This is a genomic window from Rhodohalobacter sulfatireducens (genome assembly GCF_022012475.1).
Taxonomy (GTDB): domain Bacteria; phylum Bacteroidota; class Rhodothermia; order Balneolales; family Balneolaceae; genus Rhodohalobacter; species Rhodohalobacter sulfatireducens.
Genome location: NZ_JAKLWS010000014.1, coordinates 1 through 57,671 on the forward strand (window position 1 = coordinate 1; position 57,671 = coordinate 57,671).

Below are 57,671 nucleotides of genomic sequence, written 5' to 3' on the forward strand. Positions count from 1 at the left end.
CCACGGTACTTTTCCAAAACCCTTATGAGCTTCCATACTCGTAAGGGTTTTTTTATTTGATAGCAACCAGCCGGGCGAGAAGTCTATCCCGCCGATGGGGAATGAGCGAAGCGAATCGGGAAGCCCGGCCCACGGTACTTTTTTACATACAATAGTATTGCCTACAATGTGGACGAACTTATACAGATGCCTGGAAAGTTACACTTTATTGAAAATATCATTAGTGGTTAAGGCACCGATTGTTGTAATTATAGTGAAGTGACGCTTTAATAGCGTCTCACTTGATGAATAGTCAGGGTATCACATCTGAATGGTGTGATACCTGATTTAATTGAACTCCTTAATCCATCCCGTTTAATCTGTTAAAATTAAGTTCCCGGGTAGTAGAGAATATTGCATAGAGGGTGTAAAATGGAATAATTTTACACCTAATTTCGTCTATTCAGTAACTATACAGGATTTCCTTGAAATAAAAAGAGAGGAGATTTTCACATCCCCTCTCCTGTACTATCTCTTTATGGGAGTTATGTAAGCCTAATTAAGATTAGGCACTTACAGCTTCTTTGAGTGAATTGCCTTTAAAGACATATAAAAGTGACGTTGCAATAATCAGCACTTGAAACTCCATTCCACGGCCACCGTTATTGCCCATATTGATTGAGTTCCAACCATACTGGGCATGAACCATGGCAATAGCACCAATCATGACAATTGTAAACAGGATTCCGGCAAGTCTTGTGGCCCATTCAGGCCCAATTCCACCCCAGAGCATTAATAATGATCCTCCAATTTCTACAACTCCAAGAATAAATACCATTGCTGTTGGCATACCCATCATTGAAGCCACTTCACCAGCCATCGCAACTTTTGGAAATCCGTGATATATAAATATTGCTGCCAGTGCAAATCTCGGCAGCCAATGCGCAATTCCAGAAAGTTTGTTTAATCGTTCCATATAAACTCCATCTTTTTCTAATTCCGATTTCACTTATATGATGCGACAAGCCAATAACATCTTACCTTATTAATTGCGCACGATTAATTTACGGCTGAGCATCCCTAAAACAGTTCCGTATGCCAGGTGAACCAAAAGCGTAATGAACAGGTACTCGATTGTGGAGCTCAGGTACAGTGGATGACCCGGAGAAAGCAGTTCTGCATTCCCAATTCCAAAGAATCCCCAACCGATAATGGGACTGTAAACCAACATCATAAAAAACCATAAAGCGACCGCTAATTGAAGCCCTCGTTTTACGGATACTTCGTATTCAAATGCATAGAGAAAGACGAAAGCCCAAAGAGTTCCATAACTGTAATGTACCAGTGAAGAAAATAGCGATTGTTCAATGCCCAGGTTATACAAAAAAGCAGCTGCTGGATGAATATTCGTCGGCGCTATACTCAGCAAATACATTGCGGTTTTCATCACAACATCCATCGAGAACGTTGCCGCCATTCCAATTAAAATCACCTTAATCCATTTCATAGCGTTGGGAATAATTTACAGGAGTGCACTATTCGATCCTTTTTTTATTGTGCTGTCAAAAACAATTTGAATCATAAATTGGTCTGATTCGGGATACTTTAGATGACCGTCAATTTGCTTCAGCAGTTTTTGAATCAGGTTGAATCTCAAATTTGAGGTATTCTCCTTTAAGTGATCATCAGCACCTTTACTCACGGCACGAATCTGTAAACAATATTGATCTTCCACCGTTTTCATTGCCAAACCAATATCAATATGGTTCTCAGTTTCAGACAACATATTTATCATATAGTATGCCAACTCGTTGCTTAGCAAACCGAGCGGAACAGCCAAGTTGATGTTAATGGTGGCATCATCGTCCATGAGAGTTTCTCTGTAGACCTCTCGAATATTCTGAAAATTGACCTGAAGATGAGTAGCCAGTTTGTCGATATACTGGGAAGCATCAATTTCTGAAAATGTATCTGATTGATACAATAACTCATGCACAATGGCCATCGACTGAATTCTGGAACGGCTTTCGGCAAGGGCATCCTCCGTATTTTCACCCAACATCTCTTGCAACTCCAATAAGCCCGATATCACTGCCATATTATTTTTAACCCTGTGATGGATTTCGGCCAACAGAACATTCTTTTCGTCCAGCGATTCTGAAAGCTTATTTTGCTCTTTCTTCAGTGGAGTGATATCTATGGAGTGAACGTGAATTCCCTTCTCTTTCGAAATAAAATTGATCACCTGCTGATAATATTTACCATCCGTTTTTATCTCTTTGATGGTTGTTGAATCCCATTTTTTAGAGAGGTCTCTGAACTCCACCTTCAGTTCCTCAAGAAACGGATGGCCCAGGCCCTCCGCTTTTAATGAGGGGAACAGTTTTCTGGCTGATTGATTAATGAATCCAAGCTTACCATCTCCAGATACATTGATAACGGGATATTGATTTAACTCCGGAAACAGGGCAAGATAGTCTCGCTCATGCAGCAGGCTCTCTGTTTGAGTGATCTGCTTACTCCCGCGCACTGTGTAGATCACCCCAATTAACACGATTAGAATACCCAGCAGAACCGTAAACCAAAGGGAGTAGCGTTTTAGCATCAAAAGTATTTGCGCATTTCCCAAAATCATCTCTCTTGTTTGTGTATGGATCTTCTGATTGGTGCTTTGATACCTGTATAGTCCCTTCTGTGCAGATTCTGTATTCTCCCTTTCTTTCAGAAGAGAATCGAGAACCTCCTGCTTTTGCTGTTGCAAATTCTTGACATCACTCCAGGTTTGTTTGATATGTTTGATCTGATCTGTCTCCGAAAAAAGGGTAAAGATTCGTATCAACCCGTTTATTTCATTTGGATGAATCTCATCTGGGTCAAATGCCGGAAACACTATATTTGCCCTTGGCTGATCTTTCATTAATTCATCAATGACCTTTTCCGGATGATTTTGTGATGATATTGAATTGTTGTAGGATATGAGAAAAGATTCTTGCCCCGACTCCAGGTAGGTTACAATGAGTGAATCTTGGGCACTGTTTTGCTGCGACCATCGGACTATCAATCGATTCAGATCACCGGTGGCAGTTAACATATTGATGGCAAATGTTGTAAGCACAACCAACAAGCTTGCCGAAATAATAAACACTGAAACAACTGCAACGTATTTTTTTACAGACTGACCGCCTTCACCTACTTTATTCATTACACTTCATTTGATCAAAAGATTTTGCAGGCATATAACACAAAACAGACGATTATTGAGGTCTCAATCTTACTTTTTAAATTTTACTGAATGGCAAGCAGGTATCTTGAGTTTATTTTAGTAAGATATAACTGAACAGCAGCATCAAACAGGTGTTTAACAGTAAATTATAATGGCTATGGAAAAAACACTCGAAAAAAGCAGAACGGAAGACCATCATCTAAAGACATCATCATTTCCATTTACCCGTACGGAACTCATCAAAAAATTTGAAGAGGTTCGCGCTTTTACTGAACAGATCACAGATCCACTTGAGATCGAAGATTATGTAGTTCAGGTAGCCGAGCATGCAAGTCCGGCGAAATGGCACTTAGCACATACAACCTGGTTTTTTGAAACTTTTTTACTGGAAAAGGAACTGGAAGATTACGACCCTATTCATCCACAGTACAGCTACCTATTTAATTCCTATTATCTTCAAACCGGAGTTCCACACTGCAGAGCACGCCGGGGGAATATTTCGCGGCCAACCGTAAAACAGGTTTATGAATACCGGGAAAGCATTGATGAACATGTTCTCAATTTGATCAAAGATGCAACTGACAAGCAGTACGAAGAATGGGCACCCATTATCGAAATCGGTATTCATCACGAACAGCAACACCAGGAACTCCTGATGACGGATCTGAAATATATGTTCTCACAAAATCCGTTGAATCCTGTTTATAAAGAGATTGAACGACCGAAGGCAAAATCTATTCCCGAGAACTCCTGGATTAAATTTGATGAAGGAGTGTACAAAATTGGGCACAAGGGAGAAGGTTTTGGGTATGACAATGAGTTTCCACGTCACAAAACCTACATTCACGATTTTGAGTTAGCAAACAGACTGGCTACAAATAGTGAGTATATGGAATTCATGAATTCCGGGGCATACGAAGAACCCGAATGGTGGCTGGATGAGGGCTTCTCTACCATTCGGGATGAGGGTTGGAATTCACCGTTGCACTGGATAAAAGTGGATGGAAAATGGCATCAGTTTACTCTATCGGGACTTGAGAAAATTGACCCCAATGACCCGGTCACTCATGTAAGTTATTTTGAGGCAGATGCATATGCCCGGTGGAAAGGATACCGGCTCCCAACAGAACAGGAATGGGAAGTAGCATCGGAAACAGTTCCTGTTGAGGGACACTTTGCTGATGCCGGTTATCTCCAACCAATTGCACTTAGATCGGAAAAAGGAGGTCTGCAACAGATGTTTGGTGATGTTTGGCAGTGGACCCAAAGTTCGTACTCCCCCTACCCCGGCTACAAGCCATTACCCGGTGCATTAGGTGAATATAATGGGAAATTTATGTGTAATCAGTATGTCTTGCGCGGCGGTTCTTGTGCCACATCTAAATCCCATTTTCGCAGATCGTACCGAAACTTTTTTCATGCCGACGAACGCTGGCAATTTACCGGGATACGACTCGCACGCTAATTCAATCATCTACAGTTTAAATTTATGGAAGCAACATTAGAAAAGAAGAACGTCTCAACTGAGATGTTACCCGACGTTTTGGAAGGATTACAAAAACCTCAAAAAACCCTGCCCAGCAAATATTTTTATGATCAAAAAGGGTCAGAACTGTTTGAGGAGATCACGGAGCTGGATGAATACTATTTGACCAGAACTGAACTGCAAATTATGCAGGAAAAGATTCAGCAAATTGCCAACAGATTAGGTGAGAAAATTCAACTTGTGGAACTGGGTAGTGGCAGTAGTTTTAAAACCCGGTTATTGCTCGACCACCTGCAGAATATTCACTCCTACATACCGGTAGATATTTCAAGATCTTTCCTTGATGATGTAGCTCAAAATCTACAAGAAGAATATCCCGAATTAAAGATTCAAGCTATAGCGACGGATTATACAAAATCTCTTCATCTCCCCGAAATCCCCGATGCAGTCAAACGTATCATCTATTTCCCAGGATCTACCATCGGAAATTTTACAAAAGAAAATGCTGAAGAGTTTATTGGGCTAATCGCAAATTCCTTGCATCAAAATGATGGATTGTTGATTGGTTTTGATTTAGTCAAAGACAGGGAAACATTGCTTGCAGCCTACAACGATTCTTTGGGAGTTACCGCTGAATTCAACAAGAATATTTTACAAAGGATCAATAATGAATTAGGTGCTGATTTTGATCTAAGCGGATTTGAGCATAAAGCTATATTCAATGAAGAAAAAAGCCGTATTGAGATGCACCTGGTCAGCCGTTCTAAACAGGTCGTGAATATTGGAGGAGAAAATATCACTTTTGAAAAAGGAGAAACAATCCACACTGAAAATTCTCATAAATATACTCTCTCCTCATTCAGAGAGATGACCAACCCACATTTTAAAGAAGTGATCACCTGGACGGATTCAAATGAATATTTTGCTATACAGTATTTGCATAATTGAGATTCAAATGCACCATTTTCAGCGAATCAAATAAGCAAAAAATTACAGTTTTCACGATGCTGGTAACTAAATCTACAAAAGTAAATCAGCATGAGTAGCCCCGACTCACAAGTCGGAGACTTTGGAAATAACACGGAGAAGAACTCCGAAGGTATTCCCACATTTTATACAGATCTGAGCATAGGTAACAAGATCCAGAGCACTTGACCTTTTGAGGGTTCATCCAAATTCAAACCCATGCTTGAACGAACCGGGACTATTGCAGGCCTTCAGCCTGCCAATAGAAGGGCTGTAGGCTTCAACCCAGATCGATGCCCCGGGCTGATATAACTTAGGCTTTTCCCCAAGGGATACCTTTGGTGCAGCCTGTTGTATTTGCCATAAATCACAGGCTGAAAGCCTGTCAGATCGAAGCTTGGGGCATCGCCCCAAGTATGTACGTGAATCCCTTTGGGCAGGCTGAAAGCCTGCAATAGACGCCATATTTTAACCTCAAAATCGCTTAGGACAGTTTTGATCAACAACCATTCAATTTAGAAAAAATGGAAATATTTCAATCCAAGAAGTAAGATTAAACCAGCTTATACCATCTACCAAACATTAATCACGAATTAAATTTCAGCAGTTCAATGAATAAAGTAGCAATCGTCGTATTAAGCGAAGCAGGAAGTCACGAAGCTCTCGGCCGAGTAGTGAATGCGTTAGAGTTTGCGAAAGAGCTTCAAGATCATAATGATGACGTTAAAATTGTTTTTGATGGTGCAGGCACGACATGGATTCCAAAATTGGAAGACGAAGGTCATGATGCTCATCCGTTATACGCGGCTGTAAAAGAGAGTATTCACGGAACGTGCAAATTTTGCTCAAAAGCGTTTGGAGTGATCAATGAGGTTCGAAATACAGACATCGACCTTCTTGATGATTATGACGACCACCCAAGCATGCGCTCCTTCATTATTGAAGACTACAAAGTAGTAACCTTTTAAAAAACTCATTTTATAATTGTAATTAACCTATTCAACTAACTAACCTATGTCTGACTCAAAACCCAATTTCTCTGACCTCAAAGCACTTTTTGTAAACTGTACACTAAAAAAATCCCCCCGTAAAAGCCATACCCGCACGTTGATTGATGTATCTATGAACATCATGGGTAAAGAGGGAGTTGATGCCAAATGTATTCGATTAACCGATCACGATGTTGCATACGGAGTCTACCCGGATATGACTGAGCATGGTGCAGAAAAGGACGATTGGCCGGAGATTTGGAATGATGTGGATGCAGCTGACATTTTAATTATTGGCACCCCAATTTGGCTGGGTGAAAAATCATCGGTAGCCACAAAATTAATTGAAAGACTCTACTCCATGAGTGGACTTCAAAACGGTAAAGGACAGTATAAGTATTACGGAAAAGCCGGTGGGTGTTTGGTAACCGGTAATGAAGATGGTATTAAACATTGCGCGATGGGAATTCTTTACGCATTGCAGCATGTAGGGTACAGCATTCCTCCACAAGCTGATGCCGGCTGGATTGGAGAAGCCGGTCCCGGACTCAGTTACGGTGATGAAGGCGATGATGGGCCTGTTGGATTCGATAATGAATTTACCCAGCGTAATACTACATTTATGACCTACAACTTGTTGCACCTTGCTAAAATGTTGAAAGATAACGGTGGATATCCTAAATATGGAAATTCCCGACAAGACTGGGACGACGGTACCCGCTGGAACTTTGAGAATCCGGAATACCGATAAGATTGCAGATAAAGGTTTGATTTAATCATGAGTAACCCGTCCCCCGATATCTCAGAGAGCGATTGTAAACATCTTGCCGATACTGCAAAAAAAATCTTAAACAACAACTGGAAAGACTCATTTACCGTCCCATCCTCAAGCCAGTATCCTCATCAATGGTCTTGGGATTCTGTTTTTATTGCGATGGGTTATGCCCATTACAACCAGGACCGGGCCGAATCTGAACTTCGGCACCTATTTAATGGGCAATGGAAAAATGGAATGGTACCTCAAATTGTCTTCAACTCAACCGAATTAAATGGCGACTATTTTCCCGGTTATGAATTTTGGGAAATCAACAAGTCTGATAATGCTCCCGACACTGTAAAAACATCCGGGATCTGCCAGCCACCGATCCACTCTACCGGTGTTCTTCATCTTATCAAATATGCACCCAACCGGGAACGGGCTCTCAAATTTGCATCTGATCTATTTCCAAAACTGGTTTCATGGCATAACTATTTATACAGTGAACGCGACCCAAATAATGAAGGATTGGCCTATATCAGGCATCCGTGGGAGTCCGGTCAGGATAATTCTCCAATTTGGGACAGCATACTGGATGAGTTTGAAATTAACAAGGAAGAGCTCCCTGAATATGAACGGAAAGATGATATTCATGTGAATGCCGATGAACGACCATCAAGTGAGGAGTATGACAAATATGTCTATCTCGTTGATTTTTTCCGACATCGAAATTACCATGAAAAACAGATACTAGATGACAATTGCCCGTTCTTAGTTCAAGATGTACTCTTCAACACGCTCCTTTGCAAAGCAAACAGAGATCTTGCTGAAATAGCTTCACTTATTGGAAAAAACCCTAAGCCTTTCAAAGAATCAGCAGAACGCACAGCAGAGGCTATGAACCAGAAGCTTTGGAACGAGAAAGAACAGATGTATAACGATTTTGATTTACAGACATCCAAAAAAATTCAGGCAAGAGTACTTGCCGGATTCATGCCGTTGTATGCCAAAATTCCTGACGAATCTCAAAAGCAAAAAATGTTCGATTATTTGAATACACACTGCTTCTGTCAGTTGACAGACACCTGTTTCCCGGCTCCCAGTTATGATAAAAGCGGTGATGATTACTCTGCAAGGACATACTGGCGCGGTCCCGTTTGGATAAATATGAACTGGCTTTTAAGTGAAGGGCTTGACCAGTATGGATTTGATGATTATGTGAAACAGGTAAAAAATTCAATTATTCAACTCCCGTTTAAAAGTGGGTTCAGGGAATATTATGATACAGATACCGGGGAGGGTTACGGTATTGAAAACTTCTCTTGGACAGCCGCACTATTATTGGATACTCTTTATCGTGAAAATGCCTCTGCAATTTAGATGGCAGTGCGGATCTATCAATCTTAGCGACCTATTTAACATCAGTTCCATATATATTTCCTTGTAGATAATCAGAGCTCGGTTCGACCGTTTTTGGCCTGAGCAATGTCGCTGATCTATTCTCCTCAAAGTGAAACACATAACTAATTCATTCCGATTGAAAGTCATAATCGGAATTTGACTCCGGATGGATCCCTACGGCACGATTAATATGACGTATTTCATCATTAGGCCCATCTTTATCTCTCGAATTCATTTTTATTTTCACAAGAACTTTTCAACAAACTGTATTCGGATAGATGCATGAATTCGGGTAAAAGTCCGCAAAAGCAAACCAATAGCCATTATAAGATCGTGTTGACGTTAATCTCTCTCCCGTTCTTGGACCGCTCACAGCCTCACCAAAAATGTTCCAGCGGTTGCTTTCACTATCCTCCATGATGATGGGCAATTCGTCCTGAACAGGTTCGAAATCAAGTACATTTCCATCATCTGTTAAATTGACAAATGAAACGGCAATTTGATCCGAAGAGTTACCGGCAAACACGATGTTCTTGCCTCTGAACGACTCCTGGATCACCTGAACTTCATCTGCCAAATCTTTGATCGGATAGATTCTCATAACTGTCTCTTCTCCCCTGAATTGATTTTCCATCACTGCATGGACAATCGTTTTATTGTCCAGCCGATCATCATCTCTTCTGGGTTGAAAAACAAATTGATCGTCATTTTCTAAATATCCCCTGCCGTATGCATAGCCCGAATAATTGCGTGAAAATCCTGTGTCGGTTGTAAGTACTTTTGCTTCAGGATAGAGCTCTTTCCAAGTTTTCCAAGTACTTTCTACTACCTGGATAATTTCACCCTCTTCTCCAGACAGGTTGCCACTTACCGACCGCAATTGCATTTGGGACCAATTACTGTCGGTATTCCGATCGTACATGATTAAGTTATTTCTAAAAAGCAATCCGGAAACACCAAATTCATTGACCTCTGAATTTATTTCTCTGTTGTAGGCAATGCCGGTTCCGGTTAGAGGGCAATAGGTTAGTGAAAAATGCTGACCGTTAATCTCATCATTTACAATTTCATGCCAGTCCATTACCTGGTGTGGATACAAACGCACTTCTTCGTCAATCTTAACACCGATTACAAGTCGCTCATCTTGCACAAAGTTGGCCTCATTTACTGATTGAAATGATGGATTCTCAATGGATGGAATTCCATCTTTACCTGGCCCGCCGTCAACAACCTCCTGAACCGGTATTAGCCAATCTCCTCCTGACGAAGTACCCACATTATCATTTGACGTAGTATTGCACGACATCCATAGAAGCATACTGGTTACAAGTACAATAAAAGGAATAGTTTTAGGAGTTTTTTCAGTCAACATATCTCACACCATTATCTAAAAATTATTAAGTGGTAGTTGCCAACTAGACGATTCACTCCACAAATGTCTTACTTTTTCTCCGGGAGTTTTCAAAAAGGTAAGATTTAATATGAGTAAGACATCAGTTAACTAAAGGAACCGAGTATTCATTTAACGGTTTTTTTTTAGTAGGATGGTTTTATACCACGTTTCATTTATAACTGTATCGAGTTGAATAATGAGTGACACAACTAAGATTTTACTAACAGCCATAATTGCTATTTTTTTATGGGTCGGTGATGGGATTTTGATGAGAACCTTATCTGCTCAAACATGCAGTTGTGCGGGTGCCCCTTTGGTAGGTGCTCAATCTCTTGGCTCAATTGAGCAGGGAAATCTAGTACTTGGGTTCACGACGCATTTCAACAATATCGATAAATTATATGCAGGCTCAGATGAGTTGAAGAACCGATCTGCGGACCGGAGTACCTTTACCAATTTATTGGAAGCAAACTACGGAATTACAAACAGGCTCTCGTTCACCGGCACATTTTCTTATGTAACGAAGGAGAGAGTGACTGGATTACAAAACTCCACAACTTCGCAAACACTGCAAACAGCGGGAGTTGGTGACGCCCTGGTTATGCTTAAATACAATCTCATCAAACAAACTCTCTGGAAACCCTATCAATTCATTGTTGGAGCAGGATCTAAGATTCCCATTGGATCCTTTTCAGAAACATTAAACGGTATTCAGTTAAACGCAGATATGCAACCGGGCACGGGTTCATGGGATTATACAGGCTGGACCTTTTTATCATATACGTTCAGAGCTCAAAACATTACTCTTTTCACCGTTAACGCTTTCAGTAAAACCACTTCAGCCCAACGTTTTAACAAAAACGATAATTTTGAATTTGGCAACGAACTTAACTCTCTCCTGGGAGCTACTGGCCCACTCTTTAACAGATTCTCTTTTAACCTGAGATTGAAATACAGGACGGCCGGCTCCGACTTGCGAAATGGAGTAAATTTACCCAGTACCGGTGGTGAGTGGCTAAATTTTGAACCCGGTATAGGAACTCAACTTACAGACCGATTGTCAATGCAGGTATCGGGTGAGATCCCCATTTATCGGAACGTTAATGGTACACAGCCTTCTACAACCTATATTTTATCAGCGTCACTGTTTTTCAGCTTAAACAAAAATGAAGGTGGCTTTAATCTCGGCCTGCCCGGCAGGTGAACAGTTTTAACTAAAATTACTTCGTCATGAAACAGATCAAACCAAGCATTTTCATAATAATCACATCCGTATTTTTATTGATCTATTCAATGAATGTTTATGGTCAGGAAACCGGTGATTCATCTCCCTGGATTTCGTTTGAAGAGATGGTTGAATCGAATCAGAATCAACCCAAAAAAATTATGCTTTTCATGGAAGCGGATTGGTGCGGTATTTGCAAGCGCATGAAGCGGGAAGTATTTCCGGATACAACGATTGAAAGTATTCTAAACAATAAATTCTACCCGGTTCGAATTGATATCGAATCCAAAGAAGAGATTCAGTTTATTGATGAACGAGTCACAAAAGAGGAACTGAGTAAGCAATTTGGGATTCAGGGAACTCCCACGATTATCTTCCTGGATCATGATTTTTCGGTGATCGGGAATAAAGTAGGTTTTTCAGACCGGGAAGAGCTTACTGCCCTTCTGAATTTTATAACCGATGAGCAGTACAATGAAACTAATTTTGAAGAGTATATGCAAAACACTCAATGATAACTTTGCTGTACAAATCGCATCCGACCGCTGCTTTATCGGTCAGACGGGTACAACAGGCCTTAAACCAATCTCAGTGAAGGCGAACCATATTAAAAGACCCCTGTAAATCTTATTCAAAGAAGGCTTTCGAACCCCATCAGACGGCTGTATTTGCCGTTAGATGGATGCCTTATTAACTAACGTGTTAACACCGTCCACCCGTCTGACCGCAAAATCAGCGGTCTGACGGGATAGTAGTTCAAAGCTTTCTCAAAAAATATTGTAAAAAATGATTAACCCAGCGTAAGAACCATCTGCCTGATGCACTCTAATTATCAATGAAACAGATCCATTGTATTTCAACGGATTGTAAATGTGAACATAGTAACTTTTAAAACTTATGCTGAAAGCAAAATACCTTGTATCCATTCTACTCTTTATTACTCTTTCTGCAGGCCTTTATTCTCTTAGCCTGGCACAAAGCTCTTCAAACGAAGACTTAGAAAAAGCTCCCGATTTTGAGGTTACAACCCTGGAAGGAAATTCTGTGAGCCTCGAAAAGTCGGTAGAAGAAAATAAACCCATGGTGGTCTATTTTACAGCCTCATGGTGCCCTACTTGTGCAAAGAACTGGCCGGTATTTTCAGAGCTCTATCCTGAGTACAGAGATGATCTGAACTTTATATCCATCAGCATCGACCCAACGGATACGAAAGAAGTAATATCGAACCTGGTTGAAGAGGAAGATATTACCTATCCATCTACCTGGGGCCATCCCAATATTATGGTTGATTTTGGTGTACAAGCACAGGCTACTACGGTGGGTATTAACCGCGACGGATATATTGAATTTGTAAAAAGTAATACCGCTCTCAGCAAAGAAGAATACCAGGCTTTGTTTGATCAGTTAGTAAGCGCCTCGTAAATGGAGTTTGTCTCATTTTCTTTCGTACAGGGGGTTCTGGCTTTCCTGGCCCCTTGTGCGGTTGCTTTATTGCCTGGCTATATCGTAGCTTTCGTCTCCCGGAATTCTGTGGGGAATCCGTCGTTAGGGAAACGTCTTGGCCGCGGTTTAAAACTGGCCATGCTCAGCATTCTAGGTATCTTGATTATCTACACCATTGCCGGTGTTTTTATTATTGTGGCTGCCCAGGTTCTCAAAGAGTACATGAAGTGGATTACCGTGGGTATGGGAGGGCTTCTGACTATACTGGGAATTTTGATGATTATGGGTAAGAACATCTCCTTGTCGGTGAATCTTAGAAACCCAACCGACAGATCCGAAGCTGTTGAAGCCGTTGTATTTGGCCTTGCATATGCCATCGGTGCACTGGGGTGCTTATTCCCTCTTTTCCTGGTCGTTGCCACACAGGCGATGTCTGCCGAAACAGCTCTGGAAGGAGCCTCTTATATCGGAGCCTATTTTGCCGGTATCAACAGTATGATGATTGGGGCGATTCTTCTATCAACATTTGCTAAAGATATGCTTATGAAATATCTCCGAAAGATTCTACCCCACATGGAGCGAATAACCGGAATTCTGCTCATTTTGGCAGGAATTTATGTGATTTATTATCAAATGGTCCTTTTTTAAACTACTATTCAATGAAATTATTTAATCTATTCAAGAAGAAAAGAACAGGTAAAATGGAGTCTTCAACCTGGAACACCTTATCCGAGTTTAAAGATGTTCAAGCGATACTTGATAAATCAAATGAACGCCCTCAATTGATCTATAAACACAGTACCCGGTGCAGTGTAAGTTTTGTTTTAAAAGATGATTTGGAAAAATATGCTGAACAGATTTCTCAAAAAGCCGATTTAAATATCGTTTATGTTATTCAGCAGAGGAATATATCCAATGCTATTGCAACTGAGTTTAAAATCCGTCACGAATCTCCACAAGCCATCCTTCTAAAAGATGGAGAGGTCATATGGAAAGGGTCTCACTGGGATGTTAATGCAGAAGAAATTCTAAACAGACTTAAGTCGGTTACTATTGAACAAACATAACCAATTTACTGTCACCTGCCACAAAAGCTTGCCATAAACACTTCAGGATTGATGTAAATAATACACTGCAAGTTCTTTCTTTTGTAGTTACCTTCATTTAATAAGTGTACAAGAAATTGTTCAGTGCTTGAATACGCCGCCATCTCCCAACAAAAAAAGTGCAACTTGCCTTACTCCCGGTAATCAGGCATTACATATCGGTAAGAAAAACAGGTCTCACTTCGTCTATTAATTTCTAGAATAATAAAAATTATTGAAGAATATGGAACTCGAATTAATACACGATTGGCTCATGAGTCTTTCTGAAAATTATAATGTGAATCCCTACATCTTTGCGGGTATTTATGTTGGTGCAATACCATTTTTCACACTATCAGTTGCCTGGATTGTACGCAACAAAAGAAAAAATAAACAAATTACCCTGCCGGTACTATCAACGGGTTTCTTTCTATCCTCAGCATATATTTATTTGATGATTGCGGGTGAAAACGTACCAACCTGGGTGTATCTGCTAATTATCGGTTTATTGGGATACGGCATTTATACAACGTTTAATAAAATTAAGAACACAAAAAAAGAGAAGGCAACTGCATGAGTTATCAATATGATTTTATAGTTATCGGTGGTGGAGCGGCAGGGCTGACTGCCGCCGGAATGGGAGCTAATTTTGGAGCTAAAACACTCATGATTGAAGCCGACAAACTCGGCGGCGATTGCACCTGGACCGGTTGCGTGCCCAGCAAAACACTTTTACATGCTTCCAAACTTGCAGCCGGAATTAAAGAAGCAGAAGCATTTGGACACCAGTCTGCAAAGCCGTTGAATTTTTCTGCCATTCTTAAACATGTTCGAAAAGTGAGAGAAGAAGTATATGAAGAGGCAGATGACCCGGATATTTACCGTGATATGGGGGTTGAAATTGAATTTGGTACAGCCCGTTTTGTAGATGATCATACCCTTGCTATCTATAATGAAGAGAAAACAACGATTAAAGAAGTAAAGGGCAGATATATTCTGATTGCAACCGGAAGTAAAGCGATGGTCCCTCCTATCAAAGGATTAGATGAGGTATCCTATTTAACCAACGAATCCATTTTTGAGTTGGAAGAACAACCCGATCGATTAACCATCATCGGTGGGGGCCCTATTGGCATTGAAATGGCCCAGGCTTTCCAGCGGCTGGGTACGCAGGTAACTGTTTTTGATATGCAAGACCGGATTTTGTCGAATGACGATGAAGAACTGGCAGGAATGCTTTTGAAGAGGCTGAAAAGCGAAGGTGTTGAATTTCAGCTTTCGGCCGGGGTGAATGAGATTTCACAAAATGAAGATGGTTCGGTTCTGGTACATGTAGAAATCGATGGGGAGGAAATCACTCAGGATGGTGATGCCTTGTTGGTAGCAGTAGGCCGGGCAGCAAATTATAAAAGCCTAAATTTGGATGAAGCAGGAGTTCATTATTCCAAGCGGGGAATAACCGTGAGTGATCGTTGCAAAACCAACATTTCTCACATATATGCAGCAGGCGATGTTACCGGAAGGTATCAATTTACACACATGAGTGAGCATATGGCCAAAGTGGCGGCAAGCAATGCCATACTTAAAGTGCCCATGAAGATAGATACCGAACATGTACCCTGGAGTACGTATACCGATCCTGAATTGGCAAGTGTGGGAGCAACCCAGAGACAGCTTGTTGAAAACAGCACTTCATTTGAAACCTATCGTTTTCCGTACAGCAAAGTAGACCGCGCCATTACGGATGGAGATACAGACGGGTTGATTAAGATATTTGCAAAAAAGTGGAACGGTAAAATTCTCGGGGCCACTATTTATGGCAAACAAGGCGGTGACTTAATTGGTGAATATGCCCTGGCTATGAAAAACGGAGTTACTCTCCGTAATATAGCTGATACCATTCATCCCTATCCAACCTATGGACTTGGAGTTCGCCGGGCGGCCGATCAATGGTATGTGAAGAACCAGTCGGAATGGATGAGTAAATTGGTAAAGAAGGTATTCCGGTATCAAGGTGAAATTCCGGATTTGTCGGATAAAAACCGAATTGTTTAATACGGTTTTATAGGATATTGGAAGTAACTGTGATTCAATCAAAAACTTTTGTTGAAAAATCAACCAGAGATCTCTTTGCCCGGATTATTTCCGATTTTCTTAACCCGTTGACCTTACCTCTGCTGGTTTTTGGTATGGCGAGTTTGGTGATGAATGCTTCAAACCGGCGGGTTATAGAAGTGATGGGAAGTACCGCCTTTTTGTTTTTGTTTATTCCGCTTCTGTCGGCAATCTTTATAAAGGAATTGAAGAATGGCCGGACGCTCGACTTTCACGAACGAGCGTTAAGAACAAATTTATATCTGGTATCCCTTCTAAGCGTTGGTGTAGGCGGGCTGATTTTTTTTGATGAGATATTTACCAGTACGTATAGCATTCTTCTCATTACCTATTTACTGAACTTATCAGTGGCTTTCCTGGTGAATTTTCTATGGAAAGCAAGCGTACATGTGGGATCTGCTGTTACTGCTGCGGTAATGCTAAGCTGGTTAGCAAGTACAGGCACACAAACATTTTGGCCTGCAGTAGCTGCAACTTTACTCACTAGCTTGATCCCATTCCTGGCCTGGTCCCGGCTTCACCCGGAGGTACACAATGGGTTTGAAATCGTTTTGGGGGCAGTATCAGGATTAATATCCACAATTCTTGCTCTTTCAATCTTGACGTAATGCAACATTCGAACTCCAGCATCAAGAAAACAATGCTGTCAACCAAACCTGGTTTCTGCTATAAGGTTTTTGTAGGCATGAATCATTGTTTTTTGCGAAGCCCCGAAAAAGAACATCAAAAATGTTACAAGGTTGATAAAATTAACTTTTAAATAACCATTGTGAATATATTTTCGATGTGAAACAGTGACCTCACCAGGAAAGATTCGAAAAGTATTTCGTTTTCTTAAGCGGCTAATCAGCTCAAAATCTTCCATGATTTGATAATTTTTAAATCCATTTAATGATTCAAAAACATCTTTTTTTATAAATAATGTTTGGTCGCCACCCCTGCAAAACAAGAAATCGAATCGGGTAAACCATGAATTCACTTTTAATGGCCAGGCCTCAGAATCAAACCGAAAACGATAACAACCAGATTCTGCCCCATCTCGCACGGCTTTAATAATATCATCTGCATATGTTTCAGGAGGTACTGAGTCTGCATGTACAAAGTACAGGATATCCCCGGTAGAATTCCGGGCGCCAAGATTCATTTGAGCAGCCCGTCCCTTTTGTGGAGAAAGCAAACACTCAAATCCTGCCTCTTTTACCTTTTGGAGCGTATCATCAGAACTTTGTCCATCTACTACTAAAATATCTGCAACAGAATCATCTGCATATTTTTTGAGATACCGCAACAAATTTAAAATGCTATCTGCTTCGTTGTAAGCAGGAATTATAATGCTGATTTTCATGTACTGAACCATCTTTTATTCTTTTAAAAGTGTGATTGGGCCGAACCATGCCAACGTTGACTCTTCAGTATTATCTGAGTCGGTCATAATGGTTATGCCGGTAATTTCTCTTGGCTCTTCTCCAAATGCTTCTTGGTAGTCTTCAAGAATATTCCTTTTTAAGGAGACCCATTCTCCGGCCTTCTCATTGCCGGAGTTAACAACAATATATTTTACCCAGCTTGTGTAGGGGTTCTCTTCGATGGTACCCACTGCTGCTTCATTTGCCCATACATAATTCAGTGAACGCAAAGGAATATCAAAAGAGGTAAAAGTTTTAAAAAAACGATATTTAATTCGCTGGCCTAGAGGCAATTCACCAACCGGATAATCGAACGTAACATAAATTCGAACTACGAAATCATCCCCGTCTTTTTCTCCAAGTTCTCCCGACTGAATAACCTCATCAATCTTCCATTCCCATTCCAGGTAGCTGAATTTATAAGGATCAGCCCTAAGAGAAGTGGTTACACTCGAAATAGCTTGCTCACTGCTTGCTTTGATAATCGGCGTTCCGTCTTCCTTTTGATCCCGTTCGTAAACGGCCTCTTTCTTATTTCCAAAAGGTTCATGTCGAAGAATTTGGGCATTGTCATCCTCTGGGTCAAAATCGGCGGGGTTCAGCACAAACCGGTCGATACTGTCTGCATTTAGACGAATCGGTTCCTGCGAAAACGATGTAATAGGAATAAGTTGAAAGATAAGCAGGAGCAGAGGAATTACTAATAATTGCGAGTTTGAAAATTTCATAAAAATACATCCGGTTTAATGTTCAATACGTAAGTAACTGCTGATTGGATGGTATGTAACGGAAAAAACTTACGGTTCCGGATGTAAGATATCTTGGTGTTAGTCCGTCCAATCTAAAAGACAAAACCAAAACGAGCATGATTTTAATAATTTTAGTTGGCTTGGCCATGATTTCAGGAATTTCAAGTCCTGATATAGAGATGAAACAGTATTCTCTTGATAAATTAAGTTACACGGAACTTTCAATGGAATTGGTCAAAGAGGTGCGTGATGGAGATAAAACTGAGCCGATCACTCAAAGATTAGCAAATGTTTCGGAAGATGAGCTGTATAATGACCTGGAAACCGAGGCTCAGAAAAAAGCTTTTTGGCTGAATATTTATAACGCTTACATACAAATTCTGCTGCTCGAAGATCCCGGTCTTTTTGAAGACCGCAACAGTTGGTTTGGATACAATTTCTTCTCCTCCCCTCAAGTTGTGATTGCAGGCAAAGAATTGAGCTTTGATGATATCGAGCATGGAATTATGCGACGCTCAAAGATTAAACTGTCCATGGGTTATTTAGATCAATGGTTTGTAGATGATTTTGTTGAAAGGTTTTGGTGGGATGAAGTTGACCCCCGCATTCACTTTGCCCTTAATTGCGGAGCCGCCAGCTGTCCGTACATCGCCGTATATGATCCCGATCGGGTCGAGGAACAGCTTGATATCACTACTGAAAATTACCTCGAACAGACCACAGATTATTATCCCAATGAAAATAAAGTGGAAGTTAACAAGCTTATGAGCTGGTTCCGTGCTGATTTTGGGGGTCCTTCCGGGGCTATTCAAATGCTAAAGGAGTATGAGGTGATTCCTGAAAATGCAGATCCATCCATTTCTTATAAAGAATACGACTGGACACTGGAACTCGGAAATTACCAGGATATCTGAATACAAATATTTAAACCAACATATAAAACCTGATTAGCGATATGCAAACAATTACCAAGTTCAATGAAGTAAAAGAGTATTATGGTAAAGTGCTTAAGAAAAGTAAAGATTTGAAAAGCAGTGCATGTTGCACAACGGAGTCGTTGCCGGACTGGCAAAAAGAGATCTTAAAGGATATTGAGGATGAAGTGGTTACCCGTTTTTACGGATGCGGCTCACCCATCCCGTTAGATTTGGAAGGTATAACGGTGCTCGATCTTGGTTGTGGAACAGGTAGAGATCTATTTATGGTTTCAAAATTAGTGGGAGAAAACGGCCATGTGATCGGTATTGATATGACGGAAGAACAGCTGGAAGTCGGGCGCCGACTCACAGATAAACAAACGAAGAGATTTGGCTTTGAAAAACCCAATGTGTCTTTTTTGAATGGATATATCGAAGATTTGGATTCAGTTGGCCTCGAAGATAATTCAGTGGATGTAGTGATTTCAAATTGTGTCATCAATCTCTCTCCGGATAAAAAGCGCGTGTTTTCGGAAATCTTCAGAGTCCTTAAACCGGGTGGCGAGCTATATTTTTCAGATGTATTTACAGACCGAAGAGTTCCCAGAGAGCTTCAGGAAGATCCTGTTTTGTACGGAGAATGTCTTTCGGGAGCGATGTATATGGAAGATTTCAGGCGCTTACTCAGGGAAACTGGCTGCTTAGATTACAGAGTACTTTCTGAATCTCCAATCTCGCTCGATAATCCTGAAATTGAAAAAAAAGTAGGGATGATCAATTTTTATTCCATGACCATCCGCGCATTTAAACTAAACAGCCTGGAAGACATTTGCGAGGATTATGGACAAGTGGCTGTCTATAAGGGATCTATCCCACATGCTCCTCACCGCTTTGAGTTAGATGACCATCATATTTTTGAAACAGGAAAACCGATGCTTGTCTGCGGAAATACAGCTGCGATGCTCGAAGAAACACGGTTCAAGAATCATTTTACAGTTGCCGGAGATCGTTCAGTACACTACGGAGCTTTTGATTGTGGAGATTCTGTTGGCCTTTCAGAAGAGAAAACTACATCCGGTGGTTGCTGTTGATTTTTTAAGAAGAAATTTAAAAATCCTCCAGGCGATCAGTATAGAAAAGTTTTAAGCAGGCGTGGTTGCTTTTTCCTGGCTCAATTTTTTTCAAAGAAAGTGTCTATCCCTGCATTTTGTAATTGGGCGGTCATTCCGTCCCGGGGTGAGTTTGTCAGCACTGCCATTCGATATCCTCTTTCTTGCAGGCCTGTAGAGCTTGTGGAGCATCTGGATGAGGCAGGGCGGTATGAATTGGAGTGAGAACTTTTTTGCTTCACATTCTTAATTATTTCTTCGATTCGATTTGATGAATTTGATTTACTTATCCATCAGCGGCTGATGAGACAAAATTATGGAGTGCACCTCCAATTTTTTTAAGAACATCGTTACATCCAGTGATTGAATGTCGATTTTTTAAATAATCCGGATTGTTGTAACCGATTTGAACAATACCCTCTGAATTTTTCCAAATCAATATCTTTTGCGGAAGGTCTATGGCAGCTGTTTGGCTGCACTGCATGATTGGGGTTCCAAGATTCGGGTTTCCTACAATAATAAGCCTCGTTGGTAACAACTCCATATCTACACCCGACGCACCCTGTTGATGATCTATTTCACTAAAAATAGTAATGCCATTTTCTTTCAGGATATTTTCAAGGCGGTTGGCGGTTTCTTCAACAGTGTAATTGCTTTGTACTGTTGTTATTCCCTCCTGAGCATAAGCAGTTGAGAATGAGATTATTGAAATTATCAAGAGAGTTGTTTTTAGTAGTAAACGCATATTTTTCTTTTTTTTAGTGAACAATACTACGAGTTAATACTTATATCCCTGGACTTCTTGATCATCAGTTTCTATACCAAGTCCTAAAACAATTCGGTTCACAAAATTAAAGTAGCTGATGACCAGTGTGGCATCCAAAATAGCACGATCAGACAACCCCAAATCTTTTAAGGGTTGCAGGTCTTTTTGCTCCTCTAACCCATTGGGTTCCCTCGTGAGTTTTTTCGCCAGTTTACAAAGCTTTAAATCGATTTCAGATAACTCAACTTTTGAATAATCTTTACGAAGCTGTTCTACTTTTTCCTCGTCTTTCCAATAGTGGTTGAGGGCTTCAGCGTGATGCAACTGACAATATTCACACTGGTTTACCGCCGAAACAACCACGGCTATCATTTCTCTCTGAGCTCTTTTTAGCGGGGACTTTCCAAACATCACATGCATATACAAATCCATATGAGCTGTAATCGATTCAGTGTTCAGACTTTGAATCTTATGAATTTGAGCCAATTTTCCACGGCTTTCTTTTAGTCCATGATAAATCTCTTTGAGATCTCCTTTTGCATTTTCGGGTTCAATAATTTCGATATATGGCATTTTCCAATTATTAAATTTTAAAAGCTTTACCCGGGCTAATCAATCTTCTTCAGGCATTCATCAAAATGAAGATGCCGAATTTTTACGGCCCGAACAGAATAGACAACTAAAATGATCAGTGATAAAAAAATAAAGAAAACGCCGGAGATAAGGATTGCAGAACCGATACCCAAAGAGACTGTTGAAAAAGAGACAAGTCCACTGAGCACCATAAGGGCTGTACTGATGTAGAACCCCGTCATGCTGTACGTTAACAGTTTCATCTGTGATAACTTTTGATGGATCAATCTCTCATTTATTTTTGCTTCAGTAAGTAAGCGCTCTAACTCTTCGTTTAGAGAAACGATTAAAGTAGAAGTACTTATAATCAATAACCCAATGCCGGGAAGAATGGTAATTGGCAGGTACCAGGTATTCATTCTAATGGCTCCAAATTTTGCAAGATAGTAGGAATCAGCTCAGAAATAGTTGGATGAATGTGAACCGCCCGGCTAATAACCGTATAAGGTTTATCTGCATACATCACATCCAAAAGAGAATGAATGATCTCATCGCCGTCTACTCCTAAAATGGTGGCGCCAAGAATGCGTTCGGTATCGGCATCAACTAAGATTTTGATAAACCCTTTTGTCTCTCCGCGTTCTTTTGCGCGAGCTATGCGGGTCATCTCCCTGTACCCAATCAATATGTTTTTGTCAGATCCCCTTGCTTCATGTTCGTACATACCGATATGGCTCAAAGACGGGTCGGTATATAGCGCATAATTTAAAATTCTGTCAGAGACTTTCCGTGGATCATTATCAAATAGGTTGGCTGCCACAATTTCAAAATCGTTGTAGGCCGTATGTGTGAAAGCTCCCTTGCCATTAACATCACCCAAAGCCCAGAAACCATCTACCGTGGTTTGCAAATAATCATTCGTTTGAATGTACCCGCGATCACTGGCTTCAATTTCTGTATGCTCAAGTCCCAGATTATCTGAGTTTGGCCTGCGGCCGGTGGCTACTAAAAGATGTGTGCCCGAAATTTGAGGTGAACCACTTTCACAATCTACACTTACAGTCATTTGATCTTCTGTTTGAACAGCACTGATGCACTTTGCCTTCAATCGAAAATTAATTCCCTCCTCTTCCAGAATGTTTTGCAATATTTTGGATGTTTCAGGCGTCTCGCGACTGATAACTCTGTCGCCCTGTTCAACGATGGTCACTTCACTTCCAAACCGCCGAAACATTTGTCCGAATTCGAGACCAATATAGCTTCCCCCGATTATTACAAGATGCTCGGGAACCTCTTCCAGGTCCAGGATCTCTTTATTGGTCATATAATCAACATGGTTGAGTGCTGGCGGAACAAATGGCCGTGCGCCGGTATTTATAAAGATCTTTTCTGCGGTTAGTTTCCGGCCTCCAACTTCAACAATATGGTTATCAATAAATTTTGCATGCCCCTCCATAACTGTCAGGTTCTCAGTTTCTCTAAGCCAATTTTCAACCCCGTTTGTTGAATTCTCAACCAGCTTATCTTTACGGGCTTTTACTTTTTTCATGTCAACCTGTATATCACCAGAGATTTCAACACCGAAGTCATCTCCCCGACGGGCCATATGAGCGGCTTTAGCGCTGGCAACCATCGCCTTTGTGGGCGTACAACCGGTGTTTACACAAGTTCCGCCAAACTTATCTTTCTCGATGACCGCCGTTTTCAACCCCTCACTTGCACATCTGGCAGCTAATGAAGGTCCGGCTTGTCCAGTTCCAATGATGATTGCGTCAAATGTTTCCATATCTGAAAATCTCTTAATTATGAATGATCATTAAATCGTTTGTCTAATTGACGAGGTGAATCCAACTGTTCTTACAACCTTTTTTTAACAACATCTTCCATTTTGCTGAATCGGAGGACATGGTACACTGCCGTATGAACAAAACACACAACAGTCTCCCGGTTTAGGTTTTATAACGCTTTTACAATACTCACACTCCCAAAAATATTGGCAGGAATCCGTTGGCATTGGTTATTCAGATGATCTGTTGCAGTTCGGACAGGTTAAAATTGATCTTAATATCACTTTTGCCATTTTCTTTAATTTAATATCAGTCCTCAAAAATTTCTGTTTCCGGCCAAAACACAAGCCATGCAAAGGCAAAATAGTCTCCAAAAATCAGCGGTTCCAATTTTTCACCTGCCATGGGGCCGGACACCGCTTCACCGGTAATAATCCAGGTTGAATCGGTTTCCCTGTCTTTGATTTCTGAGCCATCGTCATAGAAAGTGAGTGTTTCCCCGTTTACACTCCTGGAATAAGCGCCGGTTGAACCGTCCTTCCGGGAATCTGAAATCTCGGGTGCATCCAGAGCAGAACGGGCACCCTCAACATGAAAAATTACAATCGGTTCATCAGCAAGTTCATCGTTAATCACCTCTTTACTTTGGCTGATTGGATAGGGATAGGCTTTTTGTTGATCTCCTATCCTCACACCAATTACCTTTTGTAGCGGTTTTAATCGGTCATCCTCTATGTCTCCTGCTAAAAATGGTGTGTTATTAACATCATCGTACCCGGAATAGGGATTTCTTCCATACGGACGATCAACACCCGTGTTTTTCGACAGAACCTCTCCATCAGGATGGGCCTCTTTGAATTGTTGATAGGAGATAATCTGGCTCGGAAGAATCTTTAACTGTTTCCCTGTGTAATCGCCCACAATAGCCTCTCCCGTAAACTGCTGCCAGAGGGATTCGGTTTTTCTGTCGAACATAATCATATCGGAATGTCGCAAAAATCCGGATACACCAAATTGATGAGTTTCCCCGTCAATGCGTCGATCAAAAACAATTGCGGAATAACATAGAGGACAGAATGTGACCAATACCGGAATATCCCCAAAGTTATCATTTACGATTTCGTGCCATATCAAAATTTGAAGCGGGTAGGCTCTTGCGCTGCCGTTTAATTCAAACGAAATGACAGGCTCATCGGGATCTATCCAGGAATCAGCCTCTTTACTGGAAATAAAATTTGGGTTATTAATGGCCGGTATTCCGTCTTTCGGAGGTCCGCCGGATTTGAGTTCTGAAAGTTCTATACTCCTCTTACTCGTATCCGTTTTCCAGCCAGAAAAACTCTGACTAAAAATATTCGAAGGAAAGAAGATTATTTGTGATATTAGGATGATGATTATGGTTTGTATATTCTTCATTTTCATCCCGATTGAGGTTTATTTTTTTAAATTTCTAATGCAGTTACATCTATGCTGGACTGGTTTAAAAGACGCGATAAGAAAAAAAAATCTTACTCTACAAACGAGGACTGGATTAAAGCTCTCACTCCGCCCCCCGAAGAACAGGCGATTGAACAACTTAGGGGTTACCTGTTGAAGGGGTTAAAATCAGTACTCTATAAAAACGTTGATCGCGGCCTTAATGATTTTTGCGAAGATATTACGCAGGATTCACTGCTTAAAATCCTGGATAACGTTGATACCTTCCGCGGTGAAAGTAAGTTTACAACCTGGGCGATGAAAATTGCTGTCCGTGAAGGCTATTCCGAACTACGAAGAAAAAAATATGATGATATCTCGCTGGAGCAATACAGCTCGTACGATCCCGATGAAAAAGATGCCGTTGAAATAGAGCATGAACAGGCGGGTCCGGATCAAATCACGCATGAATCTATCCTCGTTCAAAAAGTGATGAAGATTATGGAGGAGCAATTAACCGACAAACAGAAGAAAGTATTGCAGCACCTGATGATCGATCAAATACCGATGACGGTTGTGGCCGATATGATGGACAGCAATCGAAATGCTATCTATAAATTGGTATATGATGCAAGGTTAAAACTCAGAAAGAGCCTGGAAGCAGAAGGGATCAACCCGGAAGAAATATTAGATGAGATGTAAGAATTGTGAAAGACACTGCATCTATAATCTGAAAACAATGATAAAATGAAATTGAATAAAGATATTATTAAAAAACTGGTCGGTATGGCACAGAATGTGCACCCTGATGAAATCGGGTGTGATGAGTGCTTCGATCAGATTCACGAATTTGCAGAGATAAAACTCCAGGGAAAAGAAGCCAAAAAAGCGATGCCGCTTGTACAAGATCACCTGGATAAATGCGGCGAATGCAGGGAGGAGTTTCATGCCCTTCTTGAGGCAATGAAAATTCTGAATGAATAGAAATTTTGAGAACGCTTCAAAAAATCCCCCTTCGAAGGGGGAAAGCCCTGCTTCCGATCACGTTTTAAAATTTTAAAGAAGCAGAGCTTCTATCTGCCATTCCTAAGCAGGAGCTTAGGAATGAGTTAATTATTTGAACAAAATTTTGATGCTTGAAGGACTTTCGCTCCGCTACAGACTCTCAAGGTCTCCTCTTAGCCATCGATAAACTCACGTGACTTAAAAACCGTCTAAAATTAATGAAAAGCACTAAACTAACATTTCCGGGAAGCCGGAATGCTGAACTCTCGGCAAAAATGGATGAACCGGAACAAGGAATTTCGAGAGGAACCGTTCTATTTGCACACTGTTTTACATGCAGTAAGAATCTTCGGGCCGTTAACAATATCAGTAAAGCTTTGACAGATCAAGGCTTTGGGGTTTTCAGATTTGATTTCACCGGACTCGGAGAGAGTGAAGGCGATTTTGCCGACACTAATTTCTCATCCAATGTAGATGACCTTGTAGCCGCTGCTAATTTTATGAAAATGGAGTGGGAATCACCCAAAATGTTGATGGGGCACTCCCTGGGTGGTGCGGCAGTTTTGCAGGCAGCACATCAAATTGAATCCGGTGAGGCGGTCGTAACAATCGGTGCACCTTGTAATCCCGAGCATGTAACTCACCATCTGCTTGATAAAAGAGAGGAGATTGAAGAAAAGGGAGAAGCGAGAGTAAACCTTGCCGGGAGGACTTTTACCATCAAGAAGCAGTTTTTAGATGATCTTGAAGAGCAAGTGATGGATAAGATCATCCGTAATTTAGACCGATCACTGCTCATCTTTCACTCTCCGATTGACCAAACCGTCGGGATTGACAACGCCGCTCACATCTACAAACTCGCCAAACATCCCAAGAGTTTTATCTCGCTGGATGACGCCGATCACCTGCTATCAAACCAAGAGGATGCAAAATATATTGGGCTCGTGACGGCTGCCTGGGGAAGTCGGTATTTATAGTAATGTGGCTTGCCAAAGGCAATGTGGCTAAAACCACTTGTTGATATCACTATTAGGAATCGTCAGCTGAAGAAGACTGCAATAGATCCTCCGGCTTGTTGACCAATTTTTGCCGATATATTCTTGTGGGAAGATTAAATCTTTCACTATCTCAACGAACTTCATCCCTGAAAAAAAATTTTTATCTATTACCGTTGACTTCAGTGAATGGAATAAAAGTGCGAAAAACTATAGGGCTTTAGCCCCATTTGTATGCGGTCAAATCAATTGCTGATTGCACTTTCGGGAACCTTCAGAATGTAAGCAAAAGGATTTAGATACTCCTGCAATCTTTCAGATCAATCGATATTGAGATATCACGCACACTTCACACACCTCGTGGTCCAGGGCATAAACTTTAGCCGACCGACAGGAATCGGATCTCCACATTTTATGCAATCTCCATATTTTCCATCTTCCAGGTTATCCAAAGCCCGCTCAAGTTTTTGCAATCGGTTCTTTTGCTCTCTCAATGCAGCATCGTTAATGGTTTTATTATTGATGGCATCCATGCGCGACAGGCGACCGTAGGCATTATCCGGTTCAACCGGTTTTGTCAACTCTTTTAACTGTTCAATTTCTTGTTTTGTCTCCTCCAGTTTATCGAGGATCACCTGTTTCATCTCTTCCCGTTCGGTTGCTTCCATAGTTTTATTAGAATGGTTGATTGCTGAACGCCTAAAATAGTATGAACCTAAGGATATTAAAATATTTTGAACCCCAATTTGCTAAACGCAGATCAGAATAGAACCGGTAAGAAATTCCTATTCTAAATCATCTATATGACTCACTTTGAATATCCAAAGAATCATTCAGTGATCTACAGATACAGAAACCCCGAGCTCGGAGGACAGATTCTGCTGGCTAATCAGCAAGCAGATCTTCATCCCTACAAAAATGACGATTTTTTTAAAGTGATCTGGAATAAGGGATCAGACTTTTCATTTGAAATTGACGGACAACGCATTTCTCTTAAAAAAAATCAGCTGATCTGTCTCACTCCCCTACAAAATCCTGATTATTCAACATTTGACAGCGAATACTATATTCTGCTATTTAATCGCGAATTTTACTGTATTCACGAAAATGATGATGAAGTATCTTGTGAGGGATTACTCTTTTGGGGATCTTCTGAACGGCCGGTGGTTCAACTAAATGAGGAGGAAAAACCCAAATTTGAAACTCTTTTCCAGGTTTTTGAAGATGAATTAAATACACGTGATAACATCCAGGGAGAGATGCTTCGCATGCTTTTGAAACGGCTTATCATAAAAAGTACCCGGCTTGCACGTAAACAATTTTTCCCTCAGAATCTTGGCAAGAAGAATACTGAACTGATCCGGCAGTTCAACATTTTGGTAGAACAGCATTACAGGGATTGTCATCAAGTGAGTGATTATGCAGAATTGCTGCACAAGTCGCCCAAAACCTTGTCGAATCTGTTTGCCGAAGCCGGCCAGAAAACTCCTTTACAGTTGATTCATCATCGTCTTGTATTGGAGGCAAAGCGTCAGTTACTGAATACAGAGAAGCTTGCAAAAGAGATCGCCTTTGAACTGGGGTTTGACGAACCGGCTCATTTCAGTCGTTTCTTCAAAAAAGAGACGGGGAAGTCACCCTCTCAATACCGTAACATCTCCTGAAATATCAATGAAGGGAAAAATTGGTAAGGATCAGGGAAGGTCTGCCATTCGCATTACTACTCCATTCACCTATCATCATACTGAACTAATAGAAAGAGGGTTTTGAAATACCCGTCAGAACGCTGTTTTTGCGGTCAGACGGGTAACCCAAGATAACCATCTGACGGCAAAATCAGCCGTCTGATGGGGCTTCAAAGCTCTCGTAAACAAATCAAACATCGCTATGAAAAAACTAAACTGGACAAAAGCAATCATTGCCGGAGTTTTAGGCACTATACTATTTGATATCGTTGGACTCATCTTTACAGGCCAATGGTGGGATATTCCCGGGCTGCTCGGTCAAAAAACCGGGCTCGGTTTTGTTTATGGAATCTTTGGTCATTACGGGAACGGTGTACTGCTTGCTATTCTCTACAGTGCCATTGCACCTCATCTCTGGGGACCTCACTGGGTACGTCCGTTCATCTTTGTAACCGCTGAGACGATCGCCCTTGTATGGCTGTTTATGCTTCCGTTGCTCGGCGCCGGAGTGGCCGGGTTGAATCAATCCGCTATGACGCCTGTAGTAACACTGCTTCGCCACTTTGCCTTTGCGATTCCTCTGATCTTCCTGGTCAACCAGGATTTGAAACAACCGGAAAAAACAATTTCCAGCTAACTTACGCCCATGTTAATAATCCATTCAGGAGTGTCCCCCTTCGAAGGGGGCAATGGGGGATGATCCCACAAGGCTCAGCTTTGATTTTTAAATATAATCTCAACAAAAAACTACAAATAACAATCAATCATAAATCCATAAATCATTATGAACTTTACAATCTATAATACAGACAACGCACCTGAAAAATCGAAACCATTATTAAATGCAGCCAAAGAGAGTTTTGGTTTTGTCCCCAATCTCCTGGGCGAGTTTGCAGAAGCTCCGGCCGTTTTGGAAGGCTATCTGAAGCTCAACGAAATCGTTGGGAAAACCAGTTTCACTGCTCAAGAACAGCAACTGGCCATCTTAACTGTAAGCATCGAAAATGAGTGCCATTACTGCTCAGCCATTCATTCAACAATTCTGAAAAATCAACTGAATGTTGATGAGCAGATTGTGAATGCCGTTCGAAACGGTGAACCAGTTCAGCATGAAAAGTACAGTGCACTAGTGAATTATGTACGGAGCGTAGTACGTAAACGCGGTTTCGTAGATGATTCCGAAATTAAATCATTCACCGATGCCGGTTATACCAAACAAAATGTGCTGGAAGTAAACCTGATTACAGCACTGAAAACAATCAGTAATTACACCAATCACATTGCTGACACACCTCTTGATGAAGCATTCGAAGCTGAAAAAGTGGAGTTTGCCACGGTGTAATAAATAATCACAATAATCCATTTAAGCCCGGTTCAGATCGAATCGGGCTTTTTTTTTATTTAACAGCCACCAACTTGATCTCTACTTTTGCATCTCTGGGAATTCTTGAAACCTCCACCACCCCTCTTGCCGGTTTGCTTTCTGAAAAGTATTCGGCGTAGATTTCGTTAAAAGATGAACAATCATCCAGATCGCTGAGATATACATCCACGGAAACAACATCTTGCATTGTAAAACCGGCTTCTTCCAAAACAGCTTTTAGATTATTAAGTGCCTGCCGGGCCTGGATTTCAAGATCTTCACCGGCCATTTCCCCGGTTCCGGGAACCAATCCAATCTGACCAGCTGCATAGAGCGTATTACCGACCATAATCGCCTGGCTGTAGGGACCGATGGCAGCGGGGGCACTCTCGGATTGAATGATCGTGCGCTGGGAGGGTTCTTCTGAACACGAGTATATGAGGAAAAGTAGAACTGGGTAGATTAAAATGTGCTTTTTCATGAGTTTTGTTTTTTGATTTCCCCCTTCGAAGGGGGGATTTCATTACAATCCATTCTTTATGACCTTCTGCATAGCCATGGTAAACCGGTCCAGCTCTTCCATGGTGGTGTATACATTTGGTGTGACACGAATTCCCTCGAACTCGGTATGCATAATGGGTGTGACCAGGATATGATGTTCATCCCATAAATAATTCGAAAGATCCCTGCTGTCTATACCTTTGATCTGGGCTGTGGCAATACCGCAGGCATATTTAGGATCACGGCTGGTGTGCAATACAAATTTTTCATGATCTATTACCCGATCAACCCACACATCGGTCAGGTATTTCATCCGGGCACCTTTCCGCTCCGGACCTATGGTTTGATGAAATGTCAACGCCTCGGCAATGGCCAGGAAATTAGCAATTGGGTGCGTGCCAATCTCCTCAAATTTTCGAATATCATCGCTTTTCTGTTCGGGAGCTGCCATCAGCGGCCACAAATCTTCTATTTTATCTTTCTTTACATAAAGCATCCCCGAACCGATGGGGGCAAACAACCACTTGTGCAAACTTGTAGCGTAATAGTCGCAGTCGAGATCGGAATGGTCAAAATCCCAGTGAGCATAGCTATGTGCACCGTCTACGATCACAGGGATTCCTTTTTCACGAGCCATGTTCACAACTTTATTTACAGGGAGAATTTGGCCTGTAATATTGATGATATGACACATCAGGATAAGTTTAGTATTCGGGGTGATATTCTCCTCAAACAATCGAACGATCTCGTCATCATCTTCTGTCGGAATTGGCAATGAAAATTGTTTGAGTTTGATTCCCTCCCGCCGTTCACGTTGTTTAAAGGTATTGATCATTCGCGGGTAGTCGTGAGTGGTTGTCAGCACTTCATCTCCCTCTTCCAGGTCGAAACCGAACTGACAAATTTGCAACCCCTCGGAAGCATTTCGGGTAATGGCAATCTCTTCAGGGTCCACTCCAAAATTACCGGCAATTCGCTGCCTCACTGCCTCTTTTTGTGGTTCCAGTACTCTCCACATCGTATAAACCGGTGCCTCATTCATATAATCCAGGTGACGCTTCATGGCCGACTGAACCATTTCCGGTGCCGGGCTCACTCCACCATTATTCAGGTTGATTAGGCTGCGGTCAACCGTAAACGCATGTTGAACTGTGTGCCAGAAATCCTCATTACGGGCAATTTCATCAGGGCTGCCGGAATATTGTTTCAAATCCTTCGCAACTGCCTCTGAGTTTTCCGGGTTGAGAAATGGCGCTACGGTCATAGCCGCAGCCGTTCCGCCCATTTTTTGCAAAAATTGTTTCCTGTTGATCATATCCAATCGTTTTGATTTGATTTCATCCAAATAACAAAATGATGGGCAGATCTGAAAGATTTTTAAACGAAATGGTTTTAGATTATTCCAATTCATCTAAGAAAGAAATAATCTCAGCGACCCGCATACCTCGACTCGGGACTTCTGAATTGAAAGTCTTCCAGGTCTTTTTCTGATGTGAATGAGATTTCAAGGGGAACCGTCTCGGGATCAGTTGGCTGATTTGTATCAAGTGCCGATACAGAGCCGGTGGATTCGCCTGATATGGATGCACCTTCAGAACTTGTTATCATCACATTGCCGGAATCAAACCCGGATATAACAGTCGGAAATTGATCTCCTGAAACCAGCCCATAGATTTGAAAATGATTAGAATGCTGTGACAACTCCTCACCACTCATTGCTCTCAACATTTTACCGTCAGGTCTGTTTTTAACATCAAAAGATCCTTCACAGGGTCTGCCATTCAAAGGCCTGACAAGGAATAATGTAGTGTTTTCCTCTTTAGCCGTCACAACAATAACAAGATCACCTGCTTCATTCACTTTCCACGCACTGCTGGCCGGTACCTCCCTGCCATCAAACGTGATGTTTCCGCTTCCCATTTCAGCCAGGTCGCTATCACGGAGTAACGAAATAATGAATAACGGACCTGCAAAATGATCTACCTGTGAGGCTGATACAACCGGGAGTGTTTCGAACTTTTGCATGGGCAGAGCCGGTGTTTCACGCACATTTTCTATTTCTACGGTGTACTCTTCACCCTCAAATATCAGTTGACTTCGTACCAGTCCACCTTTCCCTTCAATTTGTTTAAGCATTCGTTTGACTATCAGATCATCGATCAGAGCAAAATTATAGGGCGGAATTCGATTTTCCTTAAATGGTTCATACTGGAAAGGGAGCGGAGAAAACGGTAACTCTTCTGATAGCCATAGATGCAATTCGTAAGAAACATCTGTATTCGAAATTTCAGATCCACCACTGTCGTAGTTCGTCTGAGTGTATTCCACATCTCCTATAAAATGATTGGAGTTGAATCCCCGGACGGTTACTTGCTGTCCTGTATTTTCAACTGATACACTCAGGTTACTGATGCTCCAGCTTGAACTCCCCGGTTCCTCTGAGGCTTTGGTTAACTCCTCATCAACATACCTCACTCCCTCTTCGGGTATAATATTATCCCGGATTTCTATAAAGTTTGTACCGATCTCATCATCCCAATTTTGTATAACTCCTACCTCACCATTCGTCAACGGACCAGAGATCCGTTCGCCGGGTTGATATTCACTGTCATCATACTCAGGATCGAGAACCGGAGTGGTAGAGATTTCATGGGATTCAAGAATAGATGTTCCATCTTCAGCTACCCTGAGACTCAAAACCATGTCTTCATTACAACTCGGACAGAGGTATGGAAATTCATACATCATAGGTGGCTGAACTGGTTGAGCGAGTAATGATCCAAAGCTAATGAAAAGAAAAATGAGGAGAGATTGAACAACACGCATAGTATTTAGTTTTTTTGAGTCATTTGATTGAGGCAACAAATTGTACCAAATGAACTTCTAATGAATGAATTTTGGATTGGCAGGTTTTTATCTACCGTCAATATTCACTTTTAGATACGATAGGCTAAACCCAAACAGTTCACATTAGAATCGAAACTGCTTGATATACAATTAAATAACCATTTTTATCGCTTTTCAAACTTTCACCGCAATAAAATGAGTTTAATCTTCTAAGATATTTTCTTCTTCCCATTCACGGATCAAACCTAATAGCTGATCCCTTTTTTCCGGGTATTTATGACCGATTTCATGGTGTTCTAAAGGATCCTCTTTAATATTAAATAACTCTGCATCTGTTAGTGAATCACTTTGAGCTATAAGTTTCCAGTCACCTTCACGAATTGCCCGGGTGTTTGATTGCCTCCAGTAAAAAAATCGATCATTTAATTCATGCTGTAATTTATCACCCATAATAAATGGCCATAAATTTTTTCCTTTTAGCCGATCATCTGAGATCAGATCGGAATTTGCCAAAGAGAGGAGTGTCGGAACCAGATCTAAAACATGAACGGGCTCATCAACTTGTCCGCCCCCGGGAATTTTCCCAACCCAATTAATGAAAGCAGGGACCCGAATTCCACCTTCATACAGATCTGTTTTCCATCCCCTGAAAGGACTGTTGTCTCCTAAAGTTGTATGTGGTGCATATCTACCGTTGTACTCATCAGCGGGTGCTCCCCAGCTCTCCTGTCCGCCGTTATCAGACATAAAGACGATGAGAGTATTTTGGCGTTCCCCTGTCGCTTCAAGCGCATCCAGAATTCGGCCAATTTCATAATCCATCTGTGTGATGGTTGCAGCTGTGTGTTGTCGCCAAGGGTCCTCAAAAACCTGTTCGTAAGGCTCAATCCACTTTGGGGAACTGTTGTGTGGAAAATGAGGAGCATGATGAGCAACATGAAGGAAAAAAGGTTTAGCATTATCTTTTCCGGCATGTTCTTGAATGACTCGAATCGCTTCATCCGTGATGAGCTTTGTAACATGCCCATCTTCCTCAATAAACTGATCATTTCGATGCCATGTTACATAATTGCCATACTTGTAACGGTGAGTGTAGGGATCAATCTGGCCGCGCAAGTACCCGTAGGTACTATCATATCCGTATTGCAACGGTCGATGCTCTGGTTCGTCTCCGATATGCCATTTCCCACTCAGGTGAGTGTTGTAACCTGCTTTTTTTAACCCAAAAGTGAGAAGCATATCTTTAGGTTCTACTTCTGTGGTTGATCCCAAAGGGCCAAATACATTAAACCTTGCCGGATTTTGCCCTGTTTGTAGTGCTACCCTGCTGGGAGAACATGTTGAATACACATAAAACTGGTTAAACCGAATTCCCTCATTAGCTAATTTGTCTAAGTTTGGGGTTTGAATTTTTTCATTATTGTACCCGATGTCATTCCACCCCAAATCGTCTGCGATGATTACAACTATATTCGGTTGATCATCTTCTACCTGAAGGTTTGTATCAACTTTCACATTAAATCCAAAAGCAATAAGAAAAGCTATGATAAAGCGAAGCCTGTTAAAAAGCAGATTCAGTAGTGTATTCATTTCTATATGATAAGATAAATCAGGAATATAACGGATTGAGCGATATCCATTCGCAAGTTGGCTGAAAGCAAAGTTTCTTCACCAGCTAAAAATCAAATTTACTTCGGTAAGTACTCTTCAAACCGAATTAAAGGATCACCATTTTGAATATATGTAATCGGTTTGGGATCGAGCCAATCAACAATCTCATCTTTAATAGAATAGGCAAAAAAATGATTACCCATCGGTTTATAGTGACCGATGAAATACCTGTCCATATACTCATCCAGTGATATACTAAACTTTTTAAAATCCTCAAGGTGTACTTCATTCATATCAAAAAAGCGAAAGTTATTTTGCTTGATAAAATCTATCATTTCCCGGTCGTAACGGCTTTCACCCCGGGTCATTGGCATAAAAACATTACTCGGGTCAAAATGGACGAGCATCAACTCTTTGCCATGGTTCTCACAAAAAGTTTGCGCCTTCTTTAAAATATATTTCGTTGCCTCAAAGGAATATTTGTTCTTTAAATTATTTGCCGTCGCTTGCATCGCCTCCACATTTGAAAAATCTACTCGGCGTTGTTTCAGAATGTCGGCTAATTTATTCAGGCCTCCTGTGTCTAAATCAGTATTAACCATGTTATAACTCAGAAGATGAAGTTGTACCATCAAATCATCCTTTAAGTTTTCATACATGAATTCAGGATCCGCCATTTTATAGATCTCCTCTTTTGAGGAAATCCGATTTTCCATCTCAACCAATTGACCACTATCTGTATTCATCTCGATATTTGACCAAAAATTGCCGTGAAACATGTAACCGCCATAGTCATTCCAGCGGGTGTAATAGGTTGCATATCGGCACCTGAAGACACTTCTCACATAATCATCTCCCCACATGTAAAGAATTACATACTTAGAGTCTTCATCCTCTTTCTCTCTTCTCAAAAGTCGTCTGTACGCCTGGTAGACTCCAAATCCGCCCATCCCGAAATTCTGAACCGGTTCTCCTAAATGCCCGGCCAGATATTCCTGCCAGGTCTCAGCATCACTTGCCTGGTGACAGTGAGTAAAACTGTTTCCATAGGTATTTATCCTGCAGGGTTTTTCGGCATAGATTTGATTGGTTCGTTTACCGTCTTTCATGACCGTTGAGATCGTATAACTGTTGCCAATCCCATCATGCGGCATATAATTCCCCAGGATATACCCAACTTCCGGATCGAACTGCGCCCACGAATTTTCATTCAAGAAAATATCCAACTCCTCTTTTGGAACTGCACTTTTTCGGAGATATTCAGCATACGATTTCTCCTGATCCTGCCCGCCCATACTATTCAGAAAGTCAGGCATCCAAGTTGATCCTGCAATTCCGGTCGCTATTAAAGCCCCGGCTTTTAAAAAGTTTCTTCTGTCCATAATTATTTGAGTTTATCATTATCAATAAATTACTCCAAAGCAACGGTCTGATACCCTGAATGACAGTTCCAAGTTGCCTAAAATTTGCACCGGATTACGGTATATTTCGAATCTACTTGAAATCTGCTAAGTAACTTAAGTTCGACATAAGAATTCTGAATATAACGCTCTCCTCCTGCCTGCCCTCGATACGTCAGGGTGTAAGGAGGTGTTGGGGGAGGTAGCCATATGATTTCAGGTCTCTGAACCCGATCCGATTTTGGTTTTAACCACCCCTTCCCAAAGGGATCCCTGCGGGGAATAAGGAGGGGACTTTTTCAATTCCTTTACATTCATTTTTGTCGAATTCACGTTAAGTTTTACCCCTCAGGTTATAAATCCGGGATTCTAATCTTCCTTTTTTTTAAACAGGATGCCCCATCCGGGGCATGAGATGAATCCCAAATATTCAATATCTTTTTCGTGAATTCATACTACTCAAAAAGCTCCGGTTCAACAATAGAAGCCGCGATATATCGGGTAGGATCATCATTGAGGGCATGGTTCCAATAATACACGATGACAAGTTTTCCATCTTCCCTCTGAACTATTTGCGGATAACCCACATCGCCATTGGCACCATCTCCACTTCTCACGGGAATTTCCTGCCCCCAGGTTTTTCCATTATCAGAACTAAACCGAAGGCAAAGCCGGGAGCCATATTCACTTCGATAGGCGTAGGCAAGTGCTAGCCTGCCATCATTCATTTTTACCAAACTCGGTGGTGCACCATAGTGACCTGTATCATAGACCGGTTCGTTTTCTTCGACCCAGGTTTCACCGCCATCCACTGAGCGATAAGCCTGCAAATAATCCCTGTCGGGATTCAAATCTCTGGCCCGAATCACCGTAAACAATTCTGATTCGCCGAACTTAACTGTAGATGGCATAATTTCAAATCCCTCGGGTTCGTCGCCCAACCAGGAAACAAGTTCCCAGTTTAAACCACCATCTACCGTTTTGGTGTGGATCACTCTCCCCTCTCTCCCGTTCTCTTTCGCAACATTCATAAATGCATGCAACACTTGCGGACCTTCAACAATATAATCCGTTCGGGTAGCAACACCTGGAGTTCCCAAATTTGGAAAGTTGTATGGACCTCGCCACTGTTTGCCCCTGTTCATCGAATAGTAAAAAGTAGATGGCCCGTCGTGATAATCATCTCTCATAAATGTGATCACAAAACCCGGATCTGTAAAATCGATGATGGGTTCTTCAAGATCTTTTGGTGCTTCGGCTTCTTCCTCCGTTAAATTATGATCGTATGCACGACCGGTTTGTCCACGCTCATAGCCATCTTCAATGGTCCAGGTTTGTCCACCATCCCGACTACGTGCATATTTATTTCGAGCGGTCTCCCTGTTGTATGTATGGAATCCTGCTGACGCCTGGAACTCGCCCTCTACAAATCCTACAAGAATTTCATCACTCCATTTCCATATTCCATTGTTGGCAGGCCATCCTGCAAAGCGACCTTCCTGGTAATAGACTTTGACGTGTAGAATTCCATTATTTTCGTGATCGTGGTCATCCTTATTCGTAATCGAATTGAAAAAGAAGAATAATGCTACGAAAAAAAGAGAGACGTATTTGAGTGATAAATTCATCAAATTTTTTTCTTTTGAGTCCCACATCTGTCCAAAACGTTTCACTCGAATCCGCGAATGCGGATCAAAAGGCACTTTCATTGCACAACCTGACAGCACCAACCGGATCTGTCAGCGTTGTGAGCAAAGATCGTTCGACGCTGACAGGAGGTCGGAAAAAGCACCGACCACGCTGTCAGGTCGCTAAACATGCCTCACAGATTAAAAAAGCCAGATTTCTTATCATTCTGAAAACGTTTTGGACAGCTAAGTTTGAGTCCTGAATTAGTTCTGTTTCTAAAGTTTACAGTTTCACGCCAACCTTCTCATCAGAGTTCTTCTTTATCCACAACCTCCTCCAATACCTCACGGCTGATGCCCAGTTTCACTTCCATCTCTTCGAGGGTAATATTTTTTGTTTCGGGCATCAGTTTCCAGACAAACAGCAGTTGCAGGAACATCATAAAAGCGAAGAATGAAAATATTTGAGCTCCAGAAAAGGTACTTAAAACGGTGGGAGTTAGTAGAGTAATGAGTGCAGCAAAAATCCAGTGAGTACTTGAGCCGAGAGACATCCCGTAATCCCGAACGGCATTTGGAAAAATTTCGGAGATAAAGACCCATATAACAGCACCCTGTCCTATAGCGTGAGAAGCCACAAATGCGGTGACAAAAGCAACCACAATCACACCCTCTGCACCTGTTGAAAATGCCCAGGCAACACCCAGCAAAGACGCGATATAACCGAATGATCCTACATACATCAGCAATTTTCGGCCCGCCCGGTCAATCAGGTACATTCCCAGCAGAGTAAAGATCAAATTAACAATCCCGATCGGTACTGAGGCCCCCAAAACCTCGGTTGCTGCAATTCCGGCTTGCTCAAAAATTCGTGGAGCATAATAGAGCACAAAATTGATTCCCGATAACTGGTTAAAAAATGCGAGTAAAAATGCCAGCATAATCGGGAATTTGAACCGGCCTGAGAAAAATTTTGAAGCCTCCGGATCAGAAGAGACGGAACTTTTTATCTCCCTCATCAACTTCTCAATATTCTCTTTAGGATTGAGTTGTTGTAAGATTTTCTTAGCCAGTGATTCATTATTCTGTTTGATGGCCAACCAACGCGGACTTTCGGGAATTCCCAAAACAAAGAAACAGTAGATAGCCGCCGGAATTCCTTCAACTCCGAGCATCCAGCGCCAGGCGTTTTCACCAAAGCTTGCTCCTATCCAGTAATTGGACAGGTAGGCTATCAAAATTCCAAACACGATATTGAACTGGTACAGGGCAACTAATTTTCCACGGTTATTAGCAGGTGTAATTTCTGAGATATAGATCGGCGCTGCTACGGATGAAGCACCAACTCCCAAACCCCCAATGAACCTGGCAATTGAAAAGATATAGGGATTTGGAGCAAGTCCGGAACCAACAGCAGATACAAAGTATAAAATCCCAATCCAAAACAGGGTTTTTCTCCGGCCATACTTGTCACAAGGAATTCCCCCGAAGAGAGCTCCGATCACGGTCCCCCAAAGAGCCATCGACATAATGAAGGTTCCATGAAAAAGGTCACTCATCTGCCAAAGTTCCTGGATAGGCTGGTCGGCACCGGAAATTACGATGGTATCAAACCCAAATAAAAAACCGGCCAGTGAGGCCGCAATGGCAGACAGTGCAATAGATTTTGTTTTAATCATGTGGTAGATCTTTTGTTAGCTTGAAAATTTTATTTCCCTCCTGCCTCTCCTCAATATCTCGGCCTGAAAGAGAGTCAGGTAAAATCTCCGCTTAGGGTCCCGAACCGTCGGGACGCCTTTAGGCGGTTGGGTGTACATCCCCCGAGTTTACACGACATTCGTCGCGCTCACATTCCCCCTTCGAAGGGAGAATTATTGCAGCGCCGTTTCTGTCCAAATTGACTCCAAAGGCCAAAATTCAATATTCGTAATGGTGGCCGAGCCTCCATCCGCAAAAGCAGAAACACCTATACTTTCAGGATCGGGAAATATCCGGTTGGTTATAACTCTCGATCCATCGTTCACAAAAACTTCAACAGATGACCAATCTACAAAAAATCGAATCTTAACCGTACCATCGGAAAGGTGTACAGGAACATCATTCCGTTGTTCAAACCCCTCGAAAAAGTCAGATTCCCCGGAGTTTGTCCGATCTGCAAATACATTTTGGTTCACAGAATTGTATCCGATAACCGTTCTTTGGTTTTCGGCTTCCCGCACATTTATCCCAACACTTTCTGCATCTCCGGGTTCGATCTCAACAATCATCTCAAATGCTTTACCGGATATCCCCTCTTGAGAGAGATCGATCGTTTCATCACTGAGATCCAGGTTTTCCAAACGAACAGGATCTTCCCTCAACTGCCTCAGGCTTTCAACCGGTTTTTGAACCAGACTGTATGATTCATTATTGGATTCCAGGTGAATGGAACGCGGAATTGACATCGCACTTCTCCACGGATGGGTTGGAATCTCATTTGCATAATCCCAGTTATTCATCCAGCCAACCCAAAGTTGACGAGCATCTTCCTCAGGAATATTGTTCCAACTGATAGCCGCATAAAAATCCGTTCCGTAATCGGTCCAGTGAGGTGCCGTTTCCATAAATGTCTCATCGGGAATAAACGAAGTGCCATCCCACTCACCCACAAAGTATTGAGAACCGGAGCCACCGGCTACCGATCCCGGGTTCATATCCACATGAAGAACCCATTTTTGATTTTCAGGATTATCATCCACCGGTAGTCGGAAAAAATCCGGGCATTCCCAGATTCCGCCTGTTGCACCGGCTGGCCCAAAATCACTCAGATATTCCCAATCTTTCAAATTATCAGAAGCATAAAACTGAACTTTATGCTGCGTGGGTAGTGCAACAACCATCAACCACCTGCCCATCTCTTCATTCCAGGAAACATTTGGATCCCGAAAATCCGGATCATCAAATTCCAACACAGGATTGCCTTCGAACTTCGTGAATGTCTGCCCACCATCGATGCTGTAAGCCAGTGATTGAGCCTGGTCTGTAGATCCGTCTTCTCGTGTGTAGTGACTTGTATAGATCGCTACAATGGGTGGGTCTCCCCCATCTCCAAATCCACTCGTATTCTGATGGTCTACCACAGCACTACCGCTGAATATTCCCTCTTCCTCTTCTTTACCATAGGGAATAGCAACGGCTTTATGATCCCAATGAACAAGATCGGTACTCGTGGCGTGTCCCCAACTCATATATCCCCAGCGGTTCCCAAATGGATTGTATTGATGAAAAAGATGATAAACCCCGTCGTTGTAGACTAAACCATTCGGATCGTTCATCCAGTTAATTTTTGGTGAGTAATGAAATTGAGGCCGATAAGGCTCAGAGAAGTTTACCTGTGCCGCCAGATGCTGATCAATTCGATCCGGATCGTATTCAGTTTCCTCAGGTACCTGTTCCTCACAGCCTACAAATATTAACGCAAGAAGAATTAGCAGAAATTGCAAAAAGATGTTTTCTCTAATCATAGGATTGAACTAACATATCTTCTGATTTGACATCATAGTATAAACATTCATTGAAATAAAAAAAGCCTTTCCAAAATTCTGAAAAGGCTTTTTAAGATTTCCTTTGTCCAATTATTTGATGAGTGTAGTAATGCTGCCAATCAGAGGAAGCGGTTTCTCTCGATCGTTTACTACGTTCAAAATTCCCAGAACCATGCATACAAGGCCAAATATCCAAACGACTGGATAGATTAGCAGACCGATCAAAATGACTGTCAGAATGCTTGCCGCCGTATTTCCGATAATGAGGAAAAGTAGGAGTAGCAATTGTTGATTCGCGTGGAATTTTGCAAAAGAATTATCTTTCGCTTCTGTTACTAATGGCAGAAAAAATAGAATTGGAAAAATATATCCTATAATTCCAAATAGCCTTACCTGGCTTACATCGGCTTCACCTGAAGCAGTACTTTGTTTTTCTTCGGGAAACTCATTGGGTTGATTTTTGTCTTCCATGTCGGTGTTCTTTATGTGTGGTTTATGATGTTTCGTTGCTAACTAAATTCCTTTGGGATTTGCTATTAAAAGATTACGAGATAGCTCCTAAAAAAAATCTAAATACTTATTCAGAGCTTCCATATGCCATTTTTTAATCTCTTCAATATCCATGCAGTCCCCAATATTTTAATTTATTGATTTTTATTTCGTAAACCTGAAACGATAATGGTCAATTCGTGTTAAAATATCAACTTCTCACTGATTGAAATTTAAACGAACTGTATAATGTTATGCGTGATTTGAGGTAAATTTGATTCAGTAAAAATTTTAATTGTGTACATATACAGTTTTTTACACTCTTTAAGAATTCAATACGTTTTTTGCTATGAGAAATCACGGTCAACGGTTAAATTCACTCCATACTAAAATTCCAGGCCTTTTAAATCAATCAATGTAAACCCGATATTTACGCGAACACTTACTCAAGCAGTCCTCTTCAAATGAAAGTATTTTCCAAAACATTTTCCTGCCTTCTAATTCTTACTTTACTTACAATAACTTCCTGTTCTACCAGTGAACAGGTGTCCGAACCTCAAAAAGATCTCGCCCCACTCGTAGACCGAATTGAGCGGCCCCTGCCCTATCCCCTACAACCCCCGGCATCTTACCAAATGGCGGTGAATAACGGCACACGTACAGAAAGCGGTGAACCCGGTGAAAACTACTGGCAGAATTACAGTTACTATACATTACATGCCGAAATTGACCCGGAATCAAACATGCTCTATGGTAATTCGCAGGTTACTTTTGATAATAACTCACCTCATTCCCAGCGTGTAATTGTTGTTGAGCTGGCACAAAACTTACATAAAGCCGGTACTCCAAAAAATGAATACGTTGAGATAACCGGCGGGATGGATCTTTCCCGAATCTCAGTAGATGGAACTGAAATTGAGGAAACAAACATCTACAGGCGATGGACTCAAGAAGAGGCCGGGTACATTTTAGACGGCACACACCTGTACATTTACCCGGATGAGCCGTTAGAATCAGGAGATTCTATCGATTTTGGGTTTGAGTGGTCCTTTGAAATTCCTGAGCACGGTGCTGCAGGCGACGGTTCAGGACGAATGGGACGAAGTCGCGAAAACCTGTTTTACATTGCCTATTGGTATCCACAGATTGCCGTTTATGATGATGTAATTGGTTGGTATAATGATCCGTTTTTAGGCAAAGCTGAATTCTACCATGGTTTTGCTGATTATGATGTGACCATAACAGCACCTGAAGATTGGCTGGTAATGTCTACCGGAGAGTTCGTGAACCCGGAGAATACACTTTCTGAAGAAACTCTTGAGAGATATCGAAAGGCGGGAGAAAGTGATGAAGTCATCACCATTGCGGATTTTGATGAGCTGGATGAGGCCACTCTGGACAGCGAGGATGATAAACTTACCTGGAGGTTCCAGGCCTACAACATAATTGATGTAGCATTCAGTGCTACACTTGAATCAAAGTGGGAAAGTGCCCGCACGAAAGCCGGTGATGTAGACGGAGACGGGGAGATGGATTACACAAGGATAAACACTTTTTACCGGGAGCCTGCTAAGTTTTGGACCGATCAAACCAAGTATGCCCAACACTCTATCGAATTTTTGGCGGAGTACACCGGCAAACCCTACCCCTGGCCTCATATGACATCGGTTGAAGGTGCCGGTATCATCGGAGGAGGCATGGAACACCCAATGATGACTGTAATTGGAGATTATAACAGCGCCGGTGCAGTGCGGCTTTACGGGGTAACCGCTCATGAACTGGCACATATGTGGATACCAATGATGCTAAGTACCAATGAGCGTCGCTATACATGGATTGATGAGGGATACACTCAGTTCCATGATAATCTCGCTTCCGCTGATTACTATGGCCCTGACCGTTTTGATCAGCTCGATGTGTTTGCCAGTTATATGCAGATTGCGGGAACGGAGCTGGAAGGAGAGCTGATGCGTTGGTCTGATTATCACTATTTTTCAAACACGTACAGTATTGCCTCTTACGACAAGCCCGCTTCCATTCTTTATGCATTAAAAGGCCTGCTTGGTGAAGACCTGTTCATGGAAGCTCACCGTGAGTTTATCGATCGATGGGCTTTTAAACACCCATACCCTTGGGATATGTTTAGTACGTTTGAGGATGTAACCGGACGAGACCTTTCATGGTTCTGGAGATCCTGGTACTATGAAACCTGGGTACTTGACCACGGTATAGCAGATGTATCTCAGAACGGCGATGAAGTCCTCATAAATGTTGAAGATCACGGCAATGTTCCTATGCCTGTAGTCGTTGAAGTTGAGTTTGAAGATAACACCACGCAAACGGAAATGGTGGATGTTGATCACTGGCTAAACGGTTATAGAACGAAGCAGATTGAAATTAGATCTGAAATTCCCGTTGTAAATGTTAGGATTGACCCGGATTTCGAGTTCCCGGACGTCGATCGATCCAACAATCAGTGGTCGTCTGAGAATGAGTAAATTGAACTTTGGGAGTTGGCGCAAGCAACTCGCTTGTGGTCATTTTTTCAGAGCACGACCGGGACACTAGCGCTATCTTTTGTACAGTGTAGCCTGGTTAAGCGCAATTTGTCTTTCACTCAAAATTTTTAGCACCTGAAAATCTTCTTTTTTTCAGTTAAGTTTCATAATTAGTTACGTAACTACCAAGAATAGGCTTTCTATGAAGTCAATCTTCAATAAATATAAACAGAGCAACACTCTCCGCTGGTTCTTTCTTGGGGTTGGGATTTTAGCGGTAATTGCACTTACAGGACTCAATGTATACTCGTTATACGCACTTCGTGAATCTACTATTGATTCGGCAAAAGAGAATCGAAAAGTTCAATTAGAAGAGTTTACCGAAGCGATACGTCACCGCTTTTATTCACCATTCCGTGGCATCAGCAAGTTAGATATGAGTGATCTCCAGGAATCCTGGAATGAAAACGGAGACTTCCCCCCCTATTTCCGTGAAGTTTTAGCAAATACGATTAGTGACTCTCTATTCACGGATGTCTATTACACACCAGACGATAGGATTGGATGCTGGCATCCGGATCGTGACGTTTATCGGTTCGATCAGCTAACCTCGTCATTTGTGGTTGATAATAATTTTCCTAAAGAAGCGTGTGACGGAATTGGAATCTCAAAAACCCGGATGAATACCGTTTCTCTTGATGATTACCGGTGGAATCTTCGTACGGAGTTTGACGCACACCGGTCTATGACACTTGCTTTGATCAACAACAGCGAAAAAGAAATTATCGGCCATCTCAACTTCCTAATCGATAAAGAGTACCTGCTCAACAACATCATGAAGCCTAAACTGGAAGCAAAAATCGGTTCCCCTGAAGAATCCGGTATTGTGGTTTGGCTGCGTGATTGGATGCAGAATGATATCTTACTTTGCAGTGGCGGAGACATCACGTACGACAGGGCGAAAGTTGATCTGCGGCAACGGTTTCCTGATTTATTAGACAATTGGGTCTTGTATGCTTCATTCACTGAATCTCCCTCCGTTGCAGCCACAAAAGCTTCCGTAAATCGAAACTTTGTGTTGTTGGGAATTGCGGTATTTATACTGTTTGGCGCCTTCATTTTTATGTTCATTAATGCACAACGTGAGCGTGAATTTGCAAGACGACAGGCCGGTTTTCTCGCCAATGTTACGCATGAGCTGAAAACTCCGTTAGCTGTAATGCAGGCTGCAGGTGAAAATATATCAGATGGCAGGGTTACGGATGGTAAGCGATTGAAAGATTATGGGGCTCATATCTATAATGAGGCGATACGGCTCAGAAAAATGATCGATAAGCTTCTTGATGTAGCCAAAGTAGACTCCGGCCAAACAGTCGTTGAACAAGCTCCTTATCAACTGAAAAACCTGGTTCTGGAGTATTATCAAACCAATAAATCTTACATAGAACAGAAAGGGTTTACTTTTGAGTTTCAATCAGATGAAAAGGTCCCGCTGGTTATGATCGATCCGGATCACCTTGAAACCATTATGAATAACCTTGTTGAAAACAGCCTCAAATACAGTCACGATAAGAAAAATATTCAGATTGAACTTCGTTCAGAATCTGATTCGGTTAAACTATCAGTGGCCGACTATGGAGAAGGAATTCCCAAAAAAGTCCAAAAAAACATTTTTGATAAATTTTACCGTGTTGAAAATTCGCTTACCGCTAAAACCAAGGGACACGGATTAGGCCTTTCAATTGTTAAAAATCTGGTCTCTTTAAATGGAGGCTCGATAAGCGTTAAAAGTGAGCATGGTAAGGGAGCCACATTCACCTTAACCTTCAAGGCACTTGTTGAAGCCCCCAAAGACTATGACAGACAAGAAAGTGATGATGCTATTAATATTCCAAAGAGCGTTGAATTAGATAATTATGTCGGATAAATCAAAAAAAATCTTAATTGTAGAGGACGAACCTAGTCTTGTTTTTACCCTAAAAGACACTCTCGAAGCTGAAAACTACGATGTAAATGTAGTTGAAGACGGGGCTGAAGCCGTCGAAACCGTTCAACAGTTTGAACCGGATTTAATGATTCTCGATTTGATGCTGCCAAATGTCAGCGGTTACGAAATCTGTAAAGAGATCCGGGATTTGAAGTATACATTCCCAATCATCATGCTGACTGCAAAAGACCAGGAAATCGATAAGGTAACCGGGCTGAATCTTGGAGCTGATGATTATATCACGAAACCATTTGGTGTAAAGGAGTTGCTGGCCCGGATCCGTGCAAGACTTCGCAGGGCAAACGCATATTCTAAATCAGGTCCTGCTGGACTGCTGAAACTCGGCGATATAAAAATTGACCTGAATGACGGTAAAGTCTTTAAGCCGAATCAAAAAGAAGAAGAGCTATCAACCCGCGAAGTGGAGATCATTGAGTTCTTTCTCTCAAATGCTAACCGCCCCATTTCCAGGGACGATCTACTTGAAAAAGTATGGCGTTATGAGTACAGCACAAACACCCGTACCGTTGATGTGCACATCTCGAAATTGAGAGCCAAAATTGAGAAGAACCCTGATGACCCCAAATACCTGGTAACCCTTCACGGTGTGGGCTATATGCTACGCCTTAACTAATTCGGTGCTTACCTTCTCTACAAAGTCCGGGAAACCTTTCAACTGTTTTTCCCATAGCTTCTGCATTTTCTCTGACAGGAGTCCATTCTCTTCATCAAACGTATCATTGACCCGCTGGATAAACATCCTCTCCGGGAAAATATGGGCCTGGCGATAAATTAAAAGTTGTGAAAATTGTTCAACGGGTCGCAAAGCTCCAAACGCTCCTGCCGCTTCACCAATCAGGCAAATAGGAGCTTTGTTAAATGCTTTTGGAAAGGGAAGATAGTCGTAAAATAGTTTCAAAATTCCCGGAAACCCTCCATTGTATTCGGGAATCACGAATACGAAACCATCCGCATCCAGGAATTTGTCATTAAACTGCTCAACTGATTCTGGTTTGTTATTATACTTCCCTCCCACAATATCTTCAATCGGGAAATCTCTGAGAGAAAAGATTTCAGTTGTTGCTTTTTCTGATAAAAACCGTTCGGAATATCTCGACACTTTCAATGCATTCGAGTTAGGCCGGTCGGTTGCTGATAATATGTGTATACGTGCCATAAAATTTTCTTTCTGAGAAAAACAGGGCTTAAAATTTTTTCATTCCATCTTTTCGGAACTCATTCTATTGGTACTATTACAGTTATTGATCGTAAAGTTTAACCAAATATCATTTTTTTTTGAAATTTTTTAATTCTCATAACCCCATATAAACCTAAAAAAAGCGCTTTCAAATACAGTTTATCTTTAATTATCAATGCTAATTAAACATTTTGCCTAATTTTATTTGTATTTCTGATAAAACCACCCTATCATTATCCCAGTGATTGGCAATAAAGAACTTCCTAATACGAAGAACTCATGTTATGGTAGACATCGAGCAATAGCTCCAATACTTCGCAAGCCCGGAATGGAAAATTCCGGGCTTGCTTTTTTATATGAACTGGATATTACTTCTCTTTACTTTTTTTAATTTCTTCAAGCCTTTTTCGAAGGATGGGTTCTCTTCCCTCCGTTCCGAACTCGAACCAGGAACAGTCATCGTAACTGTCGGGAAGATATTTTTGCCGGACCCAGTGGCGGGGATAGCTATGCGGGTATTTGTAGTCGTCCGACGCATTTTTATGATCTAAATACATAGACGCCAGTTTATTTGCCGTCTTATCTCTGAGGTGCGATGGGACATCCCCCACTCCTTTCTTTTTGATCTCGCTGTTAATCTCAAAGACAGCCTTAGTACTGTTGCTTTTTGGACTGATAGAAAGGAATATGCAAGCATGAGATAAAAAATAAAATCCTTCCGGCATACCGGTTTTCAGAAAAGCTTCCTGGGCTGAGTGAACCACCGTAATTGCATAAGGGTCAGCCATGCCAACATCTTCGGAAGCAAATATCAACATTCGTCGAAATATAAACTGCGGGTCCTCTCCCCCTTCTAGCATCGCGTTCATCCAGTAAAGAGCTGCATCCGGATCTGAGCCTCGCATAGATTTGATAAACGCTGATGCATAGTGATAGTGCTCATCCCCGGTTCGATCATAACGAACACTTCTTTTTTGAATAGACTGCCTGGCTATTTCAAGTGTAATTTCAACTCTTCCGTCTTCACTTTTCGGGGTAGACAATGCCGCTACTTCAAGAGCGTTCAGGGCATTTCGAATATCTCCCCCGGCATAATCAGCTAAATGATCCAAAGCTTTATCAGAAACAGTGATATCAATGTAACCTAAGCCTCGTTCTTCATCCTTAAGTGCACGATGAAGCATTACGACTACATCTTCCTTTGTCAGCGGATAGAGCTCAAAAAGCTGGCAGCGCGAAAGAAGTGGGCTCACCAACGAATAAAACGGATTTTCAGTTGTGGCCCCAACCAACGTTAACACACCCGATTCCAGATGCGGTAAAAGTGCGTCTTGCTGAGCTTTATTCCATCTGTGAATCTCATCTACAAACAGGATAGTTTTTTTACCGGTCGCTTTTTTCTGGTGCTCTGCTTTTGTTACTACTTTGCGCAACTCCTTGATTCCATCAAGAACCGCATTGATTACTTCAAACCGGGCATCAATCTCTCTTGAAATAACATGAGCCAATGTGGTTTTACCGGAGCTTGGAGGACCATAAAATACAAGTGATCCAATCACCCCGCTTTTAATCATCCGATTAAGCATTTTTCCTTCACCAACCAGGTGCTCCTGCCCAACAAATTCATCCAGGGATTGCGGGCGCATGCGAGTGGCTAAAGGCTGATCTTCATAACCCTCATTTAGTGAATTACCTGAGTTTTCTTTTTCAAATAAATCCATATCGAAAGGTAGAAGTAGTATGTCTCGAGAGCAAGTGGATTGAAAATCAAATATTCCATGATTTTACTATGGCAGACAAGCACTAAATTTTAAATGTTTCATTGGAGGACTCACAATTTTTGAATTCGATAATCGCTTTTTCCCTCCACAATCTTAACTCTCTGAACAGTGCCATCAGCCCAGTTCACCTCAATCACTGATGGAGATTCATTCACTGATATTCCAAGGACTTGGGTATAGCTGTTTTGAGAAGCGTAGCTGCCCCCTGCCTGAATGAATCTCGCCGGTCCTTTTTCACCACCATCATATTCTAAACGAATGGAGGATCCGACCGCACTTCTATTCGATCTTGAACCAACTAGCTCTATTCGAATTCCTTCTCTGTTTACCTTGCTCTCGAACAGTTTAGTTTGACCGTTATTTTGTGAAATTACAAGATCCGTCTTTCCATCCTGATTAAAGTCTCCCAATGCCGCCCCACGCTGTTCTCCATAAACCTTAATTCCCGAGATATTACCGGGTACGGATTCAAAGTTTGCATCCCCATCACCGAGCAAGAGGATTCCTCTCCCTGCATCCAATCGTGCAGTATTTTTTGGAAAGCCAAAATAATTCTGACCAATAAAAAGATCTTCGTTTCCATCATTGTTAAAATCTGCTACACCCGAGTAAAATCCATTTGAAAACTGAGTTTCAGCCGGTAGAGTTTTTGGTTCAAATGCAGTTCCTGTATTAACAAAGATCATATGTTTAAGAGTATTAATTTCTTTGTAGGGTACATCATTAAAAGGTTGATCAAAGATTTCATCAATGGAGGCTTCCGCAAACTCCTTATGCGTACTTACATTTGATAATATTGTGGGTACGGATTCAAAATCATGTAGTTTTCTTCTTGGAACATAACTGCCAATTTCATTACTGTAATAGGTTTCAAGTATATCGAGACGTCCATCCCAGTTAAAATCATCATAGTACATTCGAATGGGTTTGTTATCATGAATTTGATAAGCACTGTTTAATCCAATATTTAATGCAACAATATCAGGTAGCCCGTTCCCTGTAAAATCACCGACTGTTATACCATTCCACCAGCCATTATACTCGTTTAGACCCACCTCTTCTGTAATATCAACAAATCTAGCACCTCGATTTTCAAACAACCTAAGCGTGCCCCATTCTGTAGCGATGAGCAGATCCTGTTCACCATTACCGGTCACGTCAGAAAATAGAGCATCTGTTACAAGGCCTGCATTACTCAAGACTCTCGAGTTTCTTTCATCCAGTTCAAAGCGCCCATTATTATTACGAAAAAGTCTGGAATCGGCATTAACAGGATATTGACCGGGCTTAAACCTTCCCCCGATAAATAAGTCTATAGCACCATCTCCGGTATAATCAGCGGCAGCTATTGGGCCTGTAGTTGATAATATTCCGGGAATTGCTTGCACATTGGAAACTGCATTGCTGCTCAAAGAAACTGAAGACTCACCGGTTTCAATCGAGTAAACAAATGCTGAGGGTACGCCGGGATTTCCCTGTTCATAGTTGGCACTACCTATTACAAGGATTGATCTGTTCTCTTCAGACCACCCTAAAATTGACGTTTGATCGCCCGGGGCCACTCCGGTAATAGGATCCATCTCTACTCTGCTAAAATTTCCGTTTTCCAACTTGGAAAAAACAGCGGCCCGCCCCTCTCTACTCGCAGTAACCAACAGTTCCTCTACCTGATCACCATTCAGATCCATCCATGCTGCTCCCGGACCAAAGCTACTTAATTTTTGAGGAAGCAAAGGACTAAAACGGAAGTCATCATAAGAATTCTCTTGATGAATATGATCAATTTTCCCTGATTGATCACTAAATGCCGGTTGATTTTCATTGACCGAATAACTCCTCGCTTCAGTTGTACGAAGTTCTATCGATTCCTGATCAATTTCGTAGATTCTATTGGCTCTGATATCCTCAATAAGGCTATAGTTACCGTCCGGCCAAATTACTTTAATTGAATAATCATTTTTGCCTTCTTCAGCGGAGAATACAACTTGTTTCTGTGAGCTCGACAGATAGTTTCCTCCTGCAGTAATCTCTTTACTTTGAATCAGGGATCCGCCTATCAGTTCTATCTTCGCTCCTATACTTTGGGTGTTTGGTGAAGTACCTTTTAATCGAACAGCGATTCGTGAGTGATTGGACCTGTTTTCATAGAGAGAGGCTACATTGTCGAGCCTGTTGAAAATGATATCCTGATCTCCGTCATTGTCGAGGTCTGCAAGGGCCATTCCCATAGAAATATCTTCGGTATCGAATCCCCAGTTTACACTCTGATCGGAAAATGTTAAATCTCCATTATTTTTAAAGATTTGATTTCTTAACTCGAGTCGCGGATATCTTAAAATATCACCCCCTCTTTCATTATTCGACATATCCGCTGTATACATAGCAATTTGGGTATCCATATCCTGGTAATCATTCGTAAAACCAGTGGCGACGATTAGATCTTCAAATCCATCTAAGTCAACATCCAAAAATGAGGTCCCCCAAGACCATTCAGTAGCTTCAAGTCCACTGTAATAAGCTATTTGGGCAAAATTGGGAATAGAATCTCCCCTGTTCAGATACACCGAATTGCGATTATGTAATGTACGTCCTTCATATTCGGGCAAAAACTCCGAAGATTGTTGCAACCGGCTTGAATGTTCACGACTCAGCATTTCAGTCACCACAAAATCCAAATGACCATCCCGGTTTATATCCGAAAAATCAACCCCCATAGATGAAAAACTCATGTTTCTAATTCCATTTCGATTGATTCTTTCAAACGTTCCATCCCCCTGATTGATCCAAAACCTGTCAGGCGTCCAGAAATCATTAGCTACGTACAGGTCCGGATAATTATCACCGTTTACATCACGAAAAGTGGACGTCAGGCCCCAATCAGGTGTTAACCCGATGGAATTCCCGTTCTCATCATAGAAATATTCAAGTGGATCTGCCGGTTCAAATCGTCCCTCACCCTTGTTAAGATATAATTCATCAGGTTCGCCTACTTCATTTCTGAAGGACCCCTCTGCTGTCTCAACAATTGTAAACTGATCTGCGAATTCCGGAAGTACCTGAAGATGACCATCGATCACCTCTACGGTATTGTCCATAGAGAGCTCTTTGGCTGAATATATATCTCGAGCAGTTTGGATTTTGTAGTTTGTGATATACAGATCCAGAAGTCCATCACCGTTGATGTCTGCCAGAGCCATTGTATGTGCACCCCGACTTTCTCCTAAACCACTGTCAGTTTTCAGTTGAAAGTTTCCATTCCCGTCATTTATATAGAGTGAGTTCCCGTCACTTAATGAGCTAATGAACAGGTCAGGGTTTCTATCTGCATTCACATCGGCAAAAACGACACCAGTGGAGTTATAACCCTCATGAGTCAAACCGGCCCGGTCAGTGACATCTTCAAAGTGAAAATTTCCCAAATTTTTATAGAGTTTATTAGCTCCGTCTATAGATGCGAAGTAGATGTCTTGCAGTCCGTCTCCGTCCACATCGGCCACGGCTACACCTGAGCCATTCAGATAATGTCTGTTTTGAAATTTTAACTCATCTCTTACATCGTTTCGAAATGAAATATTTGTTTCTGTTGAAGCGAGAGATGAGAAGCCTGTTTCTCCAAAAAAACCGGGAGATATTTCACTCCAGCGAAAACCATCATCCTGATTCCATTCCAGCTCATCAGACGAGTTGCAGCTAAAAAGGCAAAAGCAGAGTATTGTAAAAGTAACGGCTTTTTTCCACTGGTAGAGCATATTGGAAGATGAAAATAATGGACACGAAAAATGATGATCGACTCAATATCCACTTATGGATATCAAAATTTTGAGTGACTAAAATCTCTGATAAAATTGTAAAAATCCACAAAGGAATGTTAGAAATTTACTAGCCTGTAATTGTTTATTAAGAAAATAAAAAACCTGACAGGTTACACCCGGTTGCATTTCACATGAATGCAACCAGATAACCTGGCAGGCTTTAAAGTAATTCACAAAAGAGTTATAAATTAATAGCCGGGATTTTGAACCAATGCACTATTTCTATTTATCTCCTCTAATGAAATCGGAGCAAAATAATGGCTATCGCTCCAGGACCTCGACTGGATAAATCGCATCGGGTCGTATGAGTAGTTTGAGTATGTACTGCGATCTGTAACGTCGGTTGCTTCCGCAGTAATGGTAATTCCAAACGCATCTGTATAAATATCAGGTGCAATCATCCATCTGCGTACATCGAAGAACCGATGTTCTTCACCAAACAGTTCAACACGTCGTTCATTCTGATACCGTTCGACCAAAGCCTGCCCACTGTCTGAGATTGGAGGCATACCGGCACGGTCACGAACCATATTGATCACTCGACGTGCTTCTACTTCCTCTCCCAAGCCTATACACGCCTCAGCATAGTTTAAGAGAACTTCAGCATATCGGAAGAATGTATAAGGCGTTTCCTGTCGTTCTTGAGGCGGCATGCTTGGATCGATGAATTTTCTCAGGTAGTATCGTGTCCAACTTCCATTCCAATCCTCGATCGGGCCATTTCTTGTGTCTACGCCAACCGCTTCACTTCCATCTGGCAACGTTACTGTTTCAAACGTTTGAATATTTCCAAATTGATCGTAAGGTTGTCTGAATGAGGGCGGCTCTACCCAAGGTGCGCCGTCATAAAGAATGGATGCATAGAATCTGGGATCTCGGTTTTCGTATGGAGCAGCTGCATGATCCGGATTGCTCCAATCGAACTCGGAACCATCTGCCATTTCATAGGCATCTACTAATGATTGTAACGGAGTGTTCCCTGCCCATCCGCGATAACCATTGGGTCCGTTCATTTGGTGAGTCAAATAACGATCCGTCCAGTCTCTGCTTGCTTGAAAATATCGATTCATAATTGTTTCTTCATGCCGGCCATTCACCAGGAACAACTGTTCATAATTTACAGCCGGATCATCATGTTGGTTATATAAACTATACTTGTTCATATTCATGATCTCTTCAGCTGCAGCTTTAGCTGCCTGGTATCGGGATTCTTGGCTACCTGATGTATATCCAGTCAAATCACTTGCGGGGTTCGCATACAGGTCACTTGCTGCGTGAGTGAGAATTCTCGATTTAAGTGCTAAAGCTGCTCCTTTAGACGCTCGCCCTAAATCTCGTGGTTCCTCAGGTAAAAGAGCAGCTGCGCGATCGGCCTCCTCTACGATAAAGTTAACTGTCTCTTCAAATGTATTTCTGGGTACTGCCAAATCCTCCCCTCCAAAGAGGTCAACAGGATTTAAGATGAGTGGTACACCACCATACATTCTGAGAAGGTTGCCGTAGAAATAAGCTCGCAAGAAATGAGTTTCACCTTTTATATCATTCTTGAATGATTCACTGGCCGTAGCTTCGTCAATATTTGCTAAGATAATATTCGCTTGCCGTATGGCCGAGTAAAGATGATCCCATCGATAGTGTCGAAGGTCACCACGTCCGAGTGCACCCAGGTTACTTGGGCTCCAGTTTCCTTGTACAAGGTCTTCTGTGCCATATCCGTGAGTGAAGTAGGAGTCATCGGTTAATGAGGCTATTTTCACTTCATCTTGGCCGTGATGCATCTGACGATAGACATCCGATAAATATAGGTCCATCAGTGCGGGATCCTGCCAAACGTTATCATCTGATATCTGATCTGTCGGGCTCACATTCAATGCATCCTGACCGCATGAGTTGAATACAAGCACCGAAAGCATGACCGCCAGCAGTACTTTTATGGGTAACTTTTTTAATGCTTTTGTGTTATTCATTTTGTTGTGATTTAATTTGAAAATGTTCGCAATCACTAAACTCAAATGGTTTAGTAATCAGAGTCCCGGTTGTACCCGAGACCCTGGTGATTAAAATGCCAGTGACAGACCTAAGTTCATGACCCTCTTTTGCGGGTAGTAAGAACCTGACGCATTTCTGGCTTCCGGATCCAATGGAAAATCGCTAAATGTTAACAGGTTAAATCCATTTGCATACACTCGCATCCTGTTTATTCCTAAACTGGATGTCAGATTCTGCGGTAAATTATACCCGATTTCGAGGTTTTTAAGCCTGATATAATCTGTATCCATATAGAAGTAGGTGTTCTGATTACGGATCCAATATTCATCTGCACGGTTAAACGCTCTCGGTCCAGACGCATTAGGGTTATCCGGAGTCCATCTCTTCTTCGCGAAGTCATTCAGATAGTTTCCAAAATCACCAGACTGTGTCTGAATCCATTGAGAAGCCCCCGCGGCCCCCTGGAACAGCATAACAAAGTCGAAGTTTCTGAACTGTCCACTTATATTTAATCCGCCATTCCATTTTGGAACGCCGTTGCGTTCAACTCGAATTCTATCATCAGCATTAATCTGACCATCACCATTCACATCCTCAAAGATTAGGTCACCGGGTCGTGCTCCGCTCCAATGCGGATAGCTATCGACTTCGGCCTGATCACTAAAGACACCAATTACATTATACAACAGAGGAGATTGCATTCTTCTTCCTGTACTCTGCTGCCATTCTGGTGCGCCTGGGGGTTCATCCCAAAACTTGATCTCGTTCTCGGCATATCCACCGTTCAGTGAGATATCAAGAACAAAGTCCGTACTAAATTGCTGTCTCCAGCCAATACGACCATCAAAACCTTTGGCTCTCACTTCTCCGATATTTTCTCTGGGCAAGTTAATACCTGCAGTTTGAGGTACAGAAGCATTTCTAAACCAAAGAATATCTTCTCTCAATTCGTTGAAGTAATCGACTTCAAGAGTAAACCTATTGTCAAACATTGATGATTCAATACCTACGTTAAACTGGTTGGAAACCTCCCAGCTTACATCCGGATTGGGTGTACGTGCAGGAAAGATCGACTGAACTGAACTTCCTCCAAACACATGTCCGGCACCAAATTGGTACGTCGATAAAAACTGCCACTCTTCAATTCGGTCATTCCCTGTCTGACCATAGGAAGCACGAACTTTTAATTCATCAAACAGGCTGACTGCATCTTGGAACCAATCTTCCTGTGTTAGCCTCCATCCAACAGAAACAGACGGAAAGAAACCATACCGATTGCCCTCAGGGAAGATGTAAGACCCGTCATACCTGGCAATGACTTCAACCAAGTATTTACTCTGATAATTGTAATTGAGTCGAGTAAAGAAATTTTGACGGACAGCCTTGTTAGGACGTTCGATATCATCACCTAATGATGAACTTCCTCCTTCAATGTTTTGCTGATCTTCGCCCCCAAATGAAAGCTGGTCAATCTGCGTAGTTGGGAAAAATCTTCTGAAAGCATAAAATCCGGAGTTTTGAATATTTTGTCTTTCAGTTCCAAGCAATGCAGTAAATGAGTGGTTTTCAAAATCTACATCATAATTCACCAGCAAGTTCATCAACGTATTTTGCCCTTCATCTGACCACTGTTGCAGTCGGGCATCCTGGTTCGGCACTAAACTTTCATTGAATATGGGTGTACCACCGGTATCCATACCATCCGGTTGACCATCGCCATTTGTATCAAAGCCTGCTAAATCATAAAGCGTCCAGGGAGTTTGCCAAAATTTACGATTACGGAAATCCTTGTCATAAACAACGGTACCTGTAACAGAAAGACCCTCTACATTCGGCACTTCAACACGTAGTTTTGCATTACTTTGGAAGTAATAGCGATCATCTCGGTCATATCCGGTTGCATCTGTCCCTGTTACGACCGGGTTCGTACCGTTTTCAATATCCGGAGCCGGCAGACCATTTGGCCAGAAACCATGTTCATTCGGCTTGCCCCTCATCAGCATTCTGAATGTTGCACCGGCACTCTCTGTTGGGAAATTTCTATCTTCAAATCGTCCCAACAGATCTACAGATAAGGATATATTTTCTGAGAGCTGGCCATCCAGGTTACTGCGGAAACTGTATTCATTATAACCAACGGCACTGTTATCGTAAAATCCATCCTCTGTAAGCCCGCTGAAAGAAAGATAGTACCGGAAATTTTCACTTCCGCCCGCAACAGACATATCTGTTCGAGTTTGGTAAGACACATCTTTCAAAGCTTCACCAAACCAATCTGTGTCGGGACATAGCCATTCATCCTGAACCTGTGCATGACAGTTGATCTGATCCTGAGTGTAGCGGGGTTGGAGACCTCGATATGAATCAATTTCATTCAACATTGTCATATATGTCTCGGCATCTGCCATATCGGGAACCCTACTTGGCTGGTTAAAGCCCTGGTTAAAATCCAGTGTAAACTGCGGAGCACCACTTCGTCCTCGTTTAGTTGTAATCAGAATTACACCATTTGCAGCCCGTGAACCATAAATTGCTGCTGATGCGTCTTTCAACACACTGATATTTTCAACATC

The 57,671-nt window shown here is 41.8% G+C and carries 51 protein-coding genes and 1 pseudogene (1 of these 52 running past the window's edge); 24 read left to right on the forward strand and 28 right to left on the reverse strand.

Annotated features, from left to right (window positions below; genetic code table 11):
* Positions 1 to 544 precede the first annotated feature (544 nt).
* From L6773_RS11700 to L6773_RS11710, 3 genes are all read right to left on the reverse strand, one after another.
* A complete protein-coding gene (locus tag L6773_RS11700) occupies positions 545 to 955 on the reverse strand; it encodes a DoxX family protein (RefSeq protein ID WP_237854605.1) in 411 nt (136 codons plus the stop codon).
* 69 nt (positions 956 to 1,024) lie between these two features.
* Positions 1,025 to 1,486, reverse strand: a complete 462-nt coding sequence (locus L6773_RS11705; RefSeq protein ID WP_237854606.1) for a hypothetical protein — start codon at positions 1,484 to 1,486, stop codon at positions 1,025 to 1,027.
* 15 nt (positions 1,487 to 1,501) lie between these two features.
* On the reverse strand, positions 1,502 to 3,181 hold the full coding sequence (locus L6773_RS11710; protein ID WP_237854607.1) for a histidine kinase dimerization/phosphoacceptor domain -containing protein: 1,680 nt from the start codon (positions 3,179 to 3,181) through the stop codon (positions 1,502 to 1,504).
* 178 nt (positions 3,182 to 3,359) lie between these two features.
* Here L6773_RS11710 and egtB point away from each other — a divergent pair, with 178 nt between their 5' ends.
* Together egtB and egtD are read left to right on the forward strand one after the other, a co-directional pair.
* Positions 3,360 to 4,667 carry an ergothioneine biosynthesis protein EgtB gene (egtB, locus tag L6773_RS11715; protein WP_237854608.1) on the forward strand — a complete coding sequence of 436 codons (1,308 nt, stop codon included), beginning with the start codon at positions 3,360 to 3,362 and terminating at the stop codon, positions 4,665 to 4,667.
* A 24-nt stretch (positions 4,668 to 4,691) separates the two neighbouring features.
* Positions 4,692 to 5,636, forward strand: coding sequence for an L-histidine N(alpha)-methyltransferase (egtD, locus tag L6773_RS11720; protein WP_237854609.1), 945 nt, complete (start codon positions 4,692 to 4,694; stop codon positions 5,634 to 5,636).
* A 219-nt stretch (positions 5,637 to 5,855) separates the two neighbouring features.
* Here egtD and L6773_RS11725 read toward each other — a convergent pair whose 3' ends face one another.
* Positions 5,856 to 6,119 (reverse strand): hypothetical protein, encoded by a 264-nt coding sequence (locus L6773_RS11725; protein WP_237854610.1) that lies wholly within the window; start codon positions 6,117 to 6,119, stop codon positions 5,856 to 5,858.
* Between the two features lie 146 nt (positions 6,120 to 6,265).
* Here L6773_RS11725 and L6773_RS11730 point away from each other — a divergent pair, with 146 nt between their 5' ends.
* Genes L6773_RS11730 through L6773_RS11740 form a run of 3 tightly spaced genes read left to right on the forward strand, consistent with a single transcriptional unit; the run spans position 6,266 to position 8,780 of the window.
* On the forward strand, positions 6,266 to 6,622 hold the full coding sequence (locus tag L6773_RS11730; protein ID WP_237854611.1) for a hypothetical protein: 357 nt from the start codon (positions 6,266 to 6,268) through the stop codon (positions 6,620 to 6,622).
* A 46-nt stretch (positions 6,623 to 6,668) separates the two neighbouring features.
* Positions 6,669 to 7,394 (forward strand): flavodoxin family protein, encoded by a 726-nt coding sequence (locus L6773_RS11735; RefSeq protein ID WP_237854612.1) that lies wholly within the window; start codon positions 6,669 to 6,671, stop codon positions 7,392 to 7,394.
* 27 nt (positions 7,395 to 7,421) lie between these two features.
* On the forward strand, positions 7,422 to 8,780 hold the full coding sequence (locus tag L6773_RS11740) for an MGH1-like glycoside hydrolase domain-containing protein (protein WP_237854613.1): 1,359 nt from the start codon (positions 7,422 to 7,424) through the stop codon (positions 8,778 to 8,780).
* Positions 8,781 to 9,057: 277 nt separating this feature from the next.
* Here L6773_RS11740 and L6773_RS11745 read toward each other — a convergent pair whose 3' ends face one another.
* Positions 9,058 to 10,173 (reverse strand): DUF3179 domain-containing protein, encoded by a 1,116-nt coding sequence (locus tag L6773_RS11745; RefSeq protein ID WP_237854614.1) that lies wholly within the window; start codon positions 10,171 to 10,173, stop codon positions 9,058 to 9,060.
* Positions 10,174 to 10,390: 217 nt separating this feature from the next.
* On the opposite strand from L6773_RS11745, the gene L6773_RS11750 reads away from it, so the two are divergent.
* The 8 genes from L6773_RS11750 to L6773_RS11785 all read left to right on the forward strand — a co-directional run bounded on the left by L6773_RS11750 (position 10,391) and on the right by L6773_RS11785 (position 16,670).
* The gene (locus L6773_RS11750) at positions 10,391 to 11,398 is read left to right on the forward strand and encodes a hypothetical protein (RefSeq protein WP_237854615.1); all 1,008 of its coding nucleotides are present in this window, start codon (positions 10,391 to 10,393) and stop codon (positions 11,396 to 11,398) included.
* 26 nt (positions 11,399 to 11,424) lie between these two features.
* The gene (locus L6773_RS11755) at positions 11,425 to 11,934 is read left to right on the forward strand and encodes a thioredoxin family protein (protein WP_237854616.1); all 510 of its coding nucleotides are present in this window, start codon (positions 11,425 to 11,427) and stop codon (positions 11,932 to 11,934) included.
* Positions 11,935 to 12,316: 382 nt separating this feature from the next.
* The gene (locus L6773_RS11760) at positions 12,317 to 12,841 is read left to right on the forward strand and encodes a TlpA family protein disulfide reductase (RefSeq protein WP_237854617.1); all 525 of its coding nucleotides are present in this window, start codon (positions 12,317 to 12,319) and stop codon (positions 12,839 to 12,841) included.
* Complete coding sequence (locus L6773_RS11765; protein ID WP_237854618.1) at positions 12,842 to 13,510, forward strand: cytochrome c biogenesis CcdA family protein; 669 nt, start codon at positions 12,842 to 12,844, stop codon at positions 13,508 to 13,510. It begins immediately after the preceding gene.
* 11 nt (positions 13,511 to 13,521) lie between these two features.
* Positions 13,522 to 13,929, forward strand: coding sequence for a bacillithiol system redox-active protein YtxJ (gene ytxJ / locus L6773_RS11770; protein ID WP_237854619.1), 408 nt, complete (start codon positions 13,522 to 13,524; stop codon positions 13,927 to 13,929).
* Positions 13,930 to 14,191: 262 nt separating this feature from the next.
* Positions 14,192 to 14,524 (forward strand): hypothetical protein, encoded by a 333-nt coding sequence (locus L6773_RS11775; protein WP_237854620.1) that lies wholly within the window; start codon positions 14,192 to 14,194, stop codon positions 14,522 to 14,524.
* Entirely contained in the window at positions 14,521 to 16,002 is a 1,482-nt protein-coding gene (locus L6773_RS11780; protein ID WP_237854621.1) for a dihydrolipoyl dehydrogenase family protein, read from the forward strand. The genes L6773_RS11775 and L6773_RS11780 overlap by 4 nt, the downstream gene beginning before the upstream one ends.
* Positions 16,003 to 16,031: 29 nt before the next feature.
* Positions 16,032 to 16,670 (forward strand): hypothetical protein, encoded by a 639-nt coding sequence (locus L6773_RS11785; protein ID WP_237854622.1) that lies wholly within the window; start codon positions 16,032 to 16,034, stop codon positions 16,668 to 16,670.
* A 38-nt stretch (positions 16,671 to 16,708) separates the two neighbouring features.
* On the opposite strand, the gene L6773_RS11790 is transcribed toward L6773_RS11785, so the two are convergent.
* Positions 16,709 to 17,407, reverse strand: coding sequence for a TIGR04283 family arsenosugar biosynthesis glycosyltransferase (locus tag L6773_RS11790; protein ID WP_237854623.1), 699 nt, complete (start codon positions 17,405 to 17,407; stop codon positions 16,709 to 16,711).
* Positions 17,408 to 17,422: 15 nt separating this feature from the next.
* On the reverse strand, positions 17,423 to 18,196 hold the full coding sequence (locus L6773_RS11795) for a DUF3047 domain-containing protein (protein WP_237854624.1): 774 nt from the start codon (positions 18,194 to 18,196) through the stop codon (positions 17,423 to 17,425).
* A 137-nt stretch (positions 18,197 to 18,333) separates the two neighbouring features.
* Here L6773_RS11795 and L6773_RS11800 point away from each other — a divergent pair, with 137 nt between their 5' ends.
* Together L6773_RS11800 and L6773_RS11805 are read left to right on the forward strand one after the other, a co-directional pair.
* On the forward strand, positions 18,334 to 19,131 hold the full coding sequence (locus L6773_RS11800; RefSeq protein WP_237854625.1) for a DUF547 domain-containing protein: 798 nt from the start codon (positions 18,334 to 18,336) through the stop codon (positions 19,129 to 19,131).
* A gap of 41 nt (positions 19,132 to 19,172) precedes the next feature.
* Positions 19,173 to 20,225 (forward strand): methyltransferase domain-containing protein, encoded by a 1,053-nt coding sequence (locus tag L6773_RS11805; RefSeq protein ID WP_237854626.1) that lies wholly within the window; start codon positions 19,173 to 19,175, stop codon positions 20,223 to 20,225.
* Positions 20,226 to 20,529: 304 nt separating this feature from the next.
* Here L6773_RS11805 and L6773_RS11810 read toward each other — a convergent pair whose 3' ends face one another.
* The 6 genes and pseudogenes from L6773_RS11810 to L6773_RS11830 form a co-directional block, all read right to left on the reverse strand.
* Positions 20,530 to 20,988 carry a DUF302 domain-containing protein gene (locus L6773_RS11810; protein WP_237854627.1) on the reverse strand — a complete coding sequence of 153 codons (459 nt, stop codon included), beginning with the start codon at positions 20,986 to 20,988 and terminating at the stop codon, positions 20,530 to 20,532.
* Between the two features lie 33 nt (positions 20,989 to 21,021).
* Positions 21,022 to 21,582 (reverse strand): peroxidase-related enzyme, encoded by a 561-nt coding sequence (locus tag L6773_RS11815; RefSeq protein WP_237854628.1) that lies wholly within the window; start codon positions 21,580 to 21,582, stop codon positions 21,022 to 21,024.
* Positions 21,583 to 21,617: 35 nt separating this feature from the next.
* On the reverse strand, positions 21,618 to 22,001 hold the full coding sequence (locus L6773_RS11820) for a DUF2721 domain-containing protein (RefSeq protein WP_237854629.1): 384 nt from the start codon (positions 21,999 to 22,001) through the stop codon (positions 21,618 to 21,620).
* Positions 21,998 to 23,368 carry an FAD-containing oxidoreductase gene (locus L6773_RS11825; RefSeq protein ID WP_237854630.1) on the reverse strand — a complete coding sequence of 457 codons (1,371 nt, stop codon included), beginning with the start codon at positions 23,366 to 23,368 and terminating at the stop codon, positions 21,998 to 22,000. The genes L6773_RS11820 and L6773_RS11825 overlap by 4 nt, the downstream gene beginning before the upstream one ends.
* Before the next feature lie 84 nt (positions 23,369 to 23,452).
* Positions 23,453 to 23,662 (reverse strand): annotated as a pseudogene (locus tag L6773_RS21600) (GDCCVxC domain-containing (seleno)protein).
* A 16-nt stretch (positions 23,663 to 23,678) separates the two neighbouring features.
* Positions 23,679 to 24,785, reverse strand: a complete 1,107-nt coding sequence (locus tag L6773_RS11830) for a DUF3179 domain-containing protein (protein WP_237854631.1) — start codon at positions 24,783 to 24,785, stop codon at positions 23,679 to 23,681.
* Between the two features lie 51 nt (positions 24,786 to 24,836).
* On the opposite strand from L6773_RS11830, the gene L6773_RS11835 reads away from it, so the two are divergent.
* The 3 genes from L6773_RS11835 (at position 24,837) to L6773_RS11845 (ending at position 26,767) form a co-directional block, all read left to right on the forward strand.
* Positions 24,837 to 25,487, forward strand: a complete 651-nt coding sequence (locus L6773_RS11835; RefSeq protein ID WP_237854632.1) for an RNA polymerase sigma factor — start codon at positions 24,837 to 24,839, stop codon at positions 25,485 to 25,487.
* Positions 25,488 to 25,532: 45 nt separating this feature from the next.
* The gene (locus L6773_RS11840; RefSeq protein ID WP_237854633.1) at positions 25,533 to 25,769 is read left to right on the forward strand and encodes an anti-sigma factor; all 237 of its coding nucleotides are present in this window, start codon (positions 25,533 to 25,535) and stop codon (positions 25,767 to 25,769) included.
* A gap of 239 nt (positions 25,770 to 26,008) precedes the next feature.
* Positions 26,009 to 26,767, forward strand: a complete 759-nt coding sequence (locus L6773_RS11845) for an alpha/beta hydrolase family protein (protein ID WP_237854634.1) — start codon at positions 26,009 to 26,011, stop codon at positions 26,765 to 26,767.
* A 356-nt stretch (positions 26,768 to 27,123) separates the two neighbouring features.
* Here the strand turns inward: L6773_RS11845 and L6773_RS11850 are convergent, their stop codons facing one another.
* Entirely contained in the window at positions 27,124 to 27,453 is a 330-nt protein-coding gene (locus tag L6773_RS11850; RefSeq protein WP_237854635.1) for a TraR/DksA family transcriptional regulator, read from the reverse strand.
* Positions 27,454 to 27,588: 135 nt separating this feature from the next.
* On the opposite strand from L6773_RS11850, the gene L6773_RS11855 reads away from it, so the two are divergent.
* The 3 genes from L6773_RS11855 to L6773_RS11865 all read left to right on the forward strand — a co-directional run bounded on the left by L6773_RS11855 (position 27,589) and on the right by L6773_RS11865 (position 29,812).
* Positions 27,589 to 28,449 carry an AraC family transcriptional regulator gene (locus L6773_RS11855; protein ID WP_237854636.1) on the forward strand — a complete coding sequence of 287 codons (861 nt, stop codon included), beginning with the start codon at positions 27,589 to 27,591 and terminating at the stop codon, positions 28,447 to 28,449.
* Between the two features lie 223 nt (positions 28,450 to 28,672).
* A complete protein-coding gene (locus L6773_RS11860; protein WP_237854637.1) occupies positions 28,673 to 29,107 on the forward strand; it encodes a hypothetical protein in 435 nt (144 codons plus the stop codon).
* Positions 29,108 to 29,254: 147 nt separating this feature from the next.
* Complete coding sequence (locus tag L6773_RS11865) at positions 29,255 to 29,812, forward strand: carboxymuconolactone decarboxylase family protein (protein ID WP_237854638.1); 558 nt, start codon at positions 29,255 to 29,257, stop codon at positions 29,810 to 29,812.
* A gap of 55 nt (positions 29,813 to 29,867) precedes the next feature.
* Here the strand turns inward: L6773_RS11865 and L6773_RS11870 are convergent, their stop codons facing one another.
* From L6773_RS11870 to L6773_RS11910, 9 genes are all read right to left on the reverse strand, one after another.
* Positions 29,868 to 30,314 (reverse strand): RidA family protein, encoded by a 447-nt coding sequence (locus tag L6773_RS11870; RefSeq protein ID WP_237854639.1) that lies wholly within the window; start codon positions 30,312 to 30,314, stop codon positions 29,868 to 29,870.
* Positions 30,315 to 30,356: 42 nt separating this feature from the next.
* Entirely contained in the window at positions 30,357 to 31,649 is a 1,293-nt protein-coding gene (locus L6773_RS11875; RefSeq protein WP_237854640.1) for an aminotransferase class V-fold PLP-dependent enzyme, read from the reverse strand.
* A 113-nt stretch (positions 31,650 to 31,762) separates the two neighbouring features.
* A complete protein-coding gene (locus tag L6773_RS11880) occupies positions 31,763 to 33,082 on the reverse strand; it encodes a hypothetical protein (protein ID WP_237854641.1) in 1,320 nt (439 codons plus the stop codon).
* 300 nt (positions 33,083 to 33,382) lie between these two features.
* Positions 33,383 to 34,771 (reverse strand): sulfatase-like hydrolase/transferase, encoded by a 1,389-nt coding sequence (locus tag L6773_RS11885; protein ID WP_237854642.1) that lies wholly within the window; start codon positions 34,769 to 34,771, stop codon positions 33,383 to 33,385.
* Positions 34,772 to 34,869: 98 nt separating this feature from the next.
* Positions 34,870 to 36,174, reverse strand: coding sequence for an SGNH/GDSL hydrolase family protein (locus tag L6773_RS11890; protein WP_237854643.1), 1,305 nt, complete (start codon positions 36,172 to 36,174; stop codon positions 34,870 to 34,872).
* A 473-nt stretch (positions 36,175 to 36,647) separates the two neighbouring features.
* A complete protein-coding gene (locus tag L6773_RS11895) occupies positions 36,648 to 37,820 on the reverse strand; it encodes a sialidase family protein (RefSeq protein WP_237854644.1) in 1,173 nt (390 codons plus the stop codon).
* 308 nt (positions 37,821 to 38,128) lie between these two features.
* Complete coding sequence (locus tag L6773_RS11900) at positions 38,129 to 39,499, reverse strand: sugar porter family MFS transporter (RefSeq protein WP_237854645.1); 1,371 nt, start codon at positions 39,497 to 39,499, stop codon at positions 38,129 to 38,131.
* Between the two features lie 192 nt (positions 39,500 to 39,691).
* Positions 39,692 to 41,323, reverse strand: a complete 1,632-nt coding sequence (locus tag L6773_RS11905; RefSeq protein ID WP_237854646.1) for a glycoside hydrolase family 32 protein — start codon at positions 41,321 to 41,323, stop codon at positions 39,692 to 39,694.
* A 111-nt stretch (positions 41,324 to 41,434) separates the two neighbouring features.
* Entirely contained in the window at positions 41,435 to 41,815 is a 381-nt protein-coding gene (locus tag L6773_RS11910; protein WP_237854647.1) for a magnetosome magnetite crystal formation protein family, read from the reverse strand.
* A gap of 482 nt (positions 41,816 to 42,297) precedes the next feature.
* Between L6773_RS11910 and L6773_RS11915 the strand changes: the two genes are divergently transcribed.
* The 3 genes from L6773_RS11915 (at position 42,298) to L6773_RS11925 (ending at position 46,952) form a co-directional block, all read left to right on the forward strand.
* Complete coding sequence (locus tag L6773_RS11915) at positions 42,298 to 44,331, forward strand: M1 family metallopeptidase (protein ID WP_237854648.1); 2,034 nt, start codon at positions 42,298 to 42,300, stop codon at positions 44,329 to 44,331.
* 202 nt (positions 44,332 to 44,533) lie between these two features.
* Positions 44,534 to 46,258, forward strand: coding sequence for a sensor histidine kinase (locus L6773_RS11920; protein WP_237854649.1), 1,725 nt, complete (start codon positions 44,534 to 44,536; stop codon positions 46,256 to 46,258).
* Positions 46,248 to 46,952: a response regulator transcription factor gene (locus tag L6773_RS11925; RefSeq protein WP_237854650.1), complete on the forward strand. Its 705-nt coding sequence runs from the start codon at positions 46,248 to 46,250 to the stop codon at positions 46,950 to 46,952. Before L6773_RS11920 ends, L6773_RS11925 begins: the two co-directional genes overlap by 11 nt.
* On the opposite strand, the gene L6773_RS11930 is transcribed toward L6773_RS11925, so the two are convergent.
* From L6773_RS11930 to L6773_RS11950, 5 genes are all read right to left on the reverse strand, one after another.
* The gene (locus L6773_RS11930) at positions 46,938 to 47,495 is read right to left on the reverse strand and encodes an NADPH-dependent FMN reductase (RefSeq protein ID WP_237854651.1); all 558 of its coding nucleotides are present in this window, start codon (positions 47,493 to 47,495) and stop codon (positions 46,938 to 46,940) included. The two genes, L6773_RS11925 and L6773_RS11930, sit on opposite strands and share 15 nt — an antisense overlap.
* A gap of 389 nt (positions 47,496 to 47,884) precedes the next feature.
* A complete protein-coding gene (locus tag L6773_RS11935; RefSeq protein WP_237854652.1) occupies positions 47,885 to 49,237 on the reverse strand; it encodes a replication-associated recombination protein A in 1,353 nt (450 codons plus the stop codon).
* 110 nt (positions 49,238 to 49,347) lie between these two features.
* Positions 49,348 to 53,046 carry a CRTAC1 family protein gene (locus L6773_RS11940; RefSeq protein WP_237854653.1) on the reverse strand — a complete coding sequence of 1,233 codons (3,699 nt, stop codon included), beginning with the start codon at positions 53,044 to 53,046 and terminating at the stop codon, positions 49,348 to 49,350.
* Between the two features lie 251 nt (positions 53,047 to 53,297).
* On the reverse strand, positions 53,298 to 55,076 hold the full coding sequence (locus L6773_RS11945) for a RagB/SusD family nutrient uptake outer membrane protein (protein ID WP_237854654.1): 1,779 nt from the start codon (positions 55,074 to 55,076) through the stop codon (positions 53,298 to 53,300).
* Between the two features lie 90 nt (positions 55,077 to 55,166).
* A protein-coding gene (locus L6773_RS11950) for a SusC/RagA family TonB-linked outer membrane protein (protein WP_237854655.1) crosses the window boundary here: on the reverse strand, positions 55,167 to 57,671 show its 3' portion. 687 nt of this gene lie beyond the right edge of the window; the window shows 2,505 of its 3,192 coding nt (coding positions 688-3,192); its start codon lies beyond the right edge, outside the window — the gene reads right to left on this strand; the stop codon is at positions 55,167 to 55,169.

Coding starts and splice junctions, on each gene's coding strand:
- L6773_RS11710 (WP_237854607.1), bottom strand. CDS start 3,181: ATGAATAAAGTAGGTGAAGGCGGTCAGTCTGTAAAAAAATACGTTGCA.
- L6773_RS11840 (WP_237854633.1), top strand. CDS start 25,533: ATGAAATTGAATAAAGATATTATTAAAAAACTGGTCGGTATGGCACAG.
- L6773_RS11810 (WP_237854627.1), bottom strand. CDS start 20,988: ATGCGTTTACTACTAAAAACAACTCTCTTGATAATTTCAATAATCTCA.
- L6773_RS11845 (WP_237854634.1), top strand. CDS start 26,009: ATGAAAAGCACTAAACTAACATTTCCGGGAAGCCGGAATGCTGAACTC.
- L6773_RS11850 (WP_237854635.1), bottom strand. CDS start 27,453: ATGGAAGCAACCGAACGGGAAGAGATGAAACAGGTGATCCTCGATAAA.
- L6773_RS11780 (WP_237854621.1), top strand. CDS start 14,521: ATGAGTTATCAATATGATTTTATAGTTATCGGTGGTGGAGCGGCAGGG.
- L6773_RS11905 (WP_237854646.1), bottom strand. CDS start 41,323: ATGATTAGAGAAAACATCTTTTTGCAATTTCTGCTAATTCTTCTTGCG.
- L6773_RS11795 (WP_237854624.1), bottom strand. CDS start 18,196: ATGAAATTTTCAAACTCGCAATTATTAGTAATTCCTCTGCTCCTGCTT.
- L6773_RS11725 (WP_237854610.1), bottom strand. CDS start 6,119: ATGGCGTCTATTGCAGGCTTTCAGCCTGCCCAAAGGGATTCACGTACA.
- ytxJ (WP_237854619.1), top strand. CDS start 13,522: ATGAAATTATTTAATCTATTCAAGAAGAAAAGAACAGGTAAAATGGAG.
- L6773_RS11880 (WP_237854641.1), bottom strand. CDS start 33,082: ATGATGTATGAATTTCCATACCTCTGTCCGAGTTGTAATGAAGACATG.
- L6773_RS11910 (WP_237854647.1), bottom strand. CDS start 41,815: ATGGAAGACAAAAATCAACCCAATGAGTTTCCCGAAGAAAAACAAAGT.
- L6773_RS11875 (WP_237854640.1), bottom strand. CDS start 31,649: ATGATCAACAGGAAACAATTTTTGCAAAAAATGGGCGGAACGGCTGCG.
- L6773_RS11940 (WP_237854653.1), bottom strand. CDS start 53,046: ATGCTCTACCAGTGGAAAAAAGCCGTTACTTTTACAATACTCTGCTTT.
- L6773_RS11820 (WP_237854629.1), bottom strand. CDS start 22,001: ATGAATACCTGGTACCTGCCAATTACCATTCTTCCCGGCATTGGGTTA.
- L6773_RS11855 (WP_237854636.1), top strand. CDS start 27,589: ATGACTCACTTTGAATATCCAAAGAATCATTCAGTGATCTACAGATAC.
- L6773_RS11885 (WP_237854642.1), bottom strand. CDS start 34,771: ATGAATACACTACTGAATCTGCTTTTTAACAGGCTTCGCTTTATCATA.
- L6773_RS11790 (WP_237854623.1), bottom strand. CDS start 17,407: ATGAAAATCAGCATTATAATTCCTGCTTACAACGAAGCAGATAGCATT.
- L6773_RS11830 (WP_237854631.1), bottom strand. CDS start 24,785: ATGAAGAATATACAAACCATAATCATCATCCTAATATCACAAATAATC.
- L6773_RS11735 (WP_237854612.1), top strand. CDS start 6,669: ATGTCTGACTCAAAACCCAATTTCTCTGACCTCAAAGCACTTTTTGTA.
- L6773_RS11860 (WP_237854637.1), top strand. CDS start 28,673: ATGAAAAAACTAAACTGGACAAAAGCAATCATTGCCGGAGTTTTAGGC.
- L6773_RS11925 (WP_237854650.1), top strand. CDS start 46,248: ATGTCGGATAAATCAAAAAAAATCTTAATTGTAGAGGACGAACCTAGT.
- L6773_RS11935 (WP_237854652.1), bottom strand. CDS start 49,237: ATGGATTTATTTGAAAAAGAAAACTCAGGTAATTCACTAAATGAGGGT.
- L6773_RS11765 (WP_237854618.1), top strand. CDS start 12,842: ATGGAGTTTGTCTCATTTTCTTTCGTACAGGGGGTTCTGGCTTTCCTG.
- L6773_RS11750 (WP_237854615.1), top strand. CDS start 10,391: ATGAGTGACACAACTAAGATTTTACTAACAGCCATAATTGCTATTTTT.
- L6773_RS11930 (WP_237854651.1), bottom strand. CDS start 47,495: ATGGCACGTATACACATATTATCAGCAACCGACCGGCCTAACTCGAAT.
- L6773_RS11915 (WP_237854648.1), top strand. CDS start 42,298: ATGAAAGTATTTTCCAAAACATTTTCCTGCCTTCTAATTCTTACTTTA.
- L6773_RS11865 (WP_237854638.1), top strand. CDS start 29,255: ATGAACTTTACAATCTATAATACAGACAACGCACCTGAAAAATCGAAA.
- L6773_RS11705 (WP_237854606.1), bottom strand. CDS start 1,486: ATGAAATGGATTAAGGTGATTTTAATTGGAATGGCGGCAACGTTCTCG.
- L6773_RS11755 (WP_237854616.1), top strand. CDS start 11,425: ATGAAACAGATCAAACCAAGCATTTTCATAATAATCACATCCGTATTT.
- egtD (WP_237854609.1), top strand. CDS start 4,692: ATGGAAGCAACATTAGAAAAGAAGAACGTCTCAACTGAGATGTTACCC.
- L6773_RS11745 (WP_237854614.1), bottom strand. CDS start 10,173: ATGTTGACTGAAAAAACTCCTAAAACTATTCCTTTTATTGTACTTGTA.
- L6773_RS11805 (WP_237854626.1), top strand. CDS start 19,173: ATGCAAACAATTACCAAGTTCAATGAAGTAAAAGAGTATTATGGTAAA.
- L6773_RS11900 (WP_237854645.1), bottom strand. CDS start 39,499: ATGATTAAAACAAAATCTATTGCACTGTCTGCCATTGCGGCCTCACTG.
- L6773_RS11920 (WP_237854649.1), top strand. CDS start 44,534: ATGAAGTCAATCTTCAATAAATATAAACAGAGCAACACTCTCCGCTGG.
- L6773_RS11815 (WP_237854628.1), bottom strand. CDS start 21,582: ATGCCATATATCGAAATTATTGAACCCGAAAATGCAAAAGGAGATCTC.
- L6773_RS11825 (WP_237854630.1), bottom strand. CDS start 23,368: ATGGAAACATTTGACGCAATCATCATTGGAACTGGACAAGCCGGACCT.
- L6773_RS11890 (WP_237854643.1), bottom strand. CDS start 36,174: ATGGACAGAAGAAACTTTTTAAAAGCCGGGGCTTTAATAGCGACCGGA.
- L6773_RS11870 (WP_237854639.1), bottom strand. CDS start 30,314: ATGAAAAAGCACATTTTAATCTACCCAGTTCTACTTTTCCTCATATAC.
- L6773_RS11760 (WP_237854617.1), top strand. CDS start 12,317: ATGCTGAAAGCAAAATACCTTGTATCCATTCTACTCTTTATTACTCTT.
- L6773_RS11740 (WP_237854613.1), top strand. CDS start 7,422: ATGAGTAACCCGTCCCCCGATATCTCAGAGAGCGATTGTAAACATCTT.
- L6773_RS11730 (WP_237854611.1), top strand. CDS start 6,266: ATGAATAAAGTAGCAATCGTCGTATTAAGCGAAGCAGGAAGTCACGAA.
- egtB (WP_237854608.1), top strand. CDS start 3,360: ATGGAAAAAACACTCGAAAAAAGCAGAACGGAAGACCATCATCTAAAG.
- L6773_RS11895 (WP_237854644.1), bottom strand. CDS start 37,820: ATGAATTTATCACTCAAATACGTCTCTCTTTTTTTCGTAGCATTATTC.
- L6773_RS11800 (WP_237854625.1), top strand. CDS start 18,334: ATGATTTTAATAATTTTAGTTGGCTTGGCCATGATTTCAGGAATTTCA.
- L6773_RS11700 (WP_237854605.1), bottom strand. CDS start 955: ATGGAACGATTAAACAAACTTTCTGGAATTGCGCATTGGCTGCCGAGA.
- L6773_RS11775 (WP_237854620.1), top strand. CDS start 14,192: ATGGAACTCGAATTAATACACGATTGGCTCATGAGTCTTTCTGAAAAT.
- L6773_RS11835 (WP_237854632.1), top strand. CDS start 24,837: ATGCTGGACTGGTTTAAAAGACGCGATAAGAAAAAAAAATCTTACTCT.
- L6773_RS11945 (WP_237854654.1), bottom strand. CDS start 55,076: ATGAATAACACAAAAGCATTAAAAAAGTTACCCATAAAAGTACTGCTG.